Consider the following 57,671-nt stretch of genomic DNA (forward strand, 5'->3'; position numbering starts at 1 on the left):
ACCTTCTTTATTAGCAGTTGGCTTAGCTGCTGCACTTGTAGGTTGCCAAGAAAACGGCCCGCAAGACGATAAAATAACAATCAACAAAAATCCTTACCCAAGCACTTATCAGCCCGTTTCTACATCAAGCACACTTGTTACAAATGCAACAGTACTTACAGGTACTGGTGAGCGTTTAGATGAGGCTGATGTATTACTTGTTGACGGCAAAGTACAACAAGTTGGTAAAGACTTAGCTGCTACTGCTGATATTACAATTGATGCACAAGGCAAATGGGTAACACCGGGTATTATTGACGTACATTCACATTTAGGTGCATACCCAAGCCCTTCGGTTGAGTCGCATCAAGATGGTAACGAAATGACAAGCCCTAACACTGCAGAAGTGTGGGTTGAGCATTCTGTTTGGCCACAAGATCCAGGCTTTAATCGTGCACGCGAAGGCGGCATTACTTCTCTACAAATTTTACCAGGCTCAGCTAACTTATTTGGTGGACGCGGCGTTACGCTTAAAAACGTCCCTGCACACACTATGCAAGGCATGAAATTTCCAGAAGCACCGTATGGTTTAAAAATGGCGTGTGGTGAAAACCCTAAACGAGTTTATGGTCGTCAAGGTGTATTGCCTTCAACTCGTATGGGTAATATGGCAGGTTACCGTATGGCGTGGGCTGAAGCCGCTGAGTACAAACGTGCATGGGATAAATACGATGCCGATTATGAAGCAGGTTTAAACCCAGAAGCACCTGTACGTGATATTAAACACGATACGCTTCGTGGTGTGCTTGAAGGCGAAGTACGTATTCATAATCATTGTTATAAAGCTGAAGAAATGGCAATGATGATTGACCTGTCAAAAGAATTTAATTACGACGCGGGTACATTCCATCACGGTGTAGAAGCATATAAAATTGCTGACCTACTTGCCGAAAATGGCTCGTGTGCTGCACTTTGGCCAGACTGGTGGGGTTTCAAAATGGAAGCCTACGACATGGTTCAAGAAAACGTAGCTATTGTTGATGCTGTTAAAAATTCATGTGCAGTTGTTCACTCAGATTCAGATACTACTATTCAGCGCTTAAACCAAGAAGCTGGCAAGGTTATGTACCGTGCTAACGAAAACGGTTTTGATATTTCTGAGCAACACGCTATTAAATGGATCACGGCTAACGCTGCTAAATCGCTAGGTATTGATGACAAAACAGGTTCACTAGAAGCGGGTAAGCAGGGCGATGTTGTTATTTGGAATCAAAGCCCATTTAGTGTTTATGCTAAAGCTGAACAAGTGTTTGTTGATGGTGCAAAAGTTTACGATAGAAACGACAGCGCGTATCAAGCAACAAGTGATTTTATGTTAGGTCAACAATAAGGAGCACCCAGAATGAAAAATTTATCACGTTCGTTTTCGCTTTCTCTGGTTGCTGCAGGATTATTAGCATCTGGTGCTGTAAGCGCACAATCGCTAGCAATTATTAATGCAACATTACATACGTCATCTGATCAAGGTGTATTAGAAGCAGCAAGCATTGTAATGACAGATGGTAAAATCACAGCGATTAACCCAACTGAAATTAAAGTAGATCAAATTATTGATGCAAAGGGCCAAATTGTAACCCCTGGCTTTATTGCAAGTATTAATCAACTTGGTTTAGTTGAAGTAAGTGCAGTTGCAGGCTCTCGCGATGCAGGCGAGGAAAAAGCCGGTATTGATTTTGACGTAAGTCTTGCTTACAACGCGCATTCGAGCTTAATCCCTTACGCTCGTAAAGGCGGTGTAACGCGCGATGTAATTACCCCTCATGGTGGTGATAGCATTTTTTCAGGCCTTGCAAGTGTTGTTGATTTAAGTGGTAGTTTTGATAGCGACATGCAAAAACAAGCGGCTTTAATCGTTTACTTAGGTGAGCGCAGTAAAGGCTCTCGTGCTTTTACTTTGCAAACACTGATTAATAAACTTGATGAGCACAAAACGAAAGCCGGTAAAAAAGCTAAAAAAGATGACGACAAGCCAAGTACTGAAGACAAAGTAATGGCAAAAGTACTCAGTGGCGAAATGCCATTAGTGGTTGGCGTATCACGTGCGGCGGATATTATTGAGCTTATTAAAGTAAAAGAGCAATTTGGTATTAACTTAGTACTTAACGGCGCACAAGACGCTGTTGTAGTTAAAGAGCGCGTTGCTAAAGCAAATATCCCAGTGATTATTAGTGCAATGGACAGCTTACCAGCAAGTTTTGATTCGCTTCATGCGAGTTTAGATAATGCAGGTGTGCTAGAAAAAGCAGGCGTTAAAGTATTATTAACGGTAGGTGGAGATGCAAGCCACAACATTTACCAGCTGCGTTTTGATGCTGGTAATGCAGTATCGTATGGTATGAGCCAAGAAGGTGCGTTAAAAGCGGTTACATCAAACGTTGCTGATGTATTTGGCATTAATGCAGGTAGCCTTGAAGTAGGTAAAGCTGCTGATGTAGTAATGTGGAGTAATGACCCGTTTGAACTAAGCAGCCACGTGAGCAAAATGTTTATTAATGGCGTTGAGGTATCTACACAATCTCGCCAAGATAAACTGCGTGACCGTTATACGACTGATTCAAAAATGCCACGTGCATATACCAACCCGCAATAATACTTAATCAATTTGAGGGATTAAATCTGACGGTAACTGCGTTAAAAATTTCTGATATAGAGCAACTAAATAACGAAATTTTTGCCTTGTTATCGACAAGATTTTCTTGCCTCAAAGTTGATCACTTAATTAAGCGAATTGGTATGATACTAAATAATTAAGATAAATTTGATTATTTTAAAGGCCGCTATTTTATAAATAGCGGCCTTTTTGTTTGTAAAATTTAGACATAAAAAAGCCGCTTACTTTTACAAGTAAGCGGCTTTTAAATTTAAACCAATATTTATACTAATTTAGCAAGAATATCGTTAAATGTAGTGCTTGGACGCATCGCTTTAAAGGCTGCATCATCGTTAGGCTGGAAGTAACCGCCTAAATCAACTGCAGGGCCTTGCGCATCGTTAAGTTCACTTACGATTTGTTCTTTATTAGACTCAAGGTCGCTAGCAATTTGAGTAAACTGTGCTTTAAGTTCACTGTCATCATTTTGCTTAGCAAGTTCTTGTGCCCAGAATAAAGATAGGAAGAAATGAGAACCACGGTTATCAATTTCTTTCACTTTACGTGAAGGAGACTTGTTTTCTGCAAGGAAATTACCAGTCGCTTTATCTAGCGTATCAGCAAGAACTTGTGCCTTGTTGTTACCCGTAGTTACGCTTAGGTGCTCAAGAGATGCAGCAAGTGCTAAAAATTCACCTAAAGAATCCCAACGTAAGTGATTTTCTTTTTCGAATTGTTGAACATGCTTAGGTGCAGAACCACCCGCGCCAGTTTCAAATAATCCACCACCGTTCATAAGTGGAACAATTGAAAGCATTTTAGCACTCGTACCTAGCTCTAAAATTGGGAATAAATCTGTAAGGTAATCACGTAAAACGTTACCTGTTACAGAAATAGTGTCTTTACCTTCTTTAATTCGCGCTAGTGAGAACAATGTTGCTTCAAGCGGTGCTAAAATTTGAATATCTAGGCCAGCTGTATCGTGATCTGGTAGGTATTTATTTACTTTTTTGATTAGCTCTGCATCATGTGCACGGTTTTCGTCTAACCAGAAAATAGCTGGAACGCCTGTTGCGCGTGCACGATTTACTGCAAGCTTAACCCAATCTTGGATTGGTGCGTCTTTAACCTGACACATGCGCCAAATATCGCCTTGCTCAACACTGTGCTCAAGTAATGTATTACCATTTGCATCAACAACACGGATAGAACCATCTGCTTTAGCTTCAAACGTTTTATCGTGTGAACCGTATTCTTCAGCTTTTTGAGCCATAAGGCCAACGTTAGGTACGCTACCCATAGTTGTTGGATCAAACGCGCCATTCACTTTACAAAAATCAATAGTTGCTTGGTAAATACCTGAGTAACAACGATCTGGAATTACAAAGCTAGTGTCTTGTAATTTACCATCGTTATTCCACATTTGACCGCTTGAACGGATTGCAGCAGGCATAGAAGCATCGATGATCACGTCACTTGGTACGTGTAGGTTTGTAATACCACGGTCAGAATCAACCATAGCAATAGCAGGGCGGCTAGCGTAAACAGCTTGAATGTCTGCTTCGATTTCTTCGCGCTTAGCATCGTCTAATGTTTGAATTTTAGAATATACATCGCCTAAACCATTATTTACATCAACACCTAGCTCTTCAAAAAGCTCACCGTGTTTAGCAAATACATCTTTGTAGAATACTTTTACAGCGTGACCAAAGATAATTGGATCAGATACTTTCATCATTGTCGCTTTCATGTGAAGCGAGAATAAAACACCTTTTTCTTTAGCAGCGTCAATTTCAGCAGCTAAGAAAGCTTGAAGCTTAGAAGCGCTGATGCTTGATGCATCAATAACTTCGCCAGCTAAAAGAGGCGTGCTTTGTTTAAGTACAGAAACGTCGCCGTTAGTTGCAACATGTTCAATACGTACATCAGTGGCTGTATCAACAGTTACAGACTTTTCTGAACCAAAGAAGTCGCCTTCGCTCATGCTTGCAACATAAGACTCTGAATCTTTGCTCCACGCACCCATTGAATGTGGGTTGTTACGTGCATATTCTTTTACAGAACCTGGTGCGCGACGATCTGAGTTACCTTCACGTAGTACTGGGTTTACTGCACTGCCTTTGATTTTGTCGTAAGCAGCTTGAATTGCTTTTTCTTCATCATTTTTAGGTTCAACAGGGTATTCTGGAAGAGCGTAACCTTTTGCTTGAAGCTCTTTAATTACAGCGCGAAGCTGTGGTACAGATGCACTGATGTTTGGTAATTTGATGATGTTTGCTTCTGGTGTTTTAGCAAGCTCGCCAAGTTCAGCAAGTGCATCACTAATGCGTTGTTCTTGTGTTAAATAATCAGGGAAGCTAGCAATTACACGACCTGCTAATGAGATATCGCGAGTTTCAACTTCAACACCGGCCGCATTTGTATATGCTTGGATGATCGGTAGCAACGAGTAAGTTGCTAGTGCCGGAGCTTCGTCCGTTTTTGTATAGATAATTTTTGATGTCATCATCATTCCTAGATAGTAGACCGAAAAGGTCTTATTCAACAATGCAAAGAAAATCATTACTAATGAGTGAGTACATATTATTAAACAAGTTAATGAATACATACGCTCGTAATGAATAGTTTGTTAGGTGTTGGTACTCAGCGTTGCTCTTTTATAAAAGCAGAATAGTCACACCTGACGAACTGGAATTGTATTTATAGCTAAAAAATTAACAAAAATAAATCAGCCTTTAGCCTAGTACATATAAAAGAGGCGACAAGTTGGATTAGTTGCTGCGTTAATACGCAATTTTTAGCACCAAGAGTGTAACAAGCTTAAATAAAAAGGGCTAGAGGTTGAGCATGCCCAATAAGCAGTTAAACAATCAACTCTTAGAACATTGGGGTATATAAAATAAATTCAAGGAAAAGGGTTGAATTTGAATGAAAAGAGGCAATAAATAGGGGAGAAGAGATAAGTTAGTATGCTTAAGGAATTAAGCGAGGATCTTAAAAGGTCACTCGCTTTAGTCGAACAAAACAATAGTCACTCAATAATGTCACCATCTGGGGCAATATTTTTAGCGTGTAGACCTTTAGGCCCTTGTTCTAATTCGAATGTTACATCTTGACCAGCTTTAAGTGTTTTATAACCGTCCATTACAATTGTTGAGTAATGAGCGAAAATATCATTCTCGCAGCCGTCTTCTACGATGAAACCAAAACCTTTAGCGTTGTTGAACCATTTAACTTTACCGCAAGCCATACTTCTACATCCTTCAATAAGTTGACTAATTTAGTTATTCTAAATTGTATTATTTGCTAGACTGACTAAGGTTTAATCAATCTACGTTTGACTGTAGTTTATTTAGCCAACCAGTCAAGTGTTTTGAGTTATTTTTTTAACATTTTATTTATTTTTTATTCAAGTTTGCTTGAGTTACAAAGACAAGACTATATTTAATTATGAGTGGTATGAAAGATTCAGGTGTTATCGATACAGTTCGCGACAGCGAAAAGCAAAAGCTACAGCCGCCGCGAAAATATAAAGTTGTTTTAAATAACGACGACTACACGCCGATGGACTTTGTAATAGAAGTTTTAACGACGTTTTTTAATATGGATAGCGATAGAGCAACCGACGTGATGCTTCAGGTTCATGAAAAAGGTAAGGGTATATGTGGTGTTTACAGCGCTGACGTAGCCCACACTAAAGCTGAACAAGTTAACCGCTACGCGCGTGATAACGAGCATCCACTGCTTTGTAGTTGTGAGCAGGAATAAATACCAATTTAATACAATTGGTATAAATACCAATTAGGGTGATCAAACATCCGATTGTTGTGGTATAAATTATTATCTCAGTAAGGGGTTGCCAATGCTAAACAAAGACTTAGAACTCACATTAAATGCCGCGTTTCGTGAAGCGCGCACTCGCCGTCATGAGTTTATGACCGTAGAGCACCTTTTACTTGCGCTGTTAGATAATCCTTCTGCAGGAGAAGCCCTAAACGCGTGTGGTGTTAATATTTCTGGTTTAAAAACCGAATTATTAGAATTTATTGACGAAACAACACCCGTCATTCCAGATTTAGAAGAAGAGCGTGAAACTCAGCCAACACTTGGCTTTCAACGTGTATTACAACGCGCTGTGTTCCATGTGCAATCGTCAGGTAAAAATGAAGTCACTGGCGTGAATGTGCTAGTTGCTATTTTTTCTGAGCAAGAAAGCCAAGCTGTATATTTACTTAAAAAGCATGATGTATCGCGTTTAGACATCGTTAACTTTATTTCGCATGGTATTTCTAAAGCAGATGATGAATTAGGCAACGACAGCGACGATATTCATGATGAAGTGCAAGAAGTTCAAAATGAAGAAGCAAGCAAGCTAGATAGCTTTACAACTAACTTAAACGTTCAAGCTCGTGAAGGTAACATTGATCCACTGATCGGACGCGACAGCGAAGTAGAGCGCACGGTACAAGTATTGTGTCGTCGTAAAAAGAATAACCCATTACTTGTTGGTGAAGCGGGCGTTGGTAAAACAGCAATTGCTGAAGGCTTAGCGTATCGCATTGTTAATAAGCAAGTACCAGAAGTAATTGCAGATGCTGTTGTGTACTCGCTAGATATGGGTGCATTGCTTGCGGGTACTAAATACCGCGGCGACTTTGAAAAGCGCTTTAAAAGCTTACTAAAAGAGCTGCAAGCTGAGCCAGGCTCTATTTTATTTATTGATGAAATACATACCATAATCGGTGCCGGCGCGGCGTCTGGTGGTGTTATGGACGCATCAAACTTGCTTAAACCACTCCTTTCAAGTGGTAAGCTACGTTGTATGGGTTCAACAACTTACAACGAGTATAAAAATATTTTTGAGAAAGACCGTGCATTAGTACGTCGCTTTCAAAAAATTGATGTACTTGAGCCAAGTGTTGCCGATACCACTAAAATATTAAACGGCTTAAAAGAGCGTTACGAAGAGCATCATGGCATTCGTTACACTCAAAAAGCACTAAAAGCAGCTGCAGAACTCAGTGCTAAATACATTAATGAGCGCCACTTGCCAGATAAAGCAATTGATGTAATTGATGAAGCCGGTGCAAGCCAGCGTCTGCAACCTAGCTCTAAACGTAAAAAAACCATTGGCGTGGCAGATATAGAACTAATTATATCTAAAATGGCACGTATCCCAGCGCAAAGCGTCTCGTCGACAGATAAAGAAACGCTTAAAAATTTAGACCGTAACCTTAAAATGCTCGTGTTTGGGCAAGATCAATCTATTGATGCGCTTACATCAGCTATTCGCTTATCTCGCTCTGGTTTATCGAGCGAAGAAAAGCCAGTAGGTTCGTTTTTGTTTGCAGGGCCTACCGGTGTGGGTAAAACAGAAGTAACTAAGCAACTTGCTAAATGTATGGGTGTTGAGTTTATTCGTTTTGATATGTCGGAATATGTAGAACGCCATGCAATTAGTCGATTAATTGGTGCTCCACCAGGGTATGTTGGTTTTGAGCAAGGTGGTTTATTAACAGAAGCAGTTATTAAAAATCCACATGCTGTTGTACTTTTAGATGAGATTGAAAAAGCGCATCCAGACATTTACAACATTTTGCTACAGGTTATGGATCACGGTACGTTAACCGATAATAACGGCCGTAAAGCTGACTTTAGAAATGTAGTGGTTGTAATGACTACCAATGCGGGCGTACAAGAAACCACCCGTAAGTCGATTGGTTTTACAGAGCAAGATCATACGCACGATGCAATGGGTGCAATTAATAAAGTATTTTCACCCGAATTTAGAAACCGTTTAGATAACATCATTTGGTTTAATCACCTTGAACGTGAAGTTATTTTACTGGTGGTTGATAAGTTTATTGTGGAACTGCAAGCGCAGCTTGATAAAAAATCAGTTAACCTTGAGCTTACGTCTAAAGCACGTGAGTGGTTGGCAGATAAAGGCTACGATAAAGCAATGGGTGCACGTCCAATGGCACGTGTTATTCAAGAGGAGCTTAAAAAGCAATTAGCTAACGAAATACTGTTTGGTGAACTTGTTGATGGCGGTACGGTTAAAGTATCAGTTAAAGACAAGAAGATTCGCTTTGATTACGAGAGTAATTTAACACCAGCGTAAAACGTTAATTAAATAATTTAGTTAAATAAAATGGCCCGCTACATAATAGCGGGCCATTTTTTTGCCCTTTTTATAGGCAACAAAAAACCCAGTAAAAACTGGGCTTTTTGTTTATTAAATGTAATTGCTAGTCAATGTCTATCAATTACATTTAATAAACGCTTAAAGCTAGTAAAACACTAGCCAAAAACTAAATCTCGTTTACGCACTTACTTAGCGAGCACGGAATACGATACGACCCTTTGATAAATCGTAAGGAGTCATTTCTACCGTTACTTTATCGCCGGTTAAAATACGGATATAGTTTTTGCGCATTTTGCCTGAAATATGAGCCACAACTACGTGACCATTTTCTAGCTCAACTCGGAACATTGTATTTGGTAAAGTATCAAGGACTGTCCCTTGCATTTCGATTACGTCTTCTTTCGCCATGTTTAGCGTAACACCTCTTTAATAGTTAAACGCTGCAGATTTTGCCCAAAATACTCCAATAAGTAAAGGCGCAGGGGCTATATTTGCAAATTAAATAGCCACCCACTCATCATTGAGCTGTTTTTGAGCAGGTAAAAACTGAGTTTTGTACTTCATTTTGTCGCATTCATCAATTTGATAGCCTAAGTACACGTATTGCTTATTTTGCTCTTTTGCAAACTTTAGCTGCTCTAATATCATCACAGAGCCTAAACTATAGTGTTCAAAGTCGGGGTCAAAAAAGGTATAAATTGCAGAAATAGCGCTATTCATACAATCAGTTACGGCAACCGCGACTAAAGTATCTTGGTGCCACAGTTCAATAAATGCGATCTTGAGCCAACTGCAAAGCAAAAAACTTTGAAACTGTTCTTTTTCAGGAGGATACATACTTCCATCCTGATGACGCATCGTTATGTACTTGCTATAAAGCGGATAGTACTCAGGTCGCTCTTGCGTTGAATATTTCACTTCAAACTGGCTTTTTGCTTTGTTTAGTTTACGTTTTTGCGATTTTGAGGGCATAAAGTCTTGTGCTAATACACGTACAGAACTACATGCGCTGCATATTGGGCAGTGCGGACGGTATATTTGGTTACCACTGCGACGAAATCCCAAGCCTAATAATGACTCAAATTTATCGGTGCTGTAGCAACTGGGATCAAGAATAACTAAAAGTTGCTCTTGTCTGTTGGGTAAATAACTACAGTCAAACTCTTGGGTTAAACCAACACGTGCAGGAAGTTGCTCATTCATAGATTGCGTCAAGTTCTTGTGGCTCCCACATAATAGGGTTAACAGTATAGTTATGTGCAGCTTTTAGTTTAGTCAAAAATGTGGAACGGGGGATTACTTTTGCACCCAGGGTCATTAAATAAGGGTTTTCTAACTGGCAATCAATAAAATGTGCATTATGGCGTTTAAGCCAATTTACCAGTGCCCACATAGCAAGCTTAGAGCAATTGGTTTGATGATGAAACATCGACTCGCCACAAAAAACACCATTTTGCATAATGCCGTATAAGCCACCTGCAAGCTCTCCGTTACTCCACACCTCTAAACTATGTGCAATGCCAGCATTGTGTGCATTAACGTAAGCGTCGAGCATGTCAGAGGTGATCCAAGTGCCATCGGTATCAAGGCGTTGATCGCGACAGGCTTCTATCACCTCTTCAAAGGCATTATTAATGGTTACTCTTACAGGGTGCTTTTTTAAATGCTTACGCAGGCTCTTACTTATATGAAAATCATTAAGCTCAAAAATGCCTCGCTCGCTGGGAGACCACCACATAATAGGCTCATCTTCACTAAACCAAGGGAATACTCCGCTTTTGTAGGCATTACTTAGGCGAGGTAAACTCAAATCTCCGCCAATTGCTAACAAGCCATCAGGGGATTCTAATGCGTATTCCGGATTGGGGAATGCTATATCGTTTTCGCTTAATTGGTATAGCTGATTTCTCATACAGTACTTATTTTATAATTTATCTTAAAAGTGTAACTATATTTTAGGCATAAAAAAAGGGCTGAATAATCAGCCCTATAATAATTTATTTAATTGCTTATAAATTATCTAAGAAACGCTCTGCATCAAGGGCAGCCATACAGCCTGTACCCGCAGATGTGATTGCTTGACGGTAAATGTGGTCTGACACATCACCTGCAGCAAAAACGCCTTCTACGCTTGTTTGAGTCGCGTTACCGTGAAGACCAGACTCTACAACTAAGTAGCCATCTTTCATTTCTAGTTGACCAACAAACATATCAGTATTTGGCTTGTGGCCAATAGCAATAAATACGCCTGCTAAATCTAGCTCTTCAGTTGCATCAGAGTGTGCATCTTTAATACGAACGCCGGTTACGCCCATTTGGTCGCCTAATACTTCGTCCAGCGTGCGGTTGTAATGCATTACAACGTTACCGTTTGCTGCTTTTTCAGCAAGGCGGTCAGCAAGTATTTTTTCACTGCGGAAACTGTCACGACGATGAATAACATGTACTTCGTCAGCAATGTTAGATAAGTAAAGCGCTTCTTCAACCGCTGTATTACCACCACCAACAACCGCTACTTTTTGACCTTTATAGAAAAAGCCGTCACACGTAGCACATGCCGAAACACCACGGCCTTGGAAGTTAGTTTCAGACTCTAGGCCTAAGTATTTAGCAGAAGCACCCGTTGCAATGATTAATGCATCACATGTGTAAGTACCTTGGTCGCCAGTTAATGTGAAAGGGCGCTTAGATACATCTACTTTATTGATGTGATCGAATATGATTTCAGTTTCAAAGCGCTCAGCGTGCTCTTTCATACGATCCATTAACGCAGGACCTGTTAAACCGTGTGCATCACCAGGCCAGTTTTCAACTTCAGTTGTGGTTGTTAATTGGCCACCTTGTTGAATGCCTGTAATTAAAACAGGGTTTAAATTTGCACGTGCTGCATATACTGCGGCAGTATAACCAGCTGGGCCAGAGCCTAAAATTAGTAGCTTACAATGTTTTGCTTCAGTCATTATTTTTTCCTAAACGTTTAATACGGTCTTTAATGCGCTCGATTCTAAGAAAAACAAGGCAGATGTAAACAAAATCCGCGATTATTTTTTTTATCAAATCGAAAAGCTGTGCAGTATTGTGTACTAGAGCTCTGTGCTTTTACAGTTAAAATGCCTAAGTAGCTCAATAAATAGACTAACAGGCAACAAAACAGCGTTATTTCATGACCCCTTTGATTTTTTTTGTTATGTTTTACCTAATTTTATTTGTCACTGATAGATTATGTGACCTAAGCAAATAGGCAACTATGTTATTTTGGCAGGAAAAACCCGCATTCGGGTTGACTTCAAAAGACGTTAACGTCTTAACCAATGCGCAAGATTACCGAACGCAATTGCTACGCTTGATAGCGAACGCAAAAAAACGAATTTATATTACTGCGTTGTATTTACAAGATGACGAAGCAGGTCGCGAAATTTTAGAAGCGCTGCATCGTGTGTCATTGGCAAACCCGGCACTTGAGGTAAAAGTGCTGGTGGATTTTCATCGCGCGCAACGTGGATTAATTGGCGCTGATAAATCAGACGGTAACGCAAGTTTATACTGTGACGATTTAGAAAAGTTTAAATCGAACGTACAAGTTTATGGCGTACCTGTAAAAGCTAAAGAATTATTTGGCGTATTGCATTTAAAAGGTTTTGTAATTGACGACACCTTACTTTACAGCGGCGCAAGTTTAAATAACGTGTACTTGCAGCATAACGAACGCTACAGACTCGATCGCTACTTTTTAATAACGCAGAGCGAACTGTGTGACTCAGTAGTTGATTTTATTGATACAAAGCTAATTAGCTCTGTTGCTGTGCCACGCATAGACACACGACCGCTTAAGCGTTTGCACGACTTTAAGCTTGATCAAAAGCAATTAATGCGTGATTTAAAAGTCGCAAGTTACAACGCAGCAGAGCAGCTAAATACGCAAGCATTAGGTATTCGCTTGTTTTTAGGACTCGGGCGTCGCAATAACGAGTTAAATCGTTTAATAAAAGCGTTATTTGATACAACAGAGCAAGAGCTTGTGTTGTATACGCCATACTTCAATTTTCCGGCACCGCTTATGCGATCGCTGCGCCGATTATTAAAGCAAGGCAAGCAAGTGACTATTGTTGTAGGCGATAAAACAGCAAATGACTTTTATTTACCGCCAAGCGAGCCGTTTAGTAAAATAGGGGCATTACCTTATTTATACGAAACTATTTTGCATAAATTTGTAAAAACGCAAAAGCGTCATATCGATAACGGTAATTTAAATGTGTACCTGTGGAAAGATGAAAGCAATTCGTTTCATTTAAAAGGTATTTGTTCAGATAGAACAAAGCATTTACTGAGCGGGCATAACTTAAATCCGCGTGCATGGGGTCTTGATATCGAAAACGGTATTTTAATAGAAGATCCAGAGCAAACAATTATGGATGCTATTGATAACGAAAAGCAGGAAATTTTACAACACTGCCGCCGTTTAACTGGCCCAGATGATTTAGAAACAATGGATGATTACCCGCAGCCAGTTAAAAAACTACTTGGCCAAGCTAAGCGCGTAAAAGTAGATTTTATAATTAAGCGTTTTATCTAAATAAGCTTATATAAATCTGAAATTTAAATACAAAAAAAGCAGCTAATTAGCTGCTTTTTTTATGGGTTGTAGTTAGGTAGCTACATTACTTAATACCAACCTAACTACAAAACGCTAAATTATGCGTTTTCTACCGCTGTGCGTGGGTCAACATATTCCATGTTGAACGCTTCTGCTACTTCTTTGTAAGTTACTTGGCCTTTAATTACGTTTAAGCCTTTTAAGAAGTGAGCGTCATCTAGTAACGCCTTTTTATAACCTTTGTTTGCAAGGTTAATGATGAAAGGCAATGTTGCATTGTTAAGTGCAAACGTAGATGTGCGTGGAACAGCACCTGGCATGTTAGCAACACAGTAGTGAACAACTTCATCAACGATGAAAGTAGGATCAGCATGCGTAGTTGCTTTAGAAGTAGCAATACAGCCACCTTGGTCGATTGCAACGTCAACAATTGCAGAACCAGGTTTCATTGCTTTAATGTGCTCAGCAGTTACTAGTTTAGGTGCAGCTGCACCTGGGATTAGTACGCCACCAATTACTAAATCAGCTTCTAGTACGTGTTTTTCTAGAGCATCAGCAGTTGAGTAAATAGCTTTAACTTTATTACCAAATTGCGCGTCTAGTGCACGTAATACGTCGATGTTACGGTCAAGAACGACAACTTCAGCACCAAGACCAACAGCCATTTGCGCTGCACTACGACCAACCATGCCGCCGCCAATGATAACAACTTTAGCCGCTTCAACGCCTGGTACGCCACCTAGTAGCATGCCACGACCGTGGTTAGATTTTTCTAGCGCTTGTGCACCAGCTTGAATAGACATACGACCAGCAACTTCGCTCATAGGAGCAAGAAGCGGTAAACCACCGCGAGAGTCAGTTACAGTTTCGTATGCAATACAAATAGCTTTGCTTTTTACAAGGTCTTCAGTTTGTGGAAGATCAGGTGCAAGGTGTAAGTAAGTGAAAAGAATTTGGTCTTCACGTAGCATTGCACGTTCAACAGCTTGTGGCTCTTTTACTTTTACAATCATGTCTGCTTTAGCGAAAACGTCAGCAGCAGTTGCTAAAATCTCAGCACCCGCTAGCGTGTAATCTTCGTTAGTAAAACCAATACCCATGCCTGCATCAGTTTCTACAATCACTTGATGACCGTGGTTTACTAATTCACGAACACTCGCAGGAACCATACCTACACGGTATTCATGGTTTTTAATTTCTTTAGGAACACCAATAATCATATCATTTGCCTTATTAAGAACGGATTAACATTTTTCACTATTATATTCATCATAAGCCCGTGTGTCTCACCTTTTTTAAAGTCAAATCTAGTGTTATCATCTATATAACAAAAATAAACAGCATAAAAAACTAGTTGGCACTATGCATCAGTTATTAGATAGAATTGACCGTAAAATTTTAATGGAATTACAGCACGATGGACGCCTTTCAAATGTTGAACTGGCCAGACGAGTTGGCCTAAGCGCCACGCCCTGTCTGGAGCGAGTGAAAAAGCTAGAACGAGAAGGCTACATACTTGGCTATAAAGCAGTGGTCGATCCAGCTAAGCTTGGGCAAGGTTTATCGGTGTATGTAGAAGTAACAATTACTAAAACATCTCCCGACGTATTTGATGAGTTTAGTGCGGCCGTTAAAAAGCATGAAGAAATTATCGAATGTCATTTAGTATCGGGTAATTTTGATTTTTTACTTAAAACGCGCGTAAATGATATGTCAGAATACCGTGGTGTATTAGGTGACATATTATTAAAATTGCCTAACGTTAGTGAAAGCCGAACTTATGTAGTAATGGAAGAAGTAAAAGGTGAAGAAGGCGTAATTATTCGTCCTTATATTACTTAAGGTTATTTATATTAGCTGCGTCATTTGCTTATATAAGCTCAAATTATAAAAACTTGTTCATAATCAGGCCATCAAGGTTAAGATAAAGTGCAACAAATTGCATTTCCTGCTAAGGTATTTCACTGCTAAGTAAGTGTGAATAAAAATAGAATAATAAAGAGGAATAGGGAACTATGCGCCTAAACGGTGTGCAAAGACTATTAGAAACAGGGCTGATTATCAGCACCTTTACGGCAATATTTATTTTATGTGCCTTGATCAGCTTTGATCCAGCAGATGCTGCATGGTCGCAAACTAGTTTTAGCGAAGTAAGCAACATCACAGGAGCAGCCGGTGCATGGATAGCCGACATTTTATTACTCACCTTTGGTTGGTTGGCTTACTTAGTGCCAGCGGCCATCCAGCTATTTGGCTACTTGCTATTTAAACAACCTCACCGCATTTTACAGCTTGATTACACCACCTTAGCGCTGCGTGTTATTGGTTTTGCTTTATTTATTACCTCAGCTACCGCTATTAGTAGTATCAATTTTGACGATATTTATAACTTTTCCTCTGGTGGGGTAGTGGGCGATGTTATTGCATCAGCCATGATGCCTGCGTTTAACTTTACCGGTACATCTATATTATTGCTGTGTTTCTTTTTTGCCGGGCTTACCTTATTAACGGGTGTATCGTGGGTTGATTTTGTAGATTACCTTGGCGATTTAATGGTTAGGTTTTACCGCTTTATTGTATCGTACGCAAAAGGTTGGATGCACCGAGAACACGCTGCGGGCAAAGCAAATAATCACGATGAAGTAGACGCCCATTTTGAAGACGATATAAAAGAGCAAATAGAGCTGCCTACATCAGCTAAAAAAGCAGAGAAACAAAAAGCAATTAATAAACCGCAAACGCCATTTAACGAGCCACAAATTAGTGACGAGTTTATGCCGTTTGACGAGCTTGACGACATACTCGATCAAGAAATTGGCTTTAGCGCCATAGACGACGAACCAATGGACACGGCCGCTGCATTAAACGCGCTTGACCAAAGCCCAGTTGTAGAGCCAGAAAAACCAGTTACAACAGTGGTATCACCAGCCAGACCAATGCCTAAATCAAAAGCGCAATATCAACCACCGCCAACGGCTAAAGAAAAGTTTGAGCAATTATTAACGCAAGAACCACCACCGGGGCCATTACCGTCGCTCGATTTACTCGACAGACCGGACAAAGCTAAAAACCCAATTTCGCAAGAAGAGCTCGATACAGTATCGCGCCTAGTAGAGACAAAACTACTGGACTTTAACGTACAAGCTAAAGTTGTAGCGGTATACCCAGGCCCTGTTGTTACACGCTTTGAGCTAGATTTAGCGCCAGGTATTAAAGTGTCAAAAATTACAGGTTTAGCAAAAGATTTAGCCCGTTCGCTTTCGGCAATTAGTGTGCGTGTTGTAGAAGTTATACCGGGTAAAACATATGTTGGTATTGAGCTTCCTAATAAACACCGCGAAATAGTACGTTTGTCAGAAGTAATAAACGCGCCTAAATTTGAGCAAAATCCATCGCCACTTACCATGGTGCTTGGTAAAGACATTGCTGGTCAGCCGGTATGTGCTGATTTAGGTAAAATGCCACATTTATTGGTAGCCGGTACAACTGGTTCAGGTAAATCAGTGGGCGTTAATGTCATGATAGTAAGCTTACTTTACAAATCGGGCCCTGACGATGTACGTATGATCATGATTGACCCTAAAATGCTTGAGCTATCAGTATACGAAGGTATTCCGCATTTATTGTGTGAAGTAGTCACCGACATGAAAGAAGCCGCTAACGCACTGCGTTGGTGTGTGGGCGAAATGGAACGTCGTTATAAATTAATGTCAGCATTAGGTGTGCGTAACTTAAAAGGTTACAACCAAAAAGTGCTTGAAGCCAATGAAGCGGGTTACCCAATTCTTGATCCATTATTTAAAGACACCGATGGCATGAAAGAAGGCCCGGAAGAACTTGGTAAGTTACCAAGTATTGTTGTAGTAATTGACGAGTTTGCCGACATGATGATGATTGTTGGTAAAAAAGTAGAAGAGCTGATTGCCCGCATAGCCCAAAAAGCACGTGCGGCAGGTATTCATTTAATACTGGCAACGCAGCGCCCTTCGGTAGATGTAATAACCGGTTTAATTAAAGCAAATATACCAACACGTATGGCGTTTCAGGTGTCTAGCAAAATAGACTCGCGTACCATACTTGACCAACAAGGCGCAGAAAACTTACTGGGTATGGGCGATATGCTTTATTTACCACCAGGCACTAGTGTACCAGAGCGTGTACATGGCGCGTTTGTAGACGACCATGAAGTACATGCCGTTGTAAACGATTGGAAAGCGCGTGCTAAGCCAAATTACGTTGATGAAATACTCAATGGTGATGCCAGTGAAGATATTTTATTGCCAGGTGAAGCAAGCGAAAATGCAGACGAAGAGAACGATCCGTTATACGACGAAGCCGTATCGTTTGTAATTGAAACCGGCAAGGTATCAGTATCGTCAGTGCAACGTAAACTGCGTGTTGGCTATAACCGCGCAGCACGTTTAGTAGAACAAATGGAAACATCGGGTATCGTGAGTTCACCAGGTCATAACGGCGCTCGCGATGTATTAGTACCTAATGGAGCAAATTAATGAAAAAATTTAACGCCTTATTATTAGTGTTAGGCAGCGTACTTGCCGCACCAAGCTTTGCTGATGACAGCCAAGCATTACAAGACAGACTTGCTACTTTAAAAAGCTTTAAAGCGCAGTTTGCACAAAAAGTAACAGACAAAGAAGGCCAAGCTGTTATGCAAGGCGAGGGCACAATAGCGCTTCAACAGCCTATGATGATTCGCTGGCAGCAAACAAACCCAGACGATACATTATTTGTATCAAACGGCGATAAAACCTATTACTTCGACAGCTTTGCTGAGCAAGTAACAATTATGAAAACCAGCAGCCTAATCGACTCAACACCATTTGTGCTACTTACATCAAAAGACCCAGCACAGTGGGAAAAATACAGCGTACTTGCAACAAATACAGGCTTTAGTGTAACGCCAAATAAAGGCGTAGAAAGCCAAGTAGAACAACTTGATATAGCGTTTGCGGGTAACGAGCAAGGCCTTGCTAAACTAGTCGTTACCGACAACTCAGGGCAGCTATCGTCATTTACGTTTAACAATGCCCAAGTTAATACGCCGCTTGATAAAAGCACTTTTGAATTTACGCCTCCTGAAGGTGTTGAAATAGACGATCAGAGTAACGGTGAGTAATTTAGGATTTAATTTTGGGCCCGATGTACGGCCACTTGCTGCGCGTATGCGCCCCACAACGCTTGACGAGTACATTGGTCAGCAACACTTATTAAGTACTGATAAACCACTGCATCAAGCCATTGTCGCGGGGCGATGCCATAGTTTAATTTTATGGGGCCCGCCGGGTGTAGGTAAAACAACACTTGCGCAAATAATTGCCAACCATGCTGATGCCTCACTTATTCAAATGTCGGCGGTAACCGCAGGCGTAAAAGATATACGTGACAGCGTAACGCAAGCGCGCGATAACCTAGAAAGCCGTGGCCAACGCACCCTTATGTTTGTTGACGAGGTTCATCGCTTTAATAAGTCTCAGCAAGATGCGTTTTTACCGCACATAGAAGACGGCACCTTTATATTTGTAGGTGCAACCACCGAAAACCCATCGTTTGCCCTTAATAACGCTATATTGTCGCGTGCACGCGTGTATGTTTTAAAATCGCTTGCCGATACCGACTTATATACCGTAATAGAACGTGCACTTAAACAAGACGAGCAGCTAAGCCAAAAGCATATTACTATTGCCGACAACGCTAAAAAGGCACTATGCCAAGCAAGTGGCGGCGATGCGCGTAAAGTACTTAATTTACTTGAACAAGCGGTTGATTTAACAACCGAGCAAAACGGTCAATACAACGTAGACGAGCACGTACTTAGCCAAGTTTTACCTACTCATTTAGCTAAATACGATAAAGGCGGCGATGAATTTTACGATTTAATATCAGCCTTTCATAAATCAGTACGTGGTAGCTCTCCCGATGGTGCGCTGTATTGGTATTGCCGAATTTTAGCCGGTGGTGGCGACCCTTTGTATGTAGCAAGGCGTTTACTTGCCATTGCTACAGAGGATATAGGTAACGCCGATCCGCGCGCGATGGAAGTGGCCTTAAATGCGTGGGATATATTTCAGCGAGTAGGCCCTGGCGAAGGCGAACGTGCAATTGCACAAGCCACATTGTATTTAGCCAGTGCACCCAAAAGTAATGCGGTGTATATGGCGTTTAATCAAGCCAAAGCAGACGCTCAAAACGAGCCAAGTTACCCAGTGCCAGAGCATTTACGTAATGCCCCAACTAATTTAATGAAAGACTTAGGGTATGGCGCTGAGTACCGTTATGCGCATAATGAAGAAGGCGCATTTGCCGCAGGTGAAAAATATTTACCACCAGAAATGGACGGTAAAGAATATTACTTACCGAGCGAGCGCGGACTTGAACAAAAAATTAAACAAAAACTCGATTACCTAAAAGAGCGCGATGCGCAAAGCCCACTTAAACGATACGAAAATGATTAAACTTTATATGATGATCGCCCTTGGCGGAGCCTCAGGTGCGTGTTTACGGTTTTTTATTAGCGAAAGCATGCTAAAACTCCTCGGTAGGGGATTCCCTTTTGGCACGTTGACGGTTAATATTCTGGGTTCATTGTTAATGGGCATTTTGTACGGTTTGATAGATAAAGAAATTATCACCGCAAGCCCCGCTAAAACCCTTATCGGTATTGGCTTTTTAGGTGCATTAACCACCTTTTCAACATTCTCAATGGACTCGTTGTTGTTATTACAACAAGGTCACTTTATTAAAATGGCCCTCAATATCATCTTAAACGTGATGGTGTGTATTTTTATGGCTTGGCTGGGCCTTCAGCTAGTAATGCAAAAAGGTTAAAAAACTAACATGTTAGATTCTAAATTTTTACGTCAAGACATCGAACAAACTGCAGCACGTTTAGCAGCTCGCGGTTACGAACTCGATGTAGCGACGGTAACGGCACTTGAAGAAAAACGCAAAACATTACAAGTAAAAACGCAAGAACTTCAAAGTCAACGTAATGCAAGCGCAAAAGCAATTGGTCAAGCCAAAGCAAAAGGCGAAGACGCACAGCCATTACTTGATGCAGTGGCTAACTTAGGCAGTGAGCTAGACGCCGCTAAAACAGAGCAAGATGAAGTATTAGCAGCGATTAACGACATTGCTTTAGCAATTCCAAACTTGCCAGACGAGTCAGTACCTGCAGGTAAAGACGAAGACGACAACGTTGAAATTTTAACGTGGGGCACACCTAAAAAATTCGATTTTGAAGTTAAAGACCACGTAGATGTAGGCCAAGACCTAAACGGTTTAGACTTTGAAATGGGCGTTAAAATTAGTGGCGCACGCTTTACCGTAATGCGCGGCCAAGTTGCGCGTATGCACCGTGCACTAACGCAATTTATGCTAGATACACACGCTGATAAAAACGGCTACACAGAAATGTATGTACCGTACCTAGTAAATAGCGCAAGCCTTTATGGCACCAGCCAATTACCTAAATTTGCAGGCGATTTATTCCACACATTAGGCCTTGTAAATGACGACGGCGAACAACAAGCCGGCTTTAGCTTAATTCCTACAGCTGAAGTACCGCTTACAAACAGCGCACGCGACGAAATTTACGACGAAAGCGATTTACCAATTCGCTTAGTTGCCCACACTCCGTGTTTCAGAAGTGAAGCAGGCAGCTATGGTCGCGATACACGTGGCTTAATTCGTCAGCATCAGTTTGATAAAGTTGAACTTGTACAACTTGTAAAACCAGAAGACTCAATGGCAACGCTTGAAGAGTTAACCGGTCACGCAGAGCAAATACTACAAGCATTAGAACTTCCGTATCGTAAAGTAATTTTATGTATGGGCGACATGGGCTTTGGTTCAGCTAAAACATATGATTTAGAAGTATGGTTACCTGCGCAAGATACATACCGCGAAATTTCATCATGTTCAAACATGGCTGACTTTCAGGCGCGTAGAATGCAAGCACGTTTTCGTCGTGAAGGTGTTAAAAAGCCAGAGTTACTACATACACTAAATGGTTCAGGCTTAGCCGTTGGCCGTACACTAGTAGCCATACTAGAAAACTACCAACAAGCCGATGGCACAGTAGTAGTACCAGAAGTATTACGCCCATACATGGGTGGACTTGAAGTGATTGGTAAACAATAAAAATCAAGTTTAAGTTAAGCAAGCTTTAAGCTTGTAAATCTTAAGACGAAAGCCGCTGTTTGCAATGAACAGCGGCTTTTTTGTTTTAGGTTAAAGGCAAAAGCTTAGAGAAAAATTTAAGTTATCTTATTAATAATATCGCTTACACCTATTTTTATAGCTCATTACTTTTTTGTCCGATATTACTGATCTCTACCATTTTGGGGTATTTCTACATCAAGGAAACTTAAATATCGGCTAACTAGTTGTTTACAAGTCCTTATTAGCTGGTTAAATTAGAACCTTTGTAATATTTGGACATTTGTCGGTTTATAAAGCGACAAATGTCGGATACAAAGTTGTTAGTTTTAAAAGGATGTTCATGCGTAAATATATAGTTTTGTTTTTCTGTTTAATTTCTAATTATGTATTTGCATCATTTCCACTGGAAGTCTCTGATGAAGCATTAATTAAAAAAACTGATCATGTTTTAATCGGGCGTGTAGTCGGTGTGGATATGGTTGATGGAAACGGCAAACAGATATATGACTTAAAAGCTAAAACAGGCCCCAAATCACCAAATAACATCAGGTTAATTTTTGCTATTGATGAGGTGTTAGAAACCAACTCAAAAAGTGTTCCTACAAAACTATTTGTTCCGTTAGACAGTTTTATGCATTTTAGTCTCGGTCAAATAAAAGAAGACTATCCAGAAGTAACAGAGCAAAGACTTTTATTATTATCTGGTAATGAGTTTAAGCCTCCAGTTGCAGGCCACTTTCAACGTAACTTACTAGACAAAGAATATTACTTGGAGTTGTTTAAAACTAACAAGTCACTCAAGCAGGACAAATAACAGTTGGTTTTTGCTCCTTCGTCGCTTATTTTAACCAACTATTATTTGCCTCTTAGTGAGGCGTTATATTCACTAAGGAAGTATCGAGTAAATGGATGAACCAGATATCAAATTAGAGCGTCCGCTTTTTTATAATTCTCCTTTTGGGCTGAGATTTGAAATCGGTCCATCAGACCAAGAAATATGGAACGATGAGAATAAAGAATTAAATAGAAAGTACTTTTCCGTAGCCTTGGAAAGGGCAATGAGTATTTTTCAAGGTGTATTCGATCCAAGTGATAACATTGAGATCGTGTATCAAATTTTTTCTGATGGTCGTCGGAAAATAAAGAAACGTAGTTTTATATTCAAACAAGTCAAATCACTTGCTAATGCCAATATTGATTTATCCGATCACAGAGATATCTATTCAGAAGATTTAGATTACAAATGTGAATGTTGGAAACGAGTTACCATTTCAGGTATTACGGCTTCTGAATTAGATACTGTTCAACTATTTAAAGCTGCAATTAATACCGATTTTCCTAGCTTACAGCCTCAGTTTAATGGTGAGTGTTACCTCATAAATAGAACAAAGCAGCTTGTATTAAATCTTTATGATGATCGCGGTATGGATATAGTTTCGAATAACAAAGAATCGTTAAATGGTTTGTATAAAAGTCATAATAAGTTGATTCTTGACTATGACCGAGAACATATTGATAAAGTGTTTTCGTGAATATAACAAGTCACTTAAAAGGACAAATAACAGTTGGTTTTTGCTCCTTCGTCGCTTATTTTAACCAACTATTATTTGCCTCTTAGTGAGGCGTTAGTTGCCTTAGGAGTCACAGTTGAATTTTGATGATTTGAAATCGATTATCGATACTGAAAATGACCAAGAATTAAAGCTTACTTCTAATTTTTTGGAAATCACTAAAAACTCCAATTCAGAATTGAAGCCTTGGTTATCTGAAGATCAATTTAATCAGGTTTTCTCAAACCTATTAGAGTATCAAAATAACGATACTGTGTTTGTCTTTGAGTCTTTCGAACGCATATACAAAGATTCAGGTTTAACTAAAAGGTTAACTGAACAGCTAGATTTAAACTGGGCTAACTTTAATGCTTTTCAAAGCGATACCGAAATTCTTTATTTCTATATGGTGCCAAAAAGTTTAAATTGGGTTTTATATGCAAACAGAGACTTTTGGCAGTTTGCAAAAGGCAACTAACAAGTTACTCAAACGGACGCTAAACAGTTGGCTAGCTTCGTTCCTCGCAATTTTAGCCAACAATTTCGCGCCGCTTAGTAAGGCGTTATGCGTAAATCATTTATTCACTATATATGGAAAGTGTATGTCTAAATTTGAAGTGACCAAGGATGAGGATAATCAGCAACCGATCCCTTCTGTTTGGCGTCCAATATTTTATAATATTGTAAAATCATTCGTAGAGCGTGATTATAAAGTCAGTGGGGGCTTAGAATTTGTAACTCCTATTTCTAGTGAAACCGCGAGTCAAATTGAAGAGTATATTGAGGATTACGGTGAGCAATTAATTATGCTTGCAGATGAAACATGGGATTCTTCTATTTGTATCTGGATGGGTAATCGCTGGGATGTCTTAATCGATTTGTGGACTGAGTCTGAAGGTAGAAGTGATTTAGTCCTGAGCGCACAAGTTACTGAATCAGGTAATGGTTTTCTTGTTAATGTTGATATGGTTTGTGTTCCGTAAATACGCATAACAAGGCATTTAAACGGAACTAAAACAGTGGGTTAGGTTTCGCTTCGTTCCACATTATAACCCACGATTTTAGTCCGCTTAACGCGGCGTTATATTTTATGGAGAGTCTGTGAGTATTTGTCTAACTATTTCAAAAATTGACTGGGCAATAACTAAGGATGTGTTTACGATTATTGGAACAATCTCAGCGATTCTTATTGGTGCAATCGGATTAACCACTTGGCGCAGACAATTGAAAGGCACAAGTGAATATGAAGTAGCTAAAAAAGCGATATTACTTACATATGAAATTGAGCAAGCCATCCAAGGTGTACGAAATCCCATGTTACACCTTCCAAAAGACGAAGTTGAGTCTGGTCGTCGTCTAGAAGCCGAACAACAAATATATGCAGATCGCTTCGTCATTTTAGAAAATAAATGGGCTGAATTACAAACTATAAAACTTGAATCTAAGGTTATTTGGGATAACGCCGCAGCTGAAAGTTTTAATGAAATCAGAGATATTATTGGAAAATTAAGAGGTGGTATTTGGCTTCACTTCTGGATGAAGGGTGCATATGCCGGCCCAGGTGCCACCGTGGATAATAGTGCTGAACGTAGAATAGAAAATGATAAAATCGTGTACTACACCTCTGAAGATGATGAATTTACATTAAAAATAAAACATGCTGTAGAGCATGTTGAGAATTTTTTTAAAGACAAAGTACGCAGCAAATAAAGGAGTAATTTATGGCGACTTGGGACACTACAAAATACGTACAAGAGTGTGATAAGTGTGGCAAAAAATATAATGTAACTAAATACGAGCAACCAGTGAGAGAGAAAGGCCGCTTTAATTGCAAATGCGGCAATGAGCTTGAGCGTTGGAATGGTGGTGTGGATTACACATTCACTGAAGCAGAGTAATAAAAAATATAACAAGTTGCTTAAACGGAAAAATAACAGTTGGCCATCGCTTCGCGATTATAGCCAACCATTATTTTCCGCTTAGCAAGGCGTTATGTTTACAGGGAAGGTTCTGTGGTTCTGTTTAATTCTGATATCGTTGAAATATTAAAAAAAGCTCTCAATGAGCTGTATATTGATTCAACTTTAATATCTTCTTACGGTATAGGGTTTCAATTCTGCGATGTAAATATACATTGTAATGAGCGCGTTATTGCTCGTATCAATGGAGATATCTACGAATGGGATGATGCTCCTAATAGTGCGCCATGGGGTAACTTGGTTAGGCAACAATTTTCAGATGTTTGCTTATCCGCGCCTAATTTAATTAAAATTACTCTGCAATCTGGCGACTATATTGAAATTGAAACAGTAGAAAGCCAATATGAGTCAGTCATTATTAACTTTCCCTCAAAAAATAATGAAATAGCAATGGAAACATTCTAGCTAATGTAAACATAACAAGTCGTTAAAGCAGGACAAATAACAGTTGGCTTTTGCTCCTGCGTCGCTTATTTTAGCCAACATATTATTTGCCTCTTAACGAGGCGTTACGAGGGAAGTCCGTGCGTAAATTCATAAATTTAAGTAAAAATAGGCAGGTTAAATTAGATAAAAAATTTCCTGATCTATTTAAAATTTATTGTGTGGAAGACACTCCTCATTATAAGAGGGTCGCAATAACGGTATTTGACCATTGGTTAACTCTTGAAGAGTTTCAAAATGATTTTCCTGATAAAAATGAGCGGTTATCCCGAAACAAGTCACTGCATGATTTCGCAAAGGTTATGTCTAAAAACACTGAAATATTGAATTTTAAATTTAAAGGTAAATGGGAGCGTTGTTACCCGTCCTTTAGAGAATTCAGCTCTCAAGAATCTATGGATAATTATTTGCATCCTGCCGGTGATAATGACTCATCCGATAAATTTTGCAGATTAGTTTTACCGGAGTTTTCGGCTGTTTATTTTGAAAGTTGGGATTATACGAATATATTTTACATTCAAGATGATAAAGTTATACCGGAAATTAAAAAGTGGGCTAGTGAATCAGGCGTTTATTGCTTGGAGTATTAGTAACTTAGCAAGCTGTTCAAGCGGGACAAATTACAGTTGGCTGGTTCCGCTACGCTTCACATTTTAGCCAACTACAATTTGCCCCTTAACAACGAGAATTAGGATGCCACCCATCCTAATTATTACAAAAAAAGCCAACAAAAACAGCATGAAGAGTGAATTATTATAAATAATGAATCACCCAAAAAGCTGAGCTATGTAGACAAAATGAAAGTAAAAATAGACAGCCCCATAGGTCGACGACAGCTGTTTATTAAAGAATGGCAAACGGCTCGGCTGTATCGAACCGGCTTTCCTTTAAATAAAAAGCGGAACATTACAGTGAACAAAGACATGAATAAACTGACCTTATGGGGTCAAACGAAAGTGAATACCTTTGGTTTACGGTGGGGCAACTGTATTGCCTTGTTCATAATATAGAAAAGCTGCAAAACACGATGCATTAAGAAGGGTAAGCCCTCTTACTCTAAATAAAAGCCACTCAAACACCCGTAATCCCTTCCAAAACGCCAATTAAAACAATATCAAACACTTCTATATTCTGCGTAAAAATACAGTAATCAATTGAACCAAAATAGGAACTCAGCTATGGTTTGTTTATCAATAAAAACAAATTTAAAAACGAGTTAATCTACAGGCTCGTTATATGCCTAGAGGTAGTTGGAGAGTAGTATGTTCATATATACAAGGAAGCAGCTTGATGATTCTAAAGTTACCATAGTGTTTAGCCCAAACTTTAAGTGGCTTTCTTTATTTTTTGCTTCCTCAGCGATATTTTTTTCATACTTTAATTATTACAGTATCGCAGTATTATTTTTTTGTTGCTTTAGTCTCTGGATATTTTTATTTTTGATGAAAACAAAGAGTGTTCGAAGAGAAATTAAAGAGTTTACAGTTTTAGATAAAGTTGAAACTTCGGGTTCCAATTGGAATTATAAAAATCCAATTACTTATACTATAAAGTGTTAGGGGATTGGCATATAACAAGCCCATCAAGCTGATTCGCAACGCTGTTGCAAAGAACAAAGGCGCAACAAATTGTGCCAGCACAGCTCACGGCTTATGGGAGCGTTAGCTGTATTGTCGTACTCTTGTGATTATATAATGTTACAGATTTGCCGTTGCTCAAAAAATGTTCTGCACATATATTTAATTGGTACTTAATTGTTTTAATAAGAGGGATTTATGAAAATATTACACAAATGGATAATTTTGGCGGGTTTATTATTAGCCGCTCTTATTTCGTATGGCTACGGATTTTATCAAGGCATAGTTATCTTTATTGTTTTAGGTGTGGCTTTGGAACTTACATTTTGGTTTGGTGTTTTTGGTAAAAAGCAGCAATGTAACGAACACCCCCGCAACTAATCTACAGCTAACAACACGCCCTGAGGTGGACAGCAAGCGTTAAAGCTCACTTTCCACCGCAAATTTTAACAGCGGTTAAGTAAGTTGATTCATCGTAGGGCGTATGTGTTTTCCAGCACCTAAATAGTATTCGTGTCCACTTAAACGTCAATGATTTGATGATGGTATTATGAGGTTTTCCTTTGGCCATTAGCTTTATTGTTGGTTATTTCATGTAAATTAATTCGGTATCACCAACATAAGCTTTGAATCTTCCCCATCGGTTAATATAGCTATATTTTCCTCAGTTGTTACAAACATATCTCTTAATCGCCCTGCGACCTCAGGAAATACGTGAGACTGCGTAAATTAACCATTAGCCAGATTAATTTACAATTGGAGTGGCTGTCTAGTTTAATGCGAGCTTTGATATCACGCGTAAACACTCAACAATCGATTGTACCCTGGTAGAAACCCGGCTATGGTTTGTTTATCAAGATAAATAAACCAGCTAATTTACAGGTTCGTTATGTCTCACGGAGGTTTTATCGCTCTATGAATGTTTTTCTAATAATTGCAGGCACATTAAGTGCTGTTGTAGCAACTTTGCATTTGGGTTGTATCTATTTTGGAGGTTCTTGGTATCGGTTCTTCGGTGCAGGAGTACAATTGGAGTGGCTGTCTAATTTAATACTAGATTAGTTTACAATTGGAGTGGCTGTCTAATTTAATACTAGATTAGTTTACAATTGGAGTGGCTGTCTAATTTAATAGCCGCAAAACACGATCCATTAAGAAGGGGAAGCACTCTTAACCTAAAATAAAAGCCACTCAAACACCCGTAATCCCTTCCAAAACGCCAATTAAAACAATATCAAACACGTATTTATATGCTGCGTAAAAATACAGTAATCGATTGAACCAAAATAGGAACTCAGCTATGGTTTGTTTATCAATAAAAACAAATAAAAAACGAGTTAATCTACAGGCTCGTTATAAGGCATAATCGAGGTTATAGTGAATCCAGATGTTGCAAAAAAACTATCATTAATTTTAGAAAAAACAACTAAAGAAAGTAATGATTTTCATCTTGTAAATTCGATCGAACAGGGCGTTATCGAAGGTTTTCATACTTTTTCGAATGGTATGAATTCATTTGGTGGTTTTTTAATAAGTAATGGAAGTGAAACGCTCTGGGTTCTAATTATTGATTGGAAGGGTGATAATAATTATTACCTTGTTTTATATCCAGAAAATAATAATCTACCTCCCCTAGCTGAGCTTCATAAAGAAACCACATCACAAGATGGTACTGATTTGACTTGGAGTTATATTCCAAGGAAAAAAGACAAGAAGAATGAAATACGTAAAGAGTTATTTCAAAATGTTTTTGGGGCGCTTAAAGCCGTAGTATCACTTCCAAATGATGACGTGACGTTAGATGATACTCTCAACGACCTATTTCATATTGCTGCTTGTAGAGTTCTTGCTGATAATTTAGAAGAGAACTTGAATTCATTAACACCAGTGTCATTTTCTGAAGGTAAAAGGCTAGAAAAGAAGCATTATTCCAGAGAGCGTTCTCAGGCATTGGTAAATCGGGCTAAAAAAATTCACGCAAAGAAGCACAAGGGTGAATTACCCTGTGAAGTTTGTGAGTTTGATTTTAAGAAAAAATATGGTGAAAAAGGAGCTTTGTATATTGAAGCTCACCACAAGGTACCTTTGAATGAGCTGGATGAAAATGAATCTAGAGAAACTCTAGTTGAAGATCTTGCCATGGTGTGTGCTAATTGCCATAGAATGTTACATCGTAGCCCTTATCAAACTATCAAAGAGTTGAAACACTGCTTAAATGCCTTTTAACAGCAAGCGCTGAAGCTCACTTTCCACCACAAATTTTAATAGCGATGATCCCTTACTTTTCAATACAGTTAAGTAAGTTGGTTGATCGTAAGGCATATGTGTTTTCCAGCACCTAAATAGTATTCGTATCCACTTAAATGCGAGCTTTGATATCACGCGTAAACATTCAACAATCGATTGTACCCAGGTAGAAACCCGGCTATGGTTTGTTATCAAGATAAATAAACCAGCTAATTTACAGGTTCGTTATGTCTCACGGAGGTTTTATCGCTCTATGAATGTTTTTCTAATAATTGCAGGTACATTAAGTGCTGTTGTAGCAACTTTGCATTTGGGTTGTATCTATTTTGGAGGTTCTTGGTATCGGTTCTTCGGTGCAGGAGATCAAATGGCATTACTTTCTGAGCAAGGAAGTATTAAACCAACTCTTATTACTAGTGTAATTGTTCTGATTCTATCAACTTGGTCATTGTATGCATTTTCAGCCGCAGGTGTTATTTTTAAACTTCCATTCATCCGCCTAGCTCTTGTATTAATAACTTTTATTTATTTAGCCCGCGGTGTTGCTGGATTCTTTCTAATAAATAACCCTATGGGGCGTTCGCCTGAATTTTGGGTTTGGAGTTCTATTATTTGTTTCTCTTTTGGTATTGTTCACCTTGTTGGTTTAAAACAACAATGGGCAAGCTTGTGAGTAAAGTGTAATCTAATAAAGAATCAAACAAGGGCTATTACAATTGGCTTTTGGTAAAGCATTATATTTATAGTTAACTACTTCTCGCCAATAATTGACGGAACAAGGAATATTAAAATGGATAAAATGTCAGTTCACATAACCTCTAAACCTTTAGAAACTTACCCGCAAAAACAAATTTTAAAGGTGGTAGCTGATGAAGTAACCGAAAAAGCGACTGTGCACAAAGCAGCGGTTCAAAGTGACCAAGTGGATATATCTGAAGAAGGAAAAGAAAAAAGTCTGGAAGATCAAAATCGTGAAGCGTTACGTAAATTATCAGGCAATGAAGATGCAAGTCAGGCATCACAATCAGAAGGTGACCCAATTGATGAACAGATTGCTGAAATACAAGAAAAGATAGAAAAACTACTACAGGAAACTGTATTATTACGCAGTAAAGATGATGAAAAGTCGCAGGCTAAAGTGAAGGTGCTAGAAGCAGAAATTACCGGGCTTAACACTCAACTTATTGAATTATTGAGACAGCAATTAGAATCGGGTAAATAACAAGCACAGTAAGTATATGCAAAGGTAATTGGAGACAAGAACGTTATTAATAACATAATAAAGACGCTCACTTTAATCTTAAAACTAAAGGGGTTAACCCCTAATCTTACTGAGCAAATTACTTAATTAACCAAAGTGGCTTATTTAAAGCCGCTACTTACTTTTAAAGCGCAGCGGCTTTTATTTGCTTTATGAATTAGTTTGCTGTCATCAACATTAGCTTTGCCTCTTTACCGTCAGTTAATACCGCGACGTTACCTTTATCAGTTATAAACACATCTCTTAACCTGCCTGCAGCCTTAGGAAATACGTGAGACTGCGTAAATTCACCACTTACCAGATTAACGCTGTAGAGCTTTTTATCAACGAGCGTGGTAATGAGCACATGTTGTTGTAATGAAGGAAAAGCTGCATGTTTAGAGCCGTAATACGCCATGCCTGATGGCGCTATTGATGGCGTCCAATTAACACTTGGTTTTTGCATGCCTTTATATTCGGTAAATGGTGAAATACGCGCTTGCGAGTAATCTTTGCCATAGGTGATTACCGGCCAGCCGTAATTAGTCCCAGCGGTTAAGTAGTTTAGCTCGTCACCGCCTGCGGGGCCGTGCTCGTGGCTAACAATTTGCTGCGTATCGTAATCATAAACTAAGCCTTGAGGGTTACGATGACCAAGTGAGTAAACAGCATGTGCATTTAGGTTTTTGTGATTAATAAATGGGTTATCTGTTGGAATGGTGCCATCTAGATTTATACGTAATATTTTGCCAAGTTGGCTGGTGATAACTTGTGCTTGCTCTCTAAAGTCAAACCCATCGCCCGTTGAAACTAATAACGTATTGTCGGGTAGTACAAGGGCGCGTCCTGCGTAATGTTGCGGTGTGTTTTTATCAGTCGCTACTTTATAAATAATGTTAGGTTTTGAAAAGTCAGTGCCATTAAACGTGGCTTTGGCAACAACAAGCCTGTTTGCGCTTGCACCACCTTGGGCATAAGTAAAAATAATTTCTTTTGAGTCGTTATAATCTGGCGATAACACAATGTCGAGTAAACCACCTTGGCCTGCTACGTATAAACCTGTTAGGTTTAATTTTACTCTTGATTGCGCATTGTTTTTAACTATAACTACGTGGCCATCACGCTCTGTAATTAACCATGTGCCGTTTGGTAGTTCAACCATGCTCCACGGAGACTGTAATTGCGTAGCCAGTGCTTTTGTACTGTATTGCTCCTTTGGTAACGTAGCATCTGCATTAACAGAAAGCGAAAAAAGCGAAAGCAAAGTAAAAAAAGAGATACATTGTTTACGGAGCAAGCCTTTGCTAGCATAACTAGTATAAGAGAAAAGCTTTATTTTAAGTTGAGATAACCATGTCGTTTTTAACACGTATATTGCCTTCATTTTTAGTTTCTTGGTTACTTACATTCACACTTGCTAGCTTGTTTCATAGCCAATACGTTGTCAATCAATTAGTTAATGTAGGTGTAGTGGTGGGCTTTAGTGATCGTGCTAGTTTAACGCTTGATGATTGGTTAGGCCTATTACCTACCTACGGCGCTATTATTGCCGTAGCACTTGCCATCGCTTTTTTTGTTACCGCAAAGCTTAATAAAAAGGTTCAAAAATACAGTACTCAGCTATTTGTTATTGCTGGCATTGTGGCATTTGCTATTGTGTTAATTGCCATTGAATCAATTATGAATATTCATATTATAGCGGGCGCAAGAGGCTGGGGTTTTTATGCTCAACTGCTTGCAGGCGCGGTAGGTGGTTTTGCGTTTTCGCAATTAGTTAAGGCAACTAAAAACCAAAAATTGTGTTAGATGTTTGAATATAAATACGGCTTATACGTTATTTAGTGATTAATAAATAAAGGCCGCTGTTTATTGTAAACAGCGGCCTTTAAATATGGTTTTTAGAGTTGAATTAAAAAATTAAACTAATTAGTTTGTAGCTACTTAGCCCAAAAATTAGGATTAAAACGGGTAAGGTCACCAGGTTTAACACCAAAGAGTTAGTGTAGTTTCCCATAACCCCTTTTTGATTAACCAGCCATACAAGGTAGGTGCTAACAATAGGGAGTAATAACCCGTTAGCCGCTTGTGCGAATATAATTACCGCGACAGGGTCTAAACCGAGTGACGCCACCGCAGCACCAAACAATAAAATAACAATAGCGACGCTTTTGAAACGTGAGTTACCCATATCGTTTGACCAACCTAACATGCCACACACAGCATAAGCACCCGCAAGTGGCGCTGTAATCGCGCTTGTTAAACCTGCAGCAAATAAGCCAATAGCAAAAAAGTAATGAGCGGCATCGCCAAGCAATGGCTCTAGCTGCACGGCCATGTTAGCTGCACTAATTTGCCCCGCATCGGTGCCATAAAATGCGACTGAAGCTGTAGATAAAATAGCTAAAGTGATCACACCGCCTAAGGTGATTGATAGGCCTGTATCAACATTTGTTTGTTTAATCACTTTTTGCATATCGCTGTTACTGTCGTGTCTAGCAGCGAGTACGCCGGAGTGTAAAAATAAGTTGTATGGCACAATGGTAGTGCCTACTAATGCCAATATTGTCGTAATAGAGCCTTCAGGCATACTAGGAATAAAACCAGCAAATACATCACCCAGTGAAGGGGCTGCCATCACAAGTGTTGAGATAAACACTAAGCTCATTAAAATAACGAGTAAAATTAGCGCGTTTTCAACCACTTTATGTTTGCCGCTATACAGTAAAGCAGCACTTAAAAAAGCAATAAGTGGTGTCCATAGTTGAGGACTAACTTGAGGGAATATTTCAATTAATCCCATGCTAGCGCCACTTAAATTACCCGCTTCATAAGCTGCACTGCCCACACCAATGGCGCTAATGACTAAAAATATAGCTAAAGATTTAAATAAAGGCGTTTGAATATGTGCTCTGAGCGCTTGAGCTAAATCTTGCCCGGTAGCAACGCCAAGGCGCGCCGCCATAGATTGTAATAATATAGTGGCAACTACTGAAAACAGTAATGTCCATATAAGTGCAAAACCAAAGTTTGCACCTGCCACGCTGGCGGTAGTAATAGTCCCTGGTCCAATGAAGGCAGCGGTGACGAGTAGTCCTGGTCCTAATCGCATAATTGACCTTAATAGTGCTATTGCATGTTGCTATTTAAAGTTACATCTAACGTTTAAAACCAATATTTATACGCGATGCCTGTAGTGTTATTGCTGCCACTTTAATTAAGTGCCCTGCAGCGATTATCGCCCCTTGGCTGGTTCTTTTTTAATAAGCATATGTTATACCAACCCGCAATAATACTTAATCAATTTGAGGGATTAAATCTGACGCTAACTGCGTTAAAAATTTCTGATATACGACTGCATGGAGGTAGAGCAATGCAGGAGCAATTAGTGATAACAACTAAATAACGAAATTTTTGCCTGGTTATCGACACGATTTTCTCACCTCTGATAGATCACTTAATTAAGCGAATTGCTATTAAAAAAGGTCGAGTAGGATACCAACTTGTATATAAATTTAAAGGGGATACAGTGCGTTTGCATGAATTTTAAACGTATATATAAGCGAGTTAAATGACTGATGCCGATATTAATATCGGCATCAGTATATTTACTTTATTAGGTTTTTAATCGCTTCTAAGCCTTTTTTTAGGGTATCTGCATCGGTAGCATAGTTAATACGGATACACTCGTGCTTGTGCGCCCAGCTGTCGTCAATGCCGATAAAAAAGTTGTGACCTGGGATCACATACACGTCTTGCTCTTTGAGTTTTTGATACAACACCTCGCTTGTTATTTTTGTATCTTTAAACCACAGCCACATAAAAAATGCACCTTCAACTTTGTGCAAATAAACAGGCAATTCGGCAAACACTTCGTCAAACAATTCAATCGCTATGTGTGCTTTATTACGATAAAAAGGCAGTACAACATTACGGCACAATGGCAGTAGTTCGTTGTCGTTAATTAAGCGTGTCACTAAGCTTGGACCAATACTATTTGGCGATAACACCATGCTGCCATTTACGCGGCCAATTGCTTTAATAATCTCATTGTTTGCAACCACAATACCGCTGCGTAAACCCGGTAGGCCAAGTTTTGAAAGTGACATACATAAAATAATGTTTGAGTTCCACGTTAGGTTTGCGTCTGTGTAAATACAACCTGGAAACGGATCGCCATATGCGTTATCAATAATGAGTGGAATACCATATTGCTTAGCGAGCAAATCAAGGTGTTTTACTTCATCATCAGTAATTACATTACCTGTTGGATTGGTAGGGCGTGATACGCACAGTGCGCTTATGCTGCTGTCGTTTGCTAGTACTTTTTCAACTGCTTTAAAATCAATGACGTATTTAAACTGTTTTGATGCACTACCTGTATTTAAAATTTCGATATCAGGCTTTATGGCAACAAACATATCAGCCGATAAGCCTTGATCGGCATAACCTATGTACTCTGGCGCAAGGGGAAATAAAATCTTTTTATGGCTGCCATCCGGCATTTCACCTGCCAACATATTAAACAATACAAAAAAGTTAGCTTGGCTGCCATTACCAAGTGCTACGTTATCGGCGCTAATATCCCATGCGAACTCTTTACTTAGCTGGCCTGCTAATGCAGCTCTAAACTCGTCGTTACCAGTCGGGCCGTCGTAAAGGCCAAATACCTGCGATACCTTGTTACTGGCAACGAGTTTTTGTAATTCACTTAAAAAAACCTCATTTACTTGTGGTACTAATGCGGGGTTACCGCCACCGAGCATAACAATATTAGGATTGTTGCTGTTTTTAGCACCACCTAAATCTTCCATTAACTGAGTAATGCCGTTGGGTTGTGTGAATTTAGTGCCAAAGTTTGAGTAGTTCATAATGCATAGCGTTTGTTAGTAATGGGGAGGGCAGTATAGCGTAAATAAAGGGCTTAAATTCGATGATGAGAATAATTCAATGCTTAGCTTTGTAGTTGGCTATGACAATGTAATTTCTTATAAAACAAAGGCTAAGTTAAGGTTTTTTAACGCCGTACAAAAACTCTTCGCCGCAGTCCATATACAAATCGAATTTGGTCATAACTTTGGTGAACATGGGGGCGTGTAAAAACTCGTTTAACCATGCGCGTACATGCGTGTATTCACTTTGTAAGTACCAATGTTTATCTACACGGGCAAACTGTCTAATAAATGGCAGCAGGGCATAATCGGCTAGACTTTTTTCATCGCCCATTAAGTATTTATGCGTGGTTAGTTTTTCTTCAAATTGCTTAATAAATTCTTCGCAGGCTTTTTGGTAATAAATTTGTGCCATGTCTTTTGTGCGAGCATAAAATTTGTACTTTTCGAGCACGGGTTTAAATTGCGTGTCGTTTAGCTTAATTAATTCAAGCATGCGCTCAAGTGCTAATGGGTCTTGAGTATGCAGTAAATTATGCGGATCGTTTTGCTTTAAAGCCCAGAGCATAATATCTAGGCTTTCATCTATAACTTGATTATTCGGCAGTAATAAAACAGGCACCGTGCCTTTTGGCGATATTTTCAAAAGATGCGGTGGTTTATTTTTAGTTTTAATAGCGCGTAGTAGCACGTGTTGCTCTGCCATTAAAATACCCATTCGTGCACGCATTGCGTATGGGCAGTGTTGTAATGAATATAATAATGGCAATGTCATTTTAATACTTACCTTAACTGTTTAAGCCTTCAACATATTGCTGACGTGTTTTTACCTTTACCATGTGATTTAACTGATCAGCAGCGTGTGTTTGCCCGCTAATTAAATCCTGAAAATGCGCAAGTAACACGGCTTTATCGAGTTTTTCTTTATCGCCTGAGCCAATGTCGGTTAAATCAATCATAAACTCGTCAAACTTGTCGGCGTAATCGGTCACAATATCCATATTTAAAAATTGCTCGTGGTTATAAATGCTCGGGTAGCCGCCTTTTTGTTTATCAATAGCAAAACTAATGCCTTTAACATTGGTAACGGTTGTTTCCTTTTTACAGCTCAGCATACAGCTGGCGTCAATACGTGGTTTCTTACAGCCAACGGTTTGCTGGAAAAAACACTGACGGCTGGTCATCATTAGTATTGGATGATAAATGCTGTACATCATTTTAAAGTTGTTAGGGCGTTTAATACTACGCATTTGTGGTTTGTTTATTTCGTTTGAAATAAACGCGCCTTTTGCGTTTAAATCTTCTTGTAGTGTTAGTAACGCATAAGAGTTTGTAGTGTTTAATAATGGACCGGCAATCCAGTCAAGACCCATTTGCACTGCTTTAAATGCAACGCCTGTGTTGTTACTAATAATAAGCTTAGGTTTTACAACCTCGAGTAAACGCACTGCTTCTTCAAAATCTTTACCAATTAACACCGCCGGAAACCACGGAATTAACTGCGGGTGCTCTAAAAATACGTTGATGTATTTATCGTTATCGGTTCTAAAGCTCTCAGGTAATTTAAAGTAAACATCGCCATTTGTTAAATCACATAGGTGAACGTCTTTTATGTCCGATATTAAAATGGAGAGTGTTGTTTTGTTTTTATCTGCTTTTTCGTGGTTTACTAGTTTAGGCAGTTCAACAGGCGCGAGTACATCTTTGCCTTCGTTTAATAAAAACGCGACTTGCTTTTTAATACGGGCGAGCTCTTTAAACGGAATGCTTAAGTTGTTGCCTAAGTTTGAGTAATCCATATTTTTAATTTCAAAATTCGCATTACTAAAGCTTTTAAAGCGTTTATCAATAGCAGCAATATCAACAACCGATTTATCGGCGGTTTGCATAGGCATTTGCGATTGAACTTCAAAGCGTAGAGGCTCTTTTTCGTTTTTATTCGAAAGCGTAATATCGTTTTTATCTTCAATAATTATGTTTACAGTGAATGGCTGATTTAGTTGCCCTGAAAATTCTAATGTAAGCTCGCGCTTTGAAATATCTAAAAATTCAATTTTCTTTTTAACTAACGAATCAATTTCACTTTTTTGAGTGGAAAGCTCTTGCTGAGCATCGTAAATTTGCACGACCGAAATTGCATTGTTTTTTTCGTTAGCGTGATCAAAGCTATGGTCGCGCGGGTTATCGGTAAACATGTTTTTGGTCATGTCGCCGGTTAAAAACTTATTGGTAAAGTTACGGTTAAACACTTTGTATAAGCTTGAATCGTCTTCAATTAGGTTACCGGTTTGCACAAACGTGTCTATTTGTTTGCGCCAGCTATCAATAACCGTATGTACGTAGTTAGCGCCTTTAATACGGCCTTCTACTTTTAACGAATCAACACCTGCGGCTACCAGCTCTGGTAGGTCAAAATAAGCTGAATTATCTTTTAAATTTAGTGGATGTTTGTTACCCATCGCCGTTGGCTCGTATTCATCACGACACGCTTGCGAGCAGCGACCACGGTTACCCGAGTTACCTACACTCACTGAGCTTGAATAACATTGCCCTGAAAACGCAATACATAACGCCCCGTGCACAAATACTTCGGTTAATACGTCGCATTTATGCGCTACGTCGGTCAGTATTTTGATTTCAGTTAAGTTAAGCTCGCGCGATAAATTTACACGTGTAGCGCCAATGCGGGCTAAAAACTCAACTTGTGATTCGTTATGCGTAGTTAACTGCGTTGATGCGTGAATATGCAAAGTAGGAAAGTGCTTTTTAACTATATTGAATAACCCTAGATCTTGCACAATAATGCCGTCGAGCGTGGTATTTACTAGCTGATTTAATAGCTTAAATAGCGCACCCATTTCGTGCTCTAATATAACTACATTTAGCGTTAAAAAAATCTCACAGCCGTATTCATGGGCTAGGCGAAGTGCGCCGTTAAGCTCATCAAACGAAAGATTAGACGCTCGGTTACGTGCATTAAAGGTATCTAACCCACAATAAACCGCATTAGCACCGGCTACAATGGCGGCTTTTACCGCGTTTACATCACCGCCTGGGGCTAATAGTTCAATCTTTCTACTCATGACAACTTCACTTCGCTCATATTTAATTGCCGCGAATTTTATCTGGTTAAGCACGTTAATGCTATTTATTGAGGGATATAATAAAGACTAATACCAATTCGCTTAATTAAGTGATCTATTTTGAGGCTGGAAAAACGTGTTGATAGCTAGGCAAAAAATTCGCTATTTAGTTGTTCTAAATGAGAATTTTTTAACACAGGTAGCGACACGTTTAGCCCCGCAAAATGATTAAGTATTATTGCGGATTGGTATAGAATAAAAGAGTGTATAAAATTACAATTAAGCAGGCTGATTTATTACGTAAACATGTAATAAAATGATAGTTTATAAGCAAGCAACACTTTCAACTTTACTTAGGCGATACCCATCAGTAATCAAGATCTTAAACAGTTAGATACAGATTTAAACCGTGAAGAATCTGTAATTATTAACACCCAACTAAAAATAGCCACATTTAACCTGTTTAACTATCTTGAGCCACCCAATGCATATTATGAGTTTGAGAAAATTTATACCGCGCAGCAGTGGGCTAAAAAGCAGCGTTGGATTGTTGATTACTTAACAGAGCATGCCCCTGATGTGATTGGTTTTCAGGAAGTGTTTAGTATTAACTCGTTAAAAGAGTTAGTGGGCGGGCAAGGCTATAATTACTTTGCGGTGGTAGATACGCCAGAGGTGATTGATGATTTTATTTATAAACGTCCCGTGGTAGCAATTGCCTCTAAATATCCCATAGTTGAGGTAGCAGCGGTTGAACACGATAGTGAGCTTGCAAGTACGCTTGGCCTTAATAGTGAGTTTACTTTTAGTCGTAAGGTATTGAGAGCGACCGTTACTTTACCGCACATAGGCAATACTGATTGTTATGTGGTGCATTTTAAATCTAAGCGCCCGATGATTAATGTTGATGAACACAATAAAGAGCTAGCGCCCGAGCAAAACATAATTGAGATTTTAAAAGCGAATGTAGCGGGTGGTTGGGGCTCAACTATTCAGCGTGGCAGTGAAGCTACATTGCTAATGATGCAAATGATTACTCGCCGCGAAGCTACGCAGCAACCCATGCTATTAATGGGGGACTTTAATAATGAACTTGCGGATGGCGTATTAAGCCATTTACTGACGAGTACGCTACGCTTTGCTCCTGCGTTTGACGCTAAAACCTACTTAGCAAAATATTGTTTAAATGATTCATGGGATTTGTTTGTTAAGTCGCAGCTAAGTAATGATGAGGTTTTTAGCGATGAAGCAACAACAAACGATGTACAAAGTGATTGTGATAGCAATAACAGCGAGATTGTTGATTCAGCAGATAAAAGCCAAGTAAAAAATATAAATATAACAAAGCCTGCATCCTTAAGACCGCCAACACATTATTATGGCGCGAGCAGCTCTGTGCTTGATTATATTTTATTGTCGTGTGAGTTTGACGCTAGTTACGATGACAGCTTTTTTGAAGTAAGCGCTTATAACACTTACGACAGGCACTTAATAAACCCCGAGTATGAGCGTGATGATTTAACTACCGACCACGGTGTTTTATTGGTTACCCTTAAACTAAGAAGCTAGGTTTTCTCATTTAATAACTTACAGCGTACGATTAAGCTAAAAAAGAATTAAGCAGCAATATGCATAATTATGCTAAAATCATAAATTAACAATTACCCATATTGCAGCGAAACTTGACCTGCAGTCTTTATGTGTATATTTTATCGCCAGAATTTTTGCATTAAATTAATAACAAATCACTAAAATGGTAAATATGGAATTTTACACTTACTCGTATCACACGCGAAAGATGGACTTAACTTCGCAAGTACACACTTTCTTCGTAAATCGAATTTATAATTCTAAATTGTTAGTGAAAGCTTTGCTTTTTGCTTTGTTTATTAGTTTAAGTAGCGCTTACGCGCAAGAAACCACCTCATACAGTTTAATCAATGAATCTAATGCAGGGCTGCTAAAAAGAGCCGAATTACTTATGGATACTGACGTTATAACAAGTATCGAACTAAGTAAGGCGTTGTTGTTACAAGCGCAAAGTGCTGATGACACGTTACTCAGTGCAAAATTACATAACTTATTAGGTAAAGCGAATAAAAAAAATAACAATATTAATGAATCGCTTCATCACTTTTCACAATCCTCGGCTTATTACAGCAAATTAAATGATTCACGCAACCAAATAAAGGCGTCTATTAATTATATAAAAATATTATTAGATGAAAAACGTTATGACGAACTTGCTAACCGCATTGAAACTTTATTACCAACAACGCTTGTGTATGGCGATGAGTTTTTTATAGCACAAGTACTCCTAACAAAAGGGGATTCGTTTTATGAACAAAAAAAATACAATGACGCGATCACGCAATATTCATCTGCTTTAAAATACCTTGTAAATAAAGACGAACAAATACAAAAACAGTTAGGTGAAACGTATAAAAAATTAGCTCAGTCGTATAAGCGCCTTGAAAATAGAGAGCAAACAGCTCATTTTTATACCAAAGCTTTAGAGATATATACTAATTTAGATGATTTAAAGTTGATGGCGCGTACATTAAATACACTAGCAGAAGCGCAGCGCTATTTAGACAACTTAGTTTTAGCCCTTGATTACTCCACTCGTGCATTAGAAATACATAAAGACATTGACGATCCTGTGGGCTTAGCTAAAGCATTATTAGGTGCTGGTATTATTTATCGCCATATCAACCTTTATGAAAAATCACTTAAGCATATAAATGAGGCATATTTATATTATAAAAAAGTAAATAACGTGCTTGGGATTGCTAAAACATCCAATCAAATGGGGCTGCTATACACTCGATTAAAGCAGTTTGATCAGGCCGAGATTTTCTATCAAATAACTATCGATTTACCAAAAGGTGTGGTCGAGGACAAAACGCTCGCGTCGGCCTTAAGAGAAATGGCTGTTATTAGCTATGAGTCTGGCGACTTAGAATCAGCGATGAAATTTGCTCAGAAAGCTTACGTAACTTATAAAACCAAAAATCTTACATCCTACATTTCTATAACAGCGCGTATTATTGCTAATATTTATCGTGCCCAAGGGAATAAAAACAAGGCTATAGAGTATTACAGAGAGTCGTTGTCGTTCGCCAGAGAAACGGGCAGTAAGCTTTATGAGATAAAGTCGCTAACAGCGCTTGCGGCGATTTTAATTGGTATTGATACAAATGAGGCGATTTCTTTACTAAAAAGGTCACTCGCTTTATCAACCGAAATAGATGATAAGTTACATATGCTATACGCTTATCGTGAAATTCGAATAGCAGAAAAACAGCGTGGACGAATAAATGAATCACTACGTTACGCGGAAGAAGAAATAGCCCTGACCGGAATCATTCAATACGAAAGAGACGAAAGTAAGCTTGCTCTTGAAAAAGCACATTTGCATTCTCACAAAATGGAAATAGAGTTGGAGACGTTAAGAGAAAAAGAAAAACTCCATCAACTTGAGCTTGAAAAGAAAAACAATGAAATTGAAATATCAGGCCAAGCTAGGGTTATATCAGAGCTAGAGCTTGCAAAAAACAAATACGCGAGTATTGCGCTCGCATTTTTATTAGCCGCTTGCTTAGCTATTGTTTTATTGGTTTATCGAAGCTTTATTGCCTCTAAAAAACGTAATGAAGAGTTAGACTATTTGGCCGCGCGAGACCCTTTAACCAATTGTTATAACCGCCGCATTTTATTTGAGATTATGAATCGCGACTTTTTGGATTTACCTCAGATTGAAGAATATTGTATTTTAATGGTCGATATTGACCATTTTAAAAGTGTTAACGATACTTATGGGCACAGCATTGGCGACACCGTACTTTGTGGCGTTGCCAGTCTTTTACAAGCTAATATACGTACGAGTGATAGCGTTGCACGTTTTGGTGGCGAAGAATTTTGTATTATTTTACCCAACACGACTCAAGAGCAAGCAATACGTATTGCTGAGGCTATTCGTATTAAAGTAGAAAAAGCGATATTTGATGATATTCCTGTTACGTGTAGTTTTGGGGTTACGTCTATTAAATTTAAAGCCAGAACACCTTCTGAGTTAATTGAACAGGCCGATTTAGCACTTTATGAGGCTAAGTCTTTGGGTCGTAATCAAGTTGTGTTGTGGGATTGTGCGTTTGAAGAGTTTAAGCTTTTTAGATCGGAGTAAATCCAACAGTATACAGCTCAGTTTTGATGTTATTTTTAAAATCATAACAAGTAAATTTTATACAACGCCGTGAGTTACTTACATATGTAATTAGGTTTATTAAATTAACCCTTTAAATATCAGTGTATTAATTTAGGCTTTAAAATTGCATTCTAAACTAAGTTAAAAAACAAAATAAGGGATTTAGTAATGACTGAAGTTGCACTTTCGGCCTATTTGGCATTTTACCTCTATTTAATTATGTTGCTTGTACAGTGGGCTGTGGCTACGTTTAGCAAAGCTAAAGAGCCAAATGCTGTACCAGGTAAAATTGACGAGGATTTATCGCACGATAGCTTTATATTTAGAGCGCATCGTACGTTTCATAATACGCTTGAAAACAGTGCATTATTTATAGGTACGGTGTTATTTGCGTTTGTAATTAATTATCAAAGCCCGATTTTTGCTATGTGTATTTGGGTGTACTTAATTGCGCGCTTAATTCACATGGCGCTGTACTACGCTATAGCAACAGAGAAAAACCCAAGCCCGCGTAGTTACTTTTTTTTAATTGGTGTGCTTGCTAATGTGGTTATGCTGATAATGATAGGGTTAAGACTAATCTTTTAATTTATAAAAAAGTTATAAACTCTATTTATAACTTTAAACAAAAAAGCGAAGAGCCTTTAAGGCATCTTCGCTTTTTTGTTTAGGTAGCAGCAGAATATAAACCACGTCTACAGTAAGGTAATATTAATGGCTAATCGACGCCTATAAACCCACCTGTTTGGTGTGTCCACAGGGCTGCGTAAATCCCGCCCTTAGCGATTAGTTCTTCATGAGTGCCTTGCTCAACTACGCCGCCGTCATCAAGTACAATTAATCTATCCATTTGTGCAATGGTTGAGAGCCTATGCGCTATGGCGATTACTGTTTTGCCTGTCATTAAATCATCAAGGCTTGCCTGAATTGCCGCTTCTACTTCAGAGTCGAGTGCGCTGGTGGCTTCGTCGAGTATAAGTATGGGTGCATTTTTAAGTAGCACACGTGCAATAGCAATACGTTGGCGCTGACCGCCCGAAAGAGTAACACCGCGTTCGCCCACTTGTGCATCAAAACCTTTGTTACCTTTGCTATCTACCAAGTCGTTTATAAACTCAAGCGCCTTAGCTTGTTTGGTCGCGTTAATCATCTCAGCTTGCGTTGCATCGGGGCGACCGTACAAAATGTTGTCTTTTACTGAGCGATGAAGCAGGGAAGTGTCTTGCGTAACCATCGCTATGTAGCGGCGTAGACTTTCTTGGCTTACGTCTGTGATGTTTTGCCCATCAATTTTTATTGTTCCTGAGTCAGTATCGTAAAAACGCAGTAACAAGTTAACAAGTGTTGATTTACCAGCGCCAGAGCGACCGACTAAGCCAATTTTTTCGCCAGGTTTAATGTTTAAGTTTAAACCATTCATTACTGGGCTGCGATTAGTCTCGTTTGCAGCTTTGCCGTAGTTAAAATGTACATTGTTAAACTCAATGGCACCTTGGCTTACGTTAAGTGTATCGGCATTTGGTTTATCGGCAACTTCAATAGGGTTAGACAGTGTTTTCATGCCATCGGCTACGGTGCCAATGTTTTCGAACAAGCTGCTTATTTCCCACATGATCCACTGCGCCATACCGTTTAATCTAAGCGCTAGACTAACAGCAACTGCAATGGCACCTGCGCTAATTGCACTAAGCGACCATAAATAAAGTGATACAGCGGTAACTGAAAATACTAATAAATAATTTAAGCTTTGAATAACAAAGTTTAGGCTGGTTACCAAGCGCATTTGTTTGTACACAGGCTGTAAAAATACATCCATGCTTTGTTTTGCGTATTGCTCTTCACGCTGGGTATACGAAAACAATTTAATAGTAGAAATATTTGTATAGCTATCAACAATTCGACCGGTCATTTCTGAGCGCGCATCAGCTTGTGAGCTGGCAATTTTTTTAAGGCGAGGTACAAAATAAAGCTGTACGCAAATGTATAAAACTAACCAAACCAGTAAAGGGATCATTAAGCGCCAATCAGCTTCGGCAACTAAAAAGACCATTGAGCCAAAATAAACCACTATGTACATTAATACATCGAGTAGTTTGGTCACTGTTTCGCGAACGGCTAAAGAGGTTTGTAATACTTTGGTGGCTATTCTTCCTGCAAACTCATTTTGATAAAAGCTCACACTTTGGCGCAGTAAATAACGATGCGCTAACCAGCGAATCGACATAGGGTAATTGCCCAGTAATGCTTGGTGCAAAATAGCAGAATGAAAAAATACGACTACGGGCAATACCAGTAAGAGCATAACAGCCATTTTGATAAGCGCAGGCTTTTGCTCTACAAATAGGGTTTCGGGTGTGTAGGCCGTTAACCAATCAACAAGTTGGCCCATGTAGCTAAATAAAGAAACCTCTAAAATAGCGAGCATGGCGGCGCTGATTGACATTAGCACCAACGACAGTTCCATTCCTTTGGTGTAGTGACGGCAAAAAGCAAATAAAGTCGAAGGCGGCTGAGTAGGTTGATCCTCAGGAAATGCTTTTGTCATTTTTTCAAATAATCGATACATTTTAAAAACTTAAATGGCAAATAATGGTGGCTATTATACCATTTAAGTATTTTTAAATGCAGGTTTGTAAGGTATTAATTGTGAATATGCTAGAGCGTTATTAATATAAACTTATGTATAAAAGAACACTTAAAAAAACTTCACTGACTTTATAGCATTGGGTTATTTAGGTTTGTACCTTTGCTCATGTATAAATCGTCATATCTGAGACCACCATTTCCGTAAGGCTTTTTAATTGGGCCTGTATTACAGTTAGCTAAAAAATATATAAGAGGTTGTTCGCGCTTCATTCTAAATTGTGCATTTTTATACACCAGTGTTTGCTTGCTAAATTCACCCCCTTTTACGTAAACATCATATTGCTGACCTTGCTCTGAGGCTGCTGCGTTATTAACAACATACCATACGTCGTACCAGGTATTTGTTTGCAGAGGTTTAGCTGACTGTTTGGTAGTGTAGTTTTGAATGTTGCTATATCCGCCGTCGGTTTTAACCATTAAAGCGCCATCGTTTACAAGCCCGTTTGATTCTGTTTTATCGGTTACGCGAAGTGTTGGCTCAAACGCATCGTACGCATGTTTATTAATTAGCTCTGGCGTGAGGTTGCTTAATCCAAAAGCATGATTATTAGGAAACGCAGCGACGTTTATACGTATATAAAATGTGTAGGTGTCACCAACTTCAACCGCTTGTGGAAGTTTTGTATAAGAAAGTGCTTTACGATTTCCTACAATGCCCTCAGCCGCAGGCTTTTTTAGTAAATAATGATTTGTTGATGCAGATGCTTGTTCTGGTTGTATAACTGTTATTTGTGGGTTTTTAACCTGTGGCTTAGTTTCATTTTGCGTATCGACACTTTGCCACTTGCTAAGTGAATTTTCAAAGTTATCAATAAGTAGCCAATCGCTCGATGTACTTTTTTGAATGGTTGAACATGCTGATAGCGTGCTAAACAAACATAGAATTAAAATGTGTTTGGAAGACATAATTGGCTCTCGTAATATTATTGATATTTGGTTAACCAATTTAAATTTTGGCTATAGTTTTTATTGAGAGTTATGTAACCAATTTAATGTTTTTATGTCAATCATTAAAAAATAGGTATGGCGTGGGAACTGCGAAGATATAAAAATTATTATTCCATTCAGAAAATTAACCAGTAAACTTATTCATTAAATCAACTCAGCAAATTTCAGCTGAGTTTAAAATAATTTAATAGTTAGGATGTTATATGTATACGGGTTCGTGTTTGTGCGGTGAGGTAAGGGTTAAAGTGTCGGGCAGTATAACTAGGGCGTGTTGATCTTTATGGATTGAAATTTGTTCAATCTAGGGGCGATTTAATCGCGGCGCAAGGTTTGTAACCTAGTGGGCTAAGTAAAAACCGAGCAACAAAGAGTCAATCGTCCCTAGAAAGAACCCAAAGGGCAGCGCATGTTTGGCATCTATGCTGCGTTATCGCCAATGTATGGGGAACAACCACATATCATAGGCTCTGCCTTGCCTAAATACCAAACACACTGCTGCAAATTCAACCACCAAAGAACAACACGCCCTACTATTATCCATTGTCATTGTTCACTGTGCAGAAAAAACAGCGGGACTGCATTTGCAACCAATGGCTTTGTAAATACAGATGACTTCACAATAACCAAAGGAAAAGCACTACTTAGTGAATTTAGTTTTAAACCAGGGCGCACTCGTTACTTTTGTAAATGTTGTGGCTCGCCGGTTTACAGTAGCAACAATGATGACAAAAGTAGAATACGAATTCGTTTAGGAATATTTGATAGCGATATTACTGAGCAGGTTTTATCGCATAATTTTGTTACGTCTAAAGCTAACTGGGAGAAGTTAGAAACAAGCTTACCGTGCTATGAAAAACATGAACCTGGTCGGTAACGCGCTTTATTCAATGTGGTAAATGCTGTTAATACTTTTATAAAGGGTTGGCGCAAAGTTTATAAACACAGGTGAGTTTTGTATTTCATCAACGTTTATATGCATTAATGTATGTTGGCTTAGTATGATCACTATATTTTTGTATTCGTTAAACTCTATTATCGCTAAGCACTTAAAATGTCGCCTTAAAAGCACTAAAAGCATTTGCAGCTCTTGGCCAGTTTGTGGGTTTAAATTAATGATTACTTGCGTATTTTGCTCACTGCAGCTATTTATATTTTGCCAAAAGCTATCGCTGGTTAAAAAAGGCTGGTGATATTCACCACTAAAAATATCGATAGTAATTACGTTAAAGTGAACAGTGCATTGGGTAATATATTGTTCGGCGCATTGTAAATAGGTGCTGTGCTTAATTGGTAACTTAAAGTGCTGGGCAGCAATTAAGGCAATGTTTGGGTTTATTTCTACCGTGTTAAATGTATTGATGGTGTTTATGTAAGGCGTACTACTTTGCAAGTGATACATAATTCGCTCAAACCCTGCAGTGCCTAAACCTAGATTTAATATATTTAGTGTATCTACCGGTTTAAGTAAAAATAACATCATACACTGGTTTATCGGTACTATTACTTGCTCTGGGTGTGTAAGGTTCATAACGCCTTGAATTGTTATGTCTTCATTGGTTTTTTGTGCAAGCGTTAACCATCGGTATTCTTTATTTTGATACACGCATACGGGGCCGTATGCACTTTGCTGCGACTCAATAAGGTTACTTTTAATTGTATCTTCTTTTAGCTGACGCATAACTTAAACTATTAATGTATACACAATGACAGTGTGCCACGAAAAACACATTTTTAAATAGATTATTGTGTAACAAGGTTTGTAATTTAACCTCTAAATATAATATTGTATTAGCTATTAATTAGTTAGACGTTATTCAAGGATTGAAAATGAGAACATTTATTTGCGCTGTTCATTTTGTGTGTGCTCAGTGGATGAAAAAATTAGACTCAAGAAATAAAAATACAGCCATCAATGCTGCAGCATTGTTAGCCATGATATCTACTGTATATAGTTTTCTTTTAGCTATGACGTTTGACATTCACTACTTAGATAAAATAATCAGTACCTTTAAGCAAAACCCTTTACTTATTGGTGCTCTATTTTACGCAATAGTAATTGGAATTGTGTTTTTAATTTTGGGTGATTTTAACGGTTATAGAAGTAGAGTTAGATCTTGTATAAATAAAGGGAGCTTTAAAAAATATATTTTAGGAATAAAGCTGTGGATGTTTGGGTTAATTCCTATGACCGGTATTATGTTGATTGTACGACTCAATTAACTCTCTAAGTATTACTATAACTGCGCTTTAGCGTGCTCCTTTCTACATCTACCTCAAATGTATTGCCATAAAATCTTAGTTAAGTAATGGTTACACTATAATAATTAGGAGCTAATAGATGCTTAAAACACCTTTGAAAATCACAACAACGTTACTCAAATTTACTGCAATTGCAGGCGCTTGCACACTTGCATTATCAGCACATGGTGAAACGCAATTACAATATACCGACCAACAAAAGTTACACGATATAGCAAGTGAAGTGTCGGCTACCCGTATCGGTAGTGACATTCAAACGCTGGTGGATTTTGGTACTCGCCATACGCTTTCAGAGACTAAATCGGATACGCGAGGTATTGGTGCGGCTAGGCGTTGGATAAAAAAAGAATTTGAAAAAATATCTGTGCAGTGTGGTGGTTGTCTGGAAATTATTGAAGTAAAGGACACTATATCGGGCGAAAAACGCATTCCTAATCCTGTTGAAGTGGTTAACATAGTGGCTATTCAACGTGGGTCGAGCGAGCCGAATCGCATGGTAATGATGTCGGGTGATATAGATTCACGTGTAAGCGATGTTATGGACTTTACTAGCGACTCTCCTGGGGCAAATGATAACGCATCGGGCGTTGCAGGAGTAATAGAAGCAGCTCGTGTTTTAAGTAAATACAAATTTAATGGTTCGGTAGTTTACGCGGCGCTTTCGGGCGAAGAGCAAGGTTTGTTTGGCGGTAAAATATTAACGGCTTATGCACAAAAGCATAACTGGCAAGTTCATGGCGTTTTAAACAACGATATGATTGGCAATATTACCGGTATTAATGGGGTAACTAATAACACGACTGCACGTATATTTTCAGAAGGTACCCGTGTTGTAGAAACAAAAGAGCAAGCTAATACTCGGCGCTTTACAGGTGGTGAAGTTGATTCTGCGAGTCGTAATTTAGCTCGCTACATAGATACTATTGCTGACAGATATATTCCTAATTTAGATACAATGCTTGTATATCGATTAGATAGATTTGGCCGTGGTGGGCATCACCGTCCATTTAATGATGCAGGTTTTGCAGCAGTGCGTATTATGGAAACTAACGAGCACTACGATCGTCAGCATCAAGATTTACGCACTGAAAATGGTGTTGAGTATGGTGATACCATTGAAGGTGTTGATTTTGATTATACGGCTAAGTTAACTTCACTTAATGCGGTAACGATGGCGTCTATGGCGTGGGCACCCGCACCGCCAAAAGAAGTTAAAATAAAGGGCGCTGTTACAGCTGATACGTCGTTTTCATGGCAAGAAAGCAGTGATGAAAATATTGCTGGCTATAAAATTTATTGGCGTTACACGAGCGAGCCGCAATGGCAGTTTAGTAAATACGTTGGTAAGGTTTCACAGTACACACTTAAAAACGTAGTGATTGATAATTATTACTTTGGTGTAGCCTCTGTTAGTAAAGACGGGATTGAGTCTCCAGTAGTTTTTCCGGGTGATGTAGGTTCGTTTGATCACAATATAAAATAATAGTTTGGCTAAAAACACAGCAAACAGAGCGCTTTAAGGTGCAAACGACCTTTTTATACTTGCACCTTATTTACTAAGCCCTTAGAGTGTTAAAAAAGAAGTAAAAGGTTATTAAAAATGCAACAACAAGAAAAAAAGCCGTTAACAGCAAAAGAGCAAGTTATAACTGATGAGCAAAGAATGCAGTGGCAACGCGAATGTTTTCAAGCAGCGCAAAAACATTTAGCCGAAAAGGGCATTATGCCAAAATCAGTAGTTGATAAAGACAGCCGATTTTTAGCACCACTTTGTGCAATGTGGAAATTTAAAGCCCAAAACGGTAAAACATATTGGGTAGTAACAGGGCGCTTACCTACAGATCATGCTGAAGTAAGTGCAGCTACAGATGCTCGCGATGCAATGCGTTATTTTTCTTTGCAGTGGCAATTAAAAGCGGATCAAATTATGAGTACAGGCGCGCGTGATAAAACGCAGGTAGATTTTGCTAACTTACTTATAAATAGAGCACATGGCTTGTACGAAATGTATGATAATGAACCACTATGGGCAAATGAACCAAAGTAACTACAGTTTGGGTTAAGTAACAATGTAGAGGGTGATAGCTTATTTATTGCCCTTTTCTTTATCTAATGGACAAGTGTGAAGGGGGTTGTATTAAATGCTGAAACAGAGCATTGCATACGCTGTCTAGGAATTCCCGCCTCCATAAAAACATTTCCTTGCTGAATAAAGCCATTTCGCTTAAAACGCTCTACCTCATTTAAAATACAATTAATGCTAACTTCTTCAATGCCTTGGTTTGACGCTAATTCAACAATAAAGTTGAGAAGCGATTTATATACTTTGCGATTACGGTGCTCGGGTAATACAGCTATTCTGCCGATTAAGCCATCTGTACACAGCCGACCTGTTGCAATAGGGCAGTTTGCATCGTCTGTAACAAGTACATGTAATGCAATTTTATCTAGGCTATCAAATTCGATGTGCTTGGGGATATGTAACTCGTAAACAAAAACTCGCTCTCGAATTTTTTGTAGCATATCTTTTTTTATATCCCACTCAACCTTATCAACCAGATAGCCCATTGCAAACTCCTATTGATAGCCAATTAAAATGAGTAAGCAATCACAGCAAAATTATTTAAGCCAATATCAGGTGAAAATTAAAATTTTTAACTAACCTGTATAAATAATATTTTACGCTGCAAAATGCTCACCATTATAATAAAATTGGTATTATTACTCTTGGTCTATATTAAACCAAAGCCCCTCATTAACAAGTGTAGTAAAAGTTTGAGTAAAAACTAAACTTGGGTTTGTTAAATTTAATGCTGAACTTTCAAATTCAGTATTATCGGTAAGTAGTTTTACCGCCGCTAAGTCAGTTAATGGCATAGCGTAATTTTCACCGTTTACACTTAATAACACTTCGGTATCGAGTTGCTGATAAATAGCACGCGTGCCACCTAAACGCTCAAACACAGTTTCTTCATCACTTAAATCATCGCTTATTTGCTCAGGTGTAAATGGAGGTTCTACTGGTGCTAAATCCATTTCATGTTTGGGCTGACTAAGCGTTGAGCCTAACCATTGTTTAAATAAATCGTCATTTTCTAAAAGTGCCGCCATCAGTGTTTTAACTTTATCAACTTCAAGGTTTGTAAGTTCACCTTTTGATTTTCTTAATGTGATGTTGTGATCGGTATAACGTTTTTGTCCGCTTTCGGTATCAATAATATGATCGGCAAAGCTCGACAATAAATCTTGTTGATTTGGCGCCCTAAAACCAACTGAATAATTTAGTGCATTTTCTACAGAGTAACCTTCGTGAGGGCACCCTGGTGGAATATACAAAATATCGCCTGGTTCTAATATGCAATCTATTACGGCTTCAAAAGGTTCAACTTGTAGTAATTTTTTGTTTTGAGCAAACTGCTTAAGTGTTGGGTCGGGTAAGCCTACACGCCAATGACGTTTACCTTCGCCTTGAATAATAAATACGTCGTATTGGTCTAAATGTGGACCAACACCACCATTAGGCGTTGAATAGCTGATCATTAAATCATCTATGCGCCAGTTGGGAATAAACCTAAAAGGTTCTAGCAGTTGTGCAGCATCGCTATGCCAGTGATCAACTGCTTGAACGAGTAAAGTAGAGTGATCGTCGGTTAACTGCTCAAAGTCTTCAAATGGACCTTGGTGCGTTTGCCAGTCATTTTTATGATTGGTGATAATACGTGACTCTATGCTTTCTTCCATTGCTAGGCCTGCAAGTTCATTAGCATCAAGCGGGTCTTGAAAATTAGCAAAACCTTGTTTGATTAAAAGCGGCTTTTTTTGCCAAAAATGGCTTAAAAACTCTTGCTCAGACAAATTATTTATTTTTAATTGATACATACATTATGCCTACTAGTTAGTGCAATGGGGTTAAAAAAAAAAGCGAAAGGATGATCCTTTCGCTTTTTAAAAGAGTAATTTAGTTTTTAAACTAAATCATCAATAAACTCAACAGCACGACCAATGTAATTAGCAGGTGTTAGTTTTTTCATTTCTACTTTAGCGTGCTCTGGAAGGTCAAGACCATCGATGAAGTCAGCCATTATTTCTTGATTTACACGTTTGCCGCGTGTTAAATCTTTAAGTTTTTCGTATGGCTTTTCAATACCATATTTACGCATAACTGTTTGAATCGGCTCGGCTAGCAATTCCCAGTTTTGATCAAGCTCGTCAGCTAAACGTTGCTCGTTTACTTCAAGCTTGCTCACACCTTTAAGTGTTGATTGGTATGCAATAATTGCATAACCCATACCTACACCTAAGTTACGTAATACGGTTGAATCAGTAAGGTCACGCTGCCAGCGAGAAACTGGTAATTTTTGTGCAAGATGAGCAAAAATAGCGTTTGCTAAACCTAAGTTACCTTCTGAGTTTTCAAAATCAATTGGGTTAACTTTATGTGGCATTGTTGATGAGCCAATTTCGCCAGCAATTGTTTTTTGCTTAAAGTGATTAAGGGCAATGTAACCCCACATGTCACGGTCAAAATCGAGCAGTATAGTGTTAAAACGTGCAATTGCGTCAAACAACTCTGCAATATAGTCATGCGGTTCAATTTGTGTAGTAAATGGGTTTAGTGTTAAGCCTAAACTTGATACAAATTTATCTGCATGTGTATGCCAGTCGTAATCAGGGTACGCGCTAAGGTGTGCGTTGTAGTTACCTACAGCACCGTTAACTTTACCTAGCATCTCTACTTGTGCAATTTGCCCGCGTTGACGCTTTAAACGCATATATACGTTAGCAAACTCTTTACCCATAGTTGATGGTGTAGCAGGTTGTCCGTGCGTACGAGTCATCATTGGGATTGTTTTGTATTCAATTGCTTTAGCTTTAATTGCGCTTAAAAGTTCATCGCAATAAGGAAGTAAAACATTTTTACGCGCTTCGCTTAGCATTAAACCATGAGATAGATTGTTAATATCTTCTGAAGTACAAGCAAAGTGAATAAATTCGTTTATTGCATGAAGCTCACTGTTATCGGCTACTTTTTCTTTTAGTAGGTATTCAACCGCTTTAACATCGTGATTTGTAGTGCGTTCTATATCTTTAACGCGTTGTGCATCAGCTTCACTGAAGTTATCTACAATGGCGTTTAGAAGTGCATTAGCTTCTTCGCTAAATGCAGGTACTTCTTTAATATCGCTTGCTGCAGCTAACGCTTGCAACCAACGCACTTCAACAATTACGCGGTATTTGATTAAGCCAAATTCGCTGAAAATACTGCGTAGTTCAGTGGTTTTGCTGCCGTAGCGACCATCCACTGGAGAGATAGCCGTTAACGCTGAAAGCTCCATAATAACTCCTAAATTTTAGTTTGAACGATAGTTAAATTTTTGTTTTAGCAATGGCGAGTATTTTTCTTTTTGCAAAGAAAAAGTGACGGCGTTTACCGCCCATTTGTCGCCATAATACTGCACTTCTAATGCCGGCTAATAATAACGCACGGATTTTATTTTGAGTGAGCTGCTGTTTTAATAACTCGGGTTTACCATAAACCTGTATTCGGTGCCCAAGGGGGCTCAGCACCGACGAGTATATATCTGCTAAACCGGCAACAACGCTCTCATCGGTAATAGCAAAGTGGTCTAAACGACGATGAATATCATCAATTCGTTTACCTAATTCGTTTAAGCTTTTGTCGTTTGCACTTAGTGCTCGCTCAAGCTGCATTAAACCACCTACGTACTTTACAATTTCAACATCTTTTTGAGCGCCTGCGGTTAGCTGCGCCATTAAGGTTTTGTAACCATCACGTAAGTTGTCAGTACCTTGGTAAACATCTTCTGGCGATGCCGGAGATGTTTGAATAATACTTGAAAGTAAGATTTCTAAATCATGTTCGTTATTGTTGCCGTACTGGGCAATTTTTTGAACTTGCTTAGCTACTTGGCACATAGCGGCAAGCGCCATGACTTGGTGTTCGTTCATTACTTGATCACCGAGTCAATAATACCACCACCTAAGCACACATCTTCTGCATAAAATACGGCAGATTGACCAGGCGTCACTGCTTTTTGTGGCTCGTCGAATAATACGCGTGCCATGCCGTCTTCACCTACAAGTAGGGTACAGCTTAAGTCTTCTTGGCGGTAACGCGTTTTTACTGTGCAGCGAGTTGTGCCTTTAGGGCCAATACGGTCTACCCAGTGAAGTTGGTTTGCGTTAAGACCGTTGCTGTATAGGCGAGGGTGATCTTTACCTTGGCCCACAATAAGTACATTTCGTTCAAGGTCTTTATCGACCACGTACCAAGGCTCACCAGAACCTTCTTTCATACCACCAATTAACAAGCCTTTGCGTTGTCCAAGTGTGTGGTACATTAAGCCTTCGTGCTCGCCTACGTTGTTACCGTCTGTGTCTTCGATAACGCCAGGTTGTGCTGGTAAGAACTTTTGTAAAAAGTCTTTAAATTTACGCTCACCAATAAAGCAGATACCTGTACTGTCTTTTTTATCGTGAGTGATTAGGTCTTGTTCTTCTGCTATGCGGCGTACTTCTGGTTTTTCGATATCGCCTACAGGGAATAACGTTTGGCCAATATGTTCATGGCTTAGAGTATATAAGAAGTAGCTTTGATCTTTATTGTTATCAAGTCCGCGACACATTACGTATTTGTCATCGCGAAGCTCACGGCGAACATAGTGACCCGTTGCAATAAAGTCAGCACCGAGTGCTTGAGCAGCAAATTCTAAAAAGGCTTTAAATTTAATTTCTTTGTTACACATTATATCTGGGTTAGGTGTACGACCTGCTTTGTACTCAGCTAAAAAGTACTCAAATACGTTGTCCCAGTATTCTGCTGCAAAGTTAACAGTGTGAAGCTCAATGCCTAACTTATCACACACTGCTTGTGCATCTTTTAAGTCATCAGCAGCAGCACAGTATTCATCATTGTCGTCTTCTTCCCAGTTCTTCATAAACAGGCCTTCTACTTGGTAGCCCTGTTGTTGTAATAAATATGCAGATACAGAAGAATCAACACCGCCGGACATGCCAACAATGACTTTAATGTGACTATTTTCGCTCATGAATAATTTCGCTTATACAGATTGCTGTTAACGTGGAAAGGCCGCGATTATAGCATGTATTTTGTTTGTGCTTAAAGAGACTAAGGGCTCAAAGAGGGGAATTAGTCAGTATTTTATTTATATAACAAATAGCAAACTAGACTTACGAAGTATTGTATAAAATAATTTATCTGTTTATTTAATTAAAAACGATACTTTGAAGCACCTATGGGTGCTTAAATTAATCGTTGTAAATTGTATCTAAACTCAAAGGTATCTTGTTTAAGCTATCTTCAATACATTTAAGGACTAAAGGGCTTCTAAGCGGTAGTGATTTTATTTGCTCTAATGTATACCAGTTAGCGCTGATAATGTCGGTATCTATTGGCGTTGGCGCTTTTATATTATCAGGCGCTTCAAATAAGAAGCAGAATCGCAAATAGTGCACTCCATTTTCGGCATGCAAATTATACACACCTAAAAAGCCGACTGGCTCAAGCGCTAAGCCTGTTTCTTCAAGTAGTTCTCTGCTTGCGGCTTGTGCAAGCGTTTCGTTTTGCTCTAAATGACCCGCTGGTTGATTGTAACAAATTTGCTTTGTAAATTTATCGCACTCTTTTACAAGTAAAAACTCATTTTGCTTTTTTACTATTGCCGCAACTGTTACATGCGGTTTATGCATCAACTACACCCTTAATTACTTTGTATTCACCACAATTAATATCATCTAACGTATAGTTGCCAATACTGTAGCGAATAAGGCGAAGTGTAGGGTGGCCAATATGCGCGGTCATTCGGCGAACTTGTCTGTTTTTACCTTCATTAATTGTAATACTTAGCCAAGTGGTAGGGATTGCTTTTCGCTCGCGTACAGGCGGATTACGAGTCCAAATTGTAGGTTCATCAATTATTTTTACGTTCGCGGGGAGTGTAAGCCCGTCTTTAAGTTCTACGCCATTGCATAAATCATTAATTGATTCGCTTGTTGGTTCACCTTCAACTTGTGCCCAGTATGTTTTATTCGTTTTTTTATCAGGTGCAGTTAAGGTGTTTTGCAATTTCCCACAGTTTGTTAAAAGTAATAAACCTTCACTGTCTCTGTCTAATCTTCCTGCTGCGTAAACTTCTTTAATAGGGATGAACTCAGCGAGAGTTTTTCTGTCTGCGTCATCCGTAAATTGGCATAGCACATCAAATGGTTTATTGAATAACACAATTTTTCTGTCTTTAGATGCTATTTGCAGCTTTATTTCTCTTTTACCTGAAGGCGTTTTGTTAAGTGCATTGCGTGAATAAGTACGCCCTGTACTTCTTTTTGGCTTGGATTCAGTTACTTGATTATTGCCTGATTTAGATCTCATTATATGCACCTAGCTGGTTTCGGTAATCCGGCGATTTTTGTTGCTTGCTTAGCAGGGCCTTTAGGGAATAATTTATATAAATAAAGGCTGTTTCCTTTGTCTTCACCGAGTGCTTTTGCCATTGCTTTTACAAGCATTCTAATTGCTGGGCTGGTGTTATATTCAATATAAAAATCACGAACAAAGTTAATGACTTCCCAGTGTTGAACGCTAAGGGTAATGTTTTCTTGGATAGCAATTACAGGTGCTAGCTCCTTTGACCACAAAGTATGGTCAAGCAAGTAGCCTTGTTTGTCGGTTTCAATCTGTTGGTTGTTAAATTCAAGCATGAGTTACCACGTAATTGATTGATTAGTTGATAAAGTGAGTGCTACAAAGTCTTCATAGCTAATAGCTTTATCGTTATCTGCTAATTTTATTGCACGTACTTGCGCGTCTTGTTCAAGTATTAACAGTGTATCTGCAAATTGCCTAAATTGTTTTTTTGCAAAGCAGGCATCACCAACAAGCAGCACCTTATCGCCTGATAAAATTAAGTTCTCTAGCTGATTTGCCGAGTAATAGTTAAGCGGCTTTGAAAAAATATGTAACGTACTCATAGGTTCACCACATGTTGCTGCGCTTTGATTAGTGTTTGTTG

Annotated in this window: 56 protein-coding genes and 1 pseudogene (2 of these 57 cut by a window edge); 31 read left to right on the plus strand and 26 right to left on the minus strand. The window is 38.9% G+C overall.

The annotated features are described in order from the left end of the window. Nucleotides 1-1,369, plus strand: the 3' portion of a protein-coding gene (locus tag I6F42_RS03495; RefSeq protein WP_197150922.1) for an amidohydrolase. It extends 14 nt beyond the left edge of the window; the window shows 1,369 of its 1,383 coding nt (coding positions 15-1,383); its start codon lies off the left edge, out of view; its stop codon occupies nt 1,367-1,369. Nucleotides 1,370-1,381: 12 nt separating this feature from the next. Further along, on the plus strand, nt 1,382-2,629 hold the full coding sequence (locus I6F42_RS03500) for an amidohydrolase family protein (protein ID WP_169044776.1): 1,248 nt from the start codon (nt 1,382-1,384) through the stop codon (nt 2,627-2,629). A gap of 283 nt (nt 2,630-2,912) precedes the next feature. Here I6F42_RS03500 and I6F42_RS03505 read toward each other — a convergent pair whose 3' ends face one another. Next, complete coding sequence (locus I6F42_RS03505) at nt 2,913-5,135, minus strand: NADP-dependent isocitrate dehydrogenase (protein ID WP_197150923.1); 2,223 nt, start codon at nt 5,133-5,135, stop codon at nt 2,913-2,915. A 525-nt stretch (nt 5,136-5,660) separates the two neighbouring features. Beyond that, complete coding sequence (gene cspD / locus I6F42_RS03510; protein ID WP_002962500.1) at nt 5,661-5,879, minus strand: cold shock domain-containing protein CspD; 219 nt, start codon at nt 5,877-5,879, stop codon at nt 5,661-5,663. A gap of 209 nt (nt 5,880-6,088) precedes the next feature. Here cspD and clpS point away from each other — a divergent pair, with 209 nt between their 5' ends. Together clpS and clpA are read left to right on the plus strand one after the other, a co-directional pair. Continuing rightward, nucleotides 6,089-6,397, plus strand: a complete 309-nt coding sequence (gene clpS, locus I6F42_RS03515; protein ID WP_007585109.1) for an ATP-dependent Clp protease adapter ClpS — start codon at nt 6,089-6,091, stop codon at nt 6,395-6,397. A 94-nt stretch (nt 6,398-6,491) separates the two neighbouring features. Beyond that, a complete protein-coding gene (clpA, locus tag I6F42_RS03520) occupies nt 6,492-8,753 on the plus strand; it encodes an ATP-dependent Clp protease ATP-binding subunit ClpA (RefSeq protein WP_007585108.1) in 2,262 nt (753 codons plus the stop codon). Between the two features lie 213 nt (nt 8,754-8,966). On the opposite strand, the gene infA is transcribed toward clpA, so the two are convergent. From infA to trxB, 4 genes are all read right to left on the minus strand, one after another. Further along, a complete protein-coding gene (infA, locus tag I6F42_RS03525; protein WP_002962494.1) occupies nt 8,967-9,185 on the minus strand; it encodes a translation initiation factor IF-1 in 219 nt (72 codons plus the stop codon). A gap of 90 nt (nt 9,186-9,275) precedes the next feature. Then, nucleotides 9,276-9,980 (minus strand): arginyltransferase, encoded by a 705-nt coding sequence (locus I6F42_RS03530; RefSeq protein ID WP_197151122.1) that lies wholly within the window; start codon nt 9,978-9,980, stop codon nt 9,276-9,278. Beyond that, a complete protein-coding gene (gene aat, locus I6F42_RS03535; RefSeq protein ID WP_024594164.1) occupies nt 9,973-10,689 on the minus strand; it encodes a leucyl/phenylalanyl-tRNA--protein transferase in 717 nt (238 codons plus the stop codon). Before aat ends, I6F42_RS03530 begins: the two co-directional genes overlap by 8 nt. A 97-nt stretch (nt 10,690-10,786) precedes the next feature. Next, nucleotides 10,787-11,737, minus strand: coding sequence for a thioredoxin-disulfide reductase (gene trxB / locus I6F42_RS03540; protein ID WP_008168643.1), 951 nt, complete (start codon nt 11,735-11,737; stop codon nt 10,787-10,789). A gap of 287 nt (nt 11,738-12,024) precedes the next feature. On the opposite strand from trxB, the gene pssA reads away from it, so the two are divergent. Next, nucleotides 12,025-13,350 (plus strand): CDP-diacylglycerol--serine O-phosphatidyltransferase, encoded by a 1,326-nt coding sequence (gene pssA, locus I6F42_RS03545; protein WP_197150929.1) that lies wholly within the window; start codon nt 12,025-12,027, stop codon nt 13,348-13,350. Between the two features lie 119 nt (nt 13,351-13,469). Here pssA and ald read toward each other — a convergent pair whose 3' ends face one another. Further along, the gene (gene ald, locus I6F42_RS03550) at nt 13,470-14,591 is read right to left on the minus strand and encodes an alanine dehydrogenase (RefSeq protein ID WP_010552621.1); all 1,122 of its coding nucleotides are present in this window, start codon (nt 14,589-14,591) and stop codon (nt 13,470-13,472) included. 142 nt (nt 14,592-14,733) lie between these two features. Between ald and lrp the strand changes: the two genes are divergently transcribed. From lrp to I6F42_RS03625, 15 genes are all read left to right on the plus strand, one after another. Then, on the plus strand, nt 14,734-15,213 hold the full coding sequence (gene lrp / locus I6F42_RS03555; protein ID WP_007582985.1) for a leucine-responsive transcriptional regulator Lrp: 480 nt from the start codon (nt 14,734-14,736) through the stop codon (nt 15,211-15,213). A gap of 173 nt (nt 15,214-15,386) precedes the next feature. Beyond that, a complete protein-coding gene (locus I6F42_RS03560; protein ID WP_197150932.1) occupies nt 15,387-17,882 on the plus strand; it encodes a DNA translocase FtsK in 2,496 nt (831 codons plus the stop codon). After that, complete coding sequence (gene lolA / locus I6F42_RS03565; protein ID WP_007582981.1) at nt 17,882-18,508, plus strand: outer membrane lipoprotein chaperone LolA; 627 nt, start codon at nt 17,882-17,884, stop codon at nt 18,506-18,508. Before I6F42_RS03560 ends, lolA begins: the two co-directional genes overlap by 1 nt. Then, nucleotides 18,501-19,844 carry a replication-associated recombination protein A gene (locus I6F42_RS03570; RefSeq protein ID WP_197150934.1) on the plus strand — a complete coding sequence of 448 codons (1,344 nt, stop codon included), beginning with the start codon at nt 18,501-18,503 and terminating at the stop codon, nt 19,842-19,844. The genes lolA and I6F42_RS03570 overlap by 8 nt, the downstream gene beginning before the upstream one ends. Further along, entirely contained in the window at nt 19,837-20,217 is a 381-nt protein-coding gene (gene crcB / locus I6F42_RS03575) for a fluoride efflux transporter CrcB (RefSeq protein ID WP_021032117.1), read from the plus strand. Before I6F42_RS03570 ends, crcB begins: the two co-directional genes overlap by 8 nt. 9 nt (nt 20,218-20,226) lie before the next feature. Next, nucleotides 20,227-21,531 (plus strand): serine--tRNA ligase, encoded by a 1,305-nt coding sequence (gene serS, locus I6F42_RS03580; protein ID WP_002962971.1) that lies wholly within the window; start codon nt 20,227-20,229, stop codon nt 21,529-21,531. Between the two features lie 361 nt (nt 21,532-21,892). Continuing rightward, nucleotides 21,893-22,366, plus strand: a complete 474-nt coding sequence (locus I6F42_RS03585; RefSeq protein ID WP_007580896.1) for a hypothetical protein — start codon at nt 21,893-21,895, stop codon at nt 22,364-22,366. 91 nt (nt 22,367-22,457) lie between these two features. Then, nucleotides 22,458-23,084 (plus strand): DUF3885 domain-containing protein, encoded by a 627-nt coding sequence (locus I6F42_RS03590; protein ID WP_011328144.1) that lies wholly within the window; start codon nt 22,458-22,460, stop codon nt 23,082-23,084. A gap of 115 nt (nt 23,085-23,199) precedes the next feature. Beyond that, nucleotides 23,200-23,580: a hypothetical protein gene (locus I6F42_RS03595; RefSeq protein ID WP_197150935.1), complete on the plus strand. Its 381-nt coding sequence runs from the start codon at nt 23,200-23,202 to the stop codon at nt 23,578-23,580. Between the two features lie 124 nt (nt 23,581-23,704). Then, entirely contained in the window at nt 23,705-24,085 is a 381-nt protein-coding gene (locus I6F42_RS03600) for a hypothetical protein (protein WP_169043750.1), read from the plus strand. A gap of 118 nt (nt 24,086-24,203) precedes the next feature. Then, entirely contained in the window at nt 24,204-24,812 is a 609-nt protein-coding gene (locus I6F42_RS03605; protein ID WP_231616295.1) for a hypothetical protein, read from the plus strand. 11 nt (nt 24,813-24,823) lie between these two features. Beyond that, the gene (locus I6F42_RS03610) at nt 24,824-25,000 is read left to right on the plus strand and encodes a hypothetical protein (protein WP_170756290.1); all 177 of its coding nucleotides are present in this window, start codon (nt 24,824-24,826) and stop codon (nt 24,998-25,000) included. A 114-nt stretch (nt 25,001-25,114) separates the two neighbouring features. Further along, nucleotides 25,115-25,486, plus strand: coding sequence for a hypothetical protein (locus tag I6F42_RS03615; RefSeq protein ID WP_308807872.1), 372 nt, complete (start codon nt 25,115-25,117; stop codon nt 25,484-25,486). A 119-nt stretch (nt 25,487-25,605) separates the two neighbouring features. Then, nucleotides 25,606-26,115, plus strand: coding sequence for a hypothetical protein (locus tag I6F42_RS03620; protein WP_169043749.1), 510 nt, complete (start codon nt 25,606-25,608; stop codon nt 26,113-26,115). Nucleotides 26,116-27,300: 1,185 nt separating this feature from the next. After that, on the plus strand, nt 27,301-27,483 hold the full coding sequence (locus I6F42_RS03625) for a hypothetical protein (RefSeq protein ID WP_197150936.1): 183 nt from the start codon (nt 27,301-27,303) through the stop codon (nt 27,481-27,483). Between the two features lie 219 nt (nt 27,484-27,702). Here I6F42_RS03625 and I6F42_RS20155 read toward each other — a convergent pair. Next, a pseudogene (locus I6F42_RS20155) lies at nt 27,703-27,852 on the minus strand (PQQ-dependent sugar dehydrogenase); the annotation flags it as partial. 627 nt (nt 27,853-28,479) lie between these two features. Between I6F42_RS20155 and I6F42_RS03630 the strand changes: the two are divergent. From I6F42_RS03630 to I6F42_RS03640, 3 genes are all read left to right on the plus strand, one after another. Continuing rightward, complete coding sequence (locus tag I6F42_RS03630; protein ID WP_169043748.1) at nt 28,480-29,328, plus strand: HNH endonuclease; 849 nt, start codon at nt 28,480-28,482, stop codon at nt 29,326-29,328. A 274-nt stretch (nt 29,329-29,602) separates the two neighbouring features. Continuing rightward, the gene (locus tag I6F42_RS03635; protein WP_197150937.1) at nt 29,603-30,022 is read left to right on the plus strand and encodes a hypothetical protein; all 420 of its coding nucleotides are present in this window, start codon (nt 29,603-29,605) and stop codon (nt 30,020-30,022) included. A 117-nt stretch (nt 30,023-30,139) separates the two neighbouring features. Next, entirely contained in the window at nt 30,140-30,571 is a 432-nt protein-coding gene (locus I6F42_RS03640; RefSeq protein WP_197150938.1) for a hypothetical protein, read from the plus strand. A 196-nt stretch (nt 30,572-30,767) separates the two neighbouring features. On the opposite strand, the gene I6F42_RS03645 is transcribed toward I6F42_RS03640, so the two are convergent. Next, entirely contained in the window at nt 30,768-31,958 is a 1,191-nt protein-coding gene (locus I6F42_RS03645) for a PQQ-dependent sugar dehydrogenase (RefSeq protein WP_197150939.1), read from the minus strand. On the opposite strand from I6F42_RS03645, the gene I6F42_RS03650 reads away from it, so the two are divergent. Then, a complete protein-coding gene (locus I6F42_RS03650) occupies nt 31,943-32,395 on the plus strand; it encodes a hypothetical protein (RefSeq protein ID WP_197150941.1) in 453 nt (150 codons plus the stop codon). The genes I6F42_RS03645 and I6F42_RS03650 overlap by 16 nt on opposite strands. Before the next feature lie 103 nt (nt 32,396-32,498). Here I6F42_RS03650 and I6F42_RS03655 read toward each other — a convergent pair whose 3' ends face one another. The 4 genes from I6F42_RS03655 to I6F42_RS03670 form a co-directional block, all read right to left on the minus strand. Continuing rightward, nucleotides 32,499-33,698: an Nramp family divalent metal transporter gene (locus I6F42_RS03655; RefSeq protein WP_197150952.1), complete on the minus strand. Its 1,200-nt coding sequence runs from the start codon at nt 33,696-33,698 to the stop codon at nt 32,499-32,501. A gap of 496 nt (nt 33,699-34,194) precedes the next feature. Further along, on the minus strand, nt 34,195-35,457 hold the full coding sequence (locus I6F42_RS03660; RefSeq protein WP_197150965.1) for a valine--pyruvate transaminase: 1,263 nt from the start codon (nt 35,455-35,457) through the stop codon (nt 34,195-34,197). A gap of 136 nt (nt 35,458-35,593) precedes the next feature. After that, the gene (locus I6F42_RS03665; protein ID WP_197150968.1) at nt 35,594-36,253 is read right to left on the minus strand and encodes a glutathione S-transferase; all 660 of its coding nucleotides are present in this window, start codon (nt 36,251-36,253) and stop codon (nt 35,594-35,596) included. 13 nt (nt 36,254-36,266) lie between these two features. Further along, the gene (locus tag I6F42_RS03670; protein WP_197150969.1) at nt 36,267-38,561 is read right to left on the minus strand and encodes a peptidase U32 family protein; all 2,295 of its coding nucleotides are present in this window, start codon (nt 38,559-38,561) and stop codon (nt 36,267-36,269) included. Between the two features lie 459 nt (nt 38,562-39,020). Between I6F42_RS03670 and I6F42_RS03675 the strand changes: the two genes are divergently transcribed. From I6F42_RS03675 to I6F42_RS03685, 3 genes are all read left to right on the plus strand, one after another. Beyond that, nucleotides 39,021-40,130, plus strand: coding sequence for an endonuclease/exonuclease/phosphatase family protein (locus tag I6F42_RS03675; protein ID WP_197151127.1), 1,110 nt, complete (start codon nt 39,021-39,023; stop codon nt 40,128-40,130). 229 nt (nt 40,131-40,359) lie between these two features. Further along, nucleotides 40,360-42,747 (plus strand): DUF2225 domain-containing protein, encoded by a 2,388-nt coding sequence (locus I6F42_RS03680; protein ID WP_197150973.1) that lies wholly within the window; start codon nt 40,360-40,362, stop codon nt 42,745-42,747. A gap of 189 nt (nt 42,748-42,936) precedes the next feature. Next, nucleotides 42,937-43,356 carry an MAPEG family protein gene (locus tag I6F42_RS03685; RefSeq protein WP_024589162.1) on the plus strand — a complete coding sequence of 140 codons (420 nt, stop codon included), beginning with the start codon at nt 42,937-42,939 and terminating at the stop codon, nt 43,354-43,356. Between the two features lie 130 nt (nt 43,357-43,486). On the opposite strand, the gene I6F42_RS03690 is transcribed toward I6F42_RS03685, so the two are convergent. Then, on the minus strand, nt 43,487-45,334 hold the full coding sequence (locus I6F42_RS03690) for an ABC transporter ATP-binding protein (RefSeq protein WP_197150975.1): 1,848 nt from the start codon (nt 45,332-45,334) through the stop codon (nt 43,487-43,489). Nucleotides 45,335-45,483: 149 nt separating this feature from the next. Then, nucleotides 45,484-46,320 (minus strand): hypothetical protein, encoded by an 837-nt coding sequence (locus I6F42_RS03695; protein WP_197150978.1) that lies wholly within the window; start codon nt 46,318-46,320, stop codon nt 45,484-45,486. 448 nt (nt 46,321-46,768) lie between these two features. On the opposite strand from I6F42_RS03695, the gene I6F42_RS03700 reads away from it, so the two are divergent. After that, nucleotides 46,769-47,236 (plus strand): GFA family protein, encoded by a 468-nt coding sequence (locus I6F42_RS03700; RefSeq protein ID WP_231616297.1) that lies wholly within the window; start codon nt 46,769-46,771, stop codon nt 47,234-47,236. 6 nt (nt 47,237-47,242) lie between these two features. Here I6F42_RS03700 and I6F42_RS03705 read toward each other — a convergent pair whose 3' ends face one another. Then, nucleotides 47,243-48,040: a hypothetical protein gene (locus I6F42_RS03705; RefSeq protein ID WP_197150981.1), complete on the minus strand. Its 798-nt coding sequence runs from the start codon at nt 48,038-48,040 to the stop codon at nt 47,243-47,245. Between the two features lie 149 nt (nt 48,041-48,189). Here I6F42_RS03705 and I6F42_RS03710 point away from each other — a divergent pair, with 149 nt between their 5' ends. The 3 genes from I6F42_RS03710 to I6F42_RS03720 all read left to right on the plus strand — a co-directional run bounded on the left by I6F42_RS03710 (nt 48,190) and on the right by I6F42_RS03720 (nt 50,668). Continuing rightward, nucleotides 48,190-48,582, plus strand: a complete 393-nt coding sequence (locus I6F42_RS03710) for a hypothetical protein (RefSeq protein WP_024589167.1) — start codon at nt 48,190-48,192, stop codon at nt 48,580-48,582. 118 nt (nt 48,583-48,700) lie between these two features. Next, on the plus strand, nt 48,701-50,104 hold the full coding sequence (locus tag I6F42_RS03715; protein ID WP_010552646.1) for a M28 family peptidase: 1,404 nt from the start codon (nt 48,701-48,703) through the stop codon (nt 50,102-50,104). A gap of 117 nt (nt 50,105-50,221) precedes the next feature. After that, nucleotides 50,222-50,668 carry a DUF4826 family protein gene (locus I6F42_RS03720; protein WP_007580192.1) on the plus strand — a complete coding sequence of 149 codons (447 nt, stop codon included), beginning with the start codon at nt 50,222-50,224 and terminating at the stop codon, nt 50,666-50,668. 62 nt (nt 50,669-50,730) lie between these two features. Here I6F42_RS03720 and I6F42_RS03725 read toward each other — a convergent pair whose 3' ends face one another. The 10 genes from I6F42_RS03725 to tusC form a co-directional block, all read right to left on the minus strand. After that, nucleotides 50,731-51,189, minus strand: a complete 459-nt coding sequence (locus I6F42_RS03725; protein WP_010552647.1) for a GNAT family N-acetyltransferase — start codon at nt 51,187-51,189, stop codon at nt 50,731-50,733. 153 nt (nt 51,190-51,342) lie between these two features. After that, the gene (locus I6F42_RS03730) at nt 51,343-52,500 is read right to left on the minus strand and encodes a cupin domain-containing protein (protein WP_010552648.1); all 1,158 of its coding nucleotides are present in this window, start codon (nt 52,498-52,500) and stop codon (nt 51,343-51,345) included. Nucleotides 52,501-52,586: 86 nt separating this feature from the next. Continuing rightward, nucleotides 52,587-53,957, minus strand: coding sequence for an adenylosuccinate lyase (purB, locus tag I6F42_RS03735; RefSeq protein WP_010552649.1), 1,371 nt, complete (start codon nt 53,955-53,957; stop codon nt 52,587-52,589). A gap of 31 nt (nt 53,958-53,988) precedes the next feature. Continuing rightward, nucleotides 53,989-54,591, minus strand: a complete 603-nt coding sequence (gene hflD / locus I6F42_RS03740; RefSeq protein ID WP_197150983.1) for a high frequency lysogenization protein HflD — start codon at nt 54,589-54,591, stop codon at nt 53,989-53,991. Then, entirely contained in the window at nt 54,591-55,691 is a 1,101-nt protein-coding gene (gene mnmA, locus I6F42_RS03745) for a tRNA 2-thiouridine(34) synthase MnmA (RefSeq protein WP_007375708.1), read from the minus strand. The genes hflD and mnmA overlap by 1 nt, the downstream gene beginning before the upstream one ends. Nucleotides 55,692-55,911: 220 nt before the next feature. Beyond that, nucleotides 55,912-56,352: an NUDIX hydrolase gene (locus I6F42_RS03750; protein ID WP_165726179.1), complete on the minus strand. Its 441-nt coding sequence runs from the start codon at nt 56,350-56,352 to the stop codon at nt 55,912-55,914. Then, nucleotides 56,345-57,031, minus strand: coding sequence for a pseudouridine synthase (locus I6F42_RS03755; protein WP_165726180.1), 687 nt, complete (start codon nt 57,029-57,031; stop codon nt 56,345-56,347). The genes I6F42_RS03750 and I6F42_RS03755 overlap by 8 nt, the downstream gene beginning before the upstream one ends. Beyond that, on the minus strand, nt 57,031-57,360 hold the full coding sequence (locus I6F42_RS03760; RefSeq protein WP_007580207.1) for a TusE/DsrC/DsvC family sulfur relay protein: 330 nt from the start codon (nt 57,358-57,360) through the stop codon (nt 57,031-57,033). The genes I6F42_RS03755 and I6F42_RS03760 overlap by 1 nt, the downstream gene beginning before the upstream one ends. Before the next feature lie 3 nt (nt 57,361-57,363). Continuing rightward, the gene (locus I6F42_RS03765) at nt 57,364-57,630 is read right to left on the minus strand and encodes a DsrH/TusB family sulfur metabolism protein (protein ID WP_008133664.1); all 267 of its coding nucleotides are present in this window, start codon (nt 57,628-57,630) and stop codon (nt 57,364-57,366) included. After that, nucleotides 57,627-57,671, minus strand: partial view of a sulfurtransferase complex subunit TusC gene (gene tusC, locus I6F42_RS03770; RefSeq protein WP_007580210.1) — the 3' end only. The gene runs 312 nt beyond the window's last position; the window shows 45 of its 357 coding nt (coding positions 313-357); the start codon falls outside the window, past its right edge; the stop codon is at nt 57,627-57,629. Before tusC ends, I6F42_RS03765 begins: the two co-directional genes overlap by 4 nt.

This window comes from Pseudoalteromonas sp. SWYJZ12, from assembly GCF_015864395.1.
GTDB classification, from domain to species: Bacteria; Pseudomonadota; Gammaproteobacteria; order Enterobacterales; family Alteromonadaceae; genus Pseudoalteromonas; species Pseudoalteromonas arctica.

Excerpts from the sequence above, each read along its gene's own strand:
- I6F42_RS03500 (WP_169044776.1), top strand. The coding sequence starts at position 1,382 with ATGAAAAATTTATCACGTTCGTTTTCGCTTTCTCTGGTTGCTGCAGGA.
- I6F42_RS03505 (WP_197150923.1), bottom strand. The coding sequence starts at position 5,135 with ATGACATCAAAAATTATCTATACAAAAACGGACGAAGCTCCGGCACTA.
- cspD (WP_002962500.1), bottom strand. The coding sequence starts at position 5,879 with ATGGCTTGCGGTAAAGTTAAATGGTTCAACAACGCTAAAGGTTTTGGT.
- clpS (WP_007585109.1), top strand. The coding sequence starts at position 6,089 with ATGAAAGATTCAGGTGTTATCGATACAGTTCGCGACAGCGAAAAGCAA.
- clpA (WP_007585108.1), top strand. The coding sequence starts at position 6,492 with ATGCTAAACAAAGACTTAGAACTCACATTAAATGCCGCGTTTCGTGAA.
- infA (WP_002962494.1), bottom strand. The coding sequence starts at position 9,185 with ATGGCGAAAGAAGACGTAATCGAAATGCAAGGGACAGTCCTTGATACT.
- I6F42_RS03530 (WP_197151122.1), bottom strand. The coding sequence starts at position 9,980 with ATGAATGAGCAACTTCCTGCACGTGTTGGTTTAACCCAAGAGTTTGAC.
- aat (WP_024594164.1), bottom strand. The coding sequence starts at position 10,689 with ATGAGAAATCAGCTATACCAATTAAGCGAAAACGATATAGCATTCCCC.
- trxB (WP_008168643.1), bottom strand. The coding sequence starts at position 11,737 with ATGACTGAAGCAAAACATTGTAAGCTACTAATTTTAGGCTCTGGCCCA.
- pssA (WP_197150929.1), top strand. The coding sequence starts at position 12,025 with ATGTTATTTTGGCAGGAAAAACCCGCATTCGGGTTGACTTCAAAAGAC.
- ald (WP_010552621.1), bottom strand. The coding sequence starts at position 14,591 with ATGATTATTGGTGTTCCTAAAGAAATTAAAAACCATGAATACCGTGTA.
- lrp (WP_007582985.1), top strand. The coding sequence starts at position 14,734 with ATGCATCAGTTATTAGATAGAATTGACCGTAAAATTTTAATGGAATTA.
- I6F42_RS03560 (WP_197150932.1), top strand. The coding sequence starts at position 15,387 with ATGCGCCTAAACGGTGTGCAAAGACTATTAGAAACAGGGCTGATTATC.
- lolA (WP_007582981.1), top strand. The coding sequence starts at position 17,882 with ATGAAAAAATTTAACGCCTTATTATTAGTGTTAGGCAGCGTACTTGCC.
- crcB (WP_021032117.1), top strand. The coding sequence starts at position 19,837 with ATGATTAAACTTTATATGATGATCGCCCTTGGCGGAGCCTCAGGTGCG.
- serS (WP_002962971.1), top strand. The coding sequence starts at position 20,227 with ATGTTAGATTCTAAATTTTTACGTCAAGACATCGAACAAACTGCAGCA.
- I6F42_RS03585 (WP_007580896.1), top strand. The coding sequence starts at position 21,893 with ATGCGTAAATATATAGTTTTGTTTTTCTGTTTAATTTCTAATTATGTA.
- I6F42_RS03590 (WP_011328144.1), top strand. The coding sequence starts at position 22,458 with ATGGATGAACCAGATATCAAATTAGAGCGTCCGCTTTTTTATAATTCT.
- I6F42_RS03600 (WP_169043750.1), top strand. The coding sequence starts at position 23,705 with ATGTCTAAATTTGAAGTGACCAAGGATGAGGATAATCAGCAACCGATC.
- I6F42_RS03610 (WP_170756290.1), top strand. The coding sequence starts at position 24,824 with ATGGCGACTTGGGACACTACAAAATACGTACAAGAGTGTGATAAGTGT.
- I6F42_RS03625 (WP_197150936.1), top strand. The coding sequence starts at position 27,301 with ATGAAAATATTACACAAATGGATAATTTTGGCGGGTTTATTATTAGCC.
- I6F42_RS03635 (WP_197150937.1), top strand. The coding sequence starts at position 29,603 with ATGAATGTTTTTCTAATAATTGCAGGTACATTAAGTGCTGTTGTAGCA.
- I6F42_RS03640 (WP_197150938.1), top strand. The coding sequence starts at position 30,140 with ATGGATAAAATGTCAGTTCACATAACCTCTAAACCTTTAGAAACTTAC.
- I6F42_RS03650 (WP_197150941.1), top strand. The coding sequence starts at position 31,943 with ATGTCGTTTTTAACACGTATATTGCCTTCATTTTTAGTTTCTTGGTTA.
- I6F42_RS03655 (WP_197150952.1), bottom strand. The coding sequence starts at position 33,698 with ATGCGATTAGGACCAGGACTACTCGTCACCGCTGCCTTCATTGGACCA.
- I6F42_RS03660 (WP_197150965.1), bottom strand. The coding sequence starts at position 35,457 with ATGAACTACTCAAACTTTGGCACTAAATTCACACAACCCAACGGCATT.
- I6F42_RS03665 (WP_197150968.1), bottom strand. The coding sequence starts at position 36,253 with ATGACATTGCCATTATTATATTCATTACAACACTGCCCATACGCAATG.
- I6F42_RS03670 (WP_197150969.1), bottom strand. The coding sequence starts at position 38,561 with ATGAGTAGAAAGATTGAACTATTAGCCCCAGGCGGTGATGTAAACGCG.
- I6F42_RS03680 (WP_197150973.1), top strand. The coding sequence starts at position 40,360 with ATGGACTTAACTTCGCAAGTACACACTTTCTTCGTAAATCGAATTTAT.
- I6F42_RS03685 (WP_024589162.1), top strand. The coding sequence starts at position 42,937 with ATGACTGAAGTTGCACTTTCGGCCTATTTGGCATTTTACCTCTATTTA.
- I6F42_RS03690 (WP_197150975.1), bottom strand. The coding sequence starts at position 45,334 with ATGTATCGATTATTTGAAAAAATGACAAAAGCATTTCCTGAGGATCAA.
- I6F42_RS03695 (WP_197150978.1), bottom strand. The coding sequence starts at position 46,320 with ATGTCTTCCAAACACATTTTAATTCTATGTTTGTTTAGCACGCTATCA.
- I6F42_RS03700 (WP_231616297.1), top strand. The coding sequence starts at position 46,769 with ATGTTTGGCATCTATGCTGCGTTATCGCCAATGTATGGGGAACAACCA.
- I6F42_RS03705 (WP_197150981.1), bottom strand. The coding sequence starts at position 48,040 with ATGCGTCAGCTAAAAGAAGATACAATTAAAAGTAACCTTATTGAGTCG.
- I6F42_RS03710 (WP_024589167.1), top strand. The coding sequence starts at position 48,190 with ATGAGAACATTTATTTGCGCTGTTCATTTTGTGTGTGCTCAGTGGATG.
- I6F42_RS03715 (WP_010552646.1), top strand. The coding sequence starts at position 48,701 with ATGCTTAAAACACCTTTGAAAATCACAACAACGTTACTCAAATTTACT.
- I6F42_RS03720 (WP_007580192.1), top strand. The coding sequence starts at position 50,222 with ATGCAACAACAAGAAAAAAAGCCGTTAACAGCAAAAGAGCAAGTTATA.
- I6F42_RS03725 (WP_010552647.1), bottom strand. The coding sequence starts at position 51,189 with ATGGGCTATCTGGTTGATAAGGTTGAGTGGGATATAAAAAAAGATATG.
- I6F42_RS03730 (WP_010552648.1), bottom strand. The coding sequence starts at position 52,500 with ATGTATCAATTAAAAATAAATAATTTGTCTGAGCAAGAGTTTTTAAGC.
- purB (WP_010552649.1), bottom strand. The coding sequence starts at position 53,957 with ATGGAGCTTTCAGCGTTAACGGCTATCTCTCCAGTGGATGGTCGCTAC.
- hflD (WP_197150983.1), bottom strand. The coding sequence starts at position 54,591 with ATGAACGAACACCAAGTCATGGCGCTTGCCGCTATGTGCCAAGTAGCT.
- mnmA (WP_007375708.1), bottom strand. The coding sequence starts at position 55,691 with ATGAGCGAAAATAGTCACATTAAAGTCATTGTTGGCATGTCCGGCGGT.
- I6F42_RS03750 (WP_165726179.1), bottom strand. The coding sequence starts at position 56,352 with ATGCATAAACCGCATGTAACAGTTGCGGCAATAGTAAAAAAGCAAAAT.
- I6F42_RS03755 (WP_165726180.1), bottom strand. The coding sequence starts at position 57,031 with ATGAGATCTAAATCAGGCAATAATCAAGTAACTGAATCCAAGCCAAAA.
- I6F42_RS03760 (WP_007580207.1), bottom strand. The coding sequence starts at position 57,360 with ATGCTTGAATTTAACAACCAACAGATTGAAACCGACAAACAAGGCTAC.
- I6F42_RS03765 (WP_008133664.1), bottom strand. The coding sequence starts at position 57,630 with ATGAGTACGTTACATATTTTTTCAAAGCCGCTTAACTATTACTCGGCA.